Origin of the sequence: Leucobacter edaphi, from assembly GCF_016522535.1 — a bacterium.
Classification (GTDB): Bacteria; Actinomycetota; Actinomycetes; order Actinomycetales; family Microbacteriaceae; genus Leucobacter; species Leucobacter edaphi.
Genome location: NZ_JAEHOI010000005.1, coordinates 229,689 through 286,222 on the forward strand (window position 1 = coordinate 229,689; position 56,534 = coordinate 286,222).

Annotated in this window: 54 protein-coding genes (2 of these 54 cut by a window edge); 21 read left to right on the forward strand and 33 right to left on the reverse strand. The window is 69.0% G+C overall.

From position 1 onward, the window contains the following. On the forward strand, window positions 1-452 hold the 3' portion of the coding sequence (locus JD292_RS06535) for a hypothetical protein (protein WP_200131925.1). The gene continues 247 nt to the left of window position 1, outside the view; 452 of the gene's 699 nt are visible here — the last part of the coding sequence; the start codon falls outside the window, past its left edge; its stop codon occupies window positions 450-452. A 66-nt stretch (window positions 453-518) separates the two neighbouring features. On the opposite strand, the gene JD292_RS06540 is transcribed toward JD292_RS06535, so the two are convergent. The 3 genes from JD292_RS06540 to JD292_RS06550 all read right to left on the reverse strand — a co-directional run bounded on the left by JD292_RS06540 (window position 519) and on the right by JD292_RS06550 (window position 3,498). Continuing rightward, complete coding sequence (locus JD292_RS06540) at window positions 519-1,292, reverse strand: ABC transporter ATP-binding protein (protein ID WP_200131926.1); 774 nt, start codon at window positions 1,290-1,292, stop codon at window positions 519-521. Next, complete coding sequence (locus JD292_RS06545; protein ID WP_200131927.1) at window positions 1,292-2,332, reverse strand: FecCD family ABC transporter permease; 1,041 nt, start codon at window positions 2,330-2,332, stop codon at window positions 1,292-1,294. Before JD292_RS06545 ends, JD292_RS06540 begins: the two co-directional genes overlap by 1 nt. Window positions 2,333-2,451: 119 nt before the next feature. Continuing rightward, the gene (locus JD292_RS06550; RefSeq protein WP_200131928.1) at window positions 2,452-3,498 is read right to left on the reverse strand and encodes an ABC transporter substrate-binding protein; all 1,047 of its coding nucleotides are present in this window, start codon (window positions 3,496-3,498) and stop codon (window positions 2,452-2,454) included. 138 nt (window positions 3,499-3,636) lie between these two features. On the opposite strand from JD292_RS06550, the gene JD292_RS06555 reads away from it, so the two are divergent. Next, entirely contained in the window at window positions 3,637-4,380 is a 744-nt protein-coding gene (locus JD292_RS06555) for a class I SAM-dependent methyltransferase (protein WP_200131929.1), read from the forward strand. A gap of 78 nt (window positions 4,381-4,458) precedes the next feature. On the opposite strand, the gene resB is transcribed toward JD292_RS06555, so the two are convergent. The 16 genes from resB to JD292_RS06635 all read right to left on the reverse strand — a co-directional run bounded on the left by resB (window position 4,459) and on the right by JD292_RS06635 (window position 20,305). Next, a complete protein-coding gene (resB, locus tag JD292_RS06560) occupies window positions 4,459-6,126 on the reverse strand; it encodes a cytochrome c biogenesis protein ResB (RefSeq protein ID WP_200131930.1) in 1,668 nt (555 codons plus the stop codon). Beyond that, the gene (locus JD292_RS06565; protein WP_200131931.1) at window positions 6,110-6,877 is read right to left on the reverse strand and encodes a cytochrome c biogenesis CcdA family protein; all 768 of its coding nucleotides are present in this window, start codon (window positions 6,875-6,877) and stop codon (window positions 6,110-6,112) included. Before JD292_RS06565 ends, resB begins: the two co-directional genes overlap by 17 nt. Continuing rightward, window positions 6,878-7,480: a TlpA family protein disulfide reductase gene (locus JD292_RS06570; protein WP_200131932.1), complete on the reverse strand. Its 603-nt coding sequence runs from the start codon at window positions 7,478-7,480 to the stop codon at window positions 6,878-6,880. Beyond that, window positions 7,477-8,121 (reverse strand): histidine phosphatase family protein, encoded by a 645-nt coding sequence (locus tag JD292_RS06575; RefSeq protein ID WP_200131933.1) that lies wholly within the window; start codon window positions 8,119-8,121, stop codon window positions 7,477-7,479. The genes JD292_RS06570 and JD292_RS06575 overlap by 4 nt, the downstream gene beginning before the upstream one ends. A gap of 84 nt (window positions 8,122-8,205) precedes the next feature. Further along, window positions 8,206-9,165, reverse strand: a complete 960-nt coding sequence (locus tag JD292_RS06580) for a carbohydrate ABC transporter permease (protein ID WP_233613665.1) — start codon at window positions 9,163-9,165, stop codon at window positions 8,206-8,208. A gap of 29 nt (window positions 9,166-9,194) precedes the next feature. Beyond that, complete coding sequence (locus JD292_RS06585; RefSeq protein WP_233613666.1) at window positions 9,195-10,217, reverse strand: carbohydrate ABC transporter permease; 1,023 nt, start codon at window positions 10,215-10,217, stop codon at window positions 9,195-9,197. 115 nt (window positions 10,218-10,332) lie between these two features. Next, entirely contained in the window at window positions 10,333-11,280 is a 948-nt protein-coding gene (locus JD292_RS06590; RefSeq protein ID WP_200131934.1) for a phosphodiesterase, read from the reverse strand. 129 nt (window positions 11,281-11,409) lie between these two features. Next, complete coding sequence (locus tag JD292_RS06595) at window positions 11,410-12,162, reverse strand: tyrosine-protein phosphatase (protein ID WP_200131935.1); 753 nt, start codon at window positions 12,160-12,162, stop codon at window positions 11,410-11,412. 47 nt (window positions 12,163-12,209) lie between these two features. Continuing rightward, the gene (locus JD292_RS06600; RefSeq protein ID WP_200131936.1) at window positions 12,210-13,568 is read right to left on the reverse strand and encodes an ABC transporter substrate-binding protein; all 1,359 of its coding nucleotides are present in this window, start codon (window positions 13,566-13,568) and stop codon (window positions 12,210-12,212) included. Between the two features lie 49 nt (window positions 13,569-13,617). Continuing rightward, the gene (locus JD292_RS06605) at window positions 13,618-14,781 is read right to left on the reverse strand and encodes an ABC transporter ATP-binding protein (protein WP_200131937.1); all 1,164 of its coding nucleotides are present in this window, start codon (window positions 14,779-14,781) and stop codon (window positions 13,618-13,620) included. 196 nt (window positions 14,782-14,977) lie between these two features. Next, window positions 14,978-15,853 (reverse strand): MurR/RpiR family transcriptional regulator, encoded by an 876-nt coding sequence (locus tag JD292_RS06610; protein ID WP_200131938.1) that lies wholly within the window; start codon window positions 15,851-15,853, stop codon window positions 14,978-14,980. An 88-nt stretch (window positions 15,854-15,941) separates the two neighbouring features. Further along, complete coding sequence (locus JD292_RS06615; RefSeq protein ID WP_200131939.1) at window positions 15,942-16,610, reverse strand: GNAT family N-acetyltransferase; 669 nt, start codon at window positions 16,608-16,610, stop codon at window positions 15,942-15,944. Beyond that, window positions 16,607-17,665, reverse strand: a complete 1,059-nt coding sequence (locus tag JD292_RS06620; protein WP_200131940.1) for an LLM class flavin-dependent oxidoreductase — start codon at window positions 17,663-17,665, stop codon at window positions 16,607-16,609. Before JD292_RS06620 ends, JD292_RS06615 begins: the two co-directional genes overlap by 4 nt. A gap of 61 nt (window positions 17,666-17,726) precedes the next feature. Next, window positions 17,727-18,488, reverse strand: a complete 762-nt coding sequence (locus JD292_RS06625; protein WP_200131941.1) for an amino acid ABC transporter ATP-binding protein — start codon at window positions 18,486-18,488, stop codon at window positions 17,727-17,729. After that, window positions 18,485-19,420: an amino acid ABC transporter permease gene (locus tag JD292_RS06630; RefSeq protein ID WP_200131942.1), complete on the reverse strand. Its 936-nt coding sequence runs from the start codon at window positions 19,418-19,420 to the stop codon at window positions 18,485-18,487. The genes JD292_RS06625 and JD292_RS06630 overlap by 4 nt, the downstream gene beginning before the upstream one ends. A 3-nt stretch (window positions 19,421-19,423) precedes the next feature. Beyond that, window positions 19,424-20,305, reverse strand: coding sequence for a transporter substrate-binding domain-containing protein (locus JD292_RS06635; protein ID WP_200131943.1), 882 nt, complete (start codon window positions 20,303-20,305; stop codon window positions 19,424-19,426). Between the two features lie 185 nt (window positions 20,306-20,490). Between JD292_RS06635 and aspS the strand changes: the two genes are divergently transcribed. After that, entirely contained in the window at window positions 20,491-21,834 is a 1,344-nt protein-coding gene (gene aspS, locus JD292_RS06640; protein ID WP_369411174.1) for an aspartate--tRNA(Asn) ligase, read from the forward strand. A gap of 123 nt (window positions 21,835-21,957) precedes the next feature. Here the strand turns inward: aspS and JD292_RS06645 are convergent, their stop codons facing one another. After that, window positions 21,958-23,595, reverse strand: a complete 1,638-nt coding sequence (locus JD292_RS06645; protein ID WP_200131944.1) for a bifunctional NAD(P)/FAD-dependent oxidoreductase/class I SAM-dependent methyltransferase — start codon at window positions 23,593-23,595, stop codon at window positions 21,958-21,960. A 68-nt stretch (window positions 23,596-23,663) separates the two neighbouring features. On the opposite strand from JD292_RS06645, the gene JD292_RS06650 reads away from it, so the two are divergent. Together JD292_RS06650 and JD292_RS06655 are read left to right on the forward strand one after the other, a co-directional pair. Further along, window positions 23,664-24,251, forward strand: a complete 588-nt coding sequence (locus JD292_RS06650) for a helix-turn-helix domain-containing protein (protein ID WP_200131945.1) — start codon at window positions 23,664-23,666, stop codon at window positions 24,249-24,251. 264 nt (window positions 24,252-24,515) lie between these two features. Further along, window positions 24,516-25,658, forward strand: coding sequence for an FAD-dependent oxidoreductase (locus JD292_RS06655; protein WP_200131946.1), 1,143 nt, complete (start codon window positions 24,516-24,518; stop codon window positions 25,656-25,658). Between the two features lie 121 nt (window positions 25,659-25,779). Here the strand turns inward: JD292_RS06655 and JD292_RS06660 are convergent, their stop codons facing one another. The 7 genes from JD292_RS06660 to JD292_RS06690 form a co-directional block, all read right to left on the reverse strand. Further along, window positions 25,780-27,207 carry a purine-cytosine permease family protein gene (locus JD292_RS06660; protein WP_200131947.1) on the reverse strand — a complete coding sequence of 476 codons (1,428 nt, stop codon included), beginning with the start codon at window positions 27,205-27,207 and terminating at the stop codon, window positions 25,780-25,782. A gap of 130 nt (window positions 27,208-27,337) precedes the next feature. After that, the gene (locus JD292_RS06665; protein WP_200131948.1) at window positions 27,338-28,774 is read right to left on the reverse strand and encodes an aspartate aminotransferase family protein; all 1,437 of its coding nucleotides are present in this window, start codon (window positions 28,772-28,774) and stop codon (window positions 27,338-27,340) included. Between the two features lie 206 nt (window positions 28,775-28,980). Continuing rightward, window positions 28,981-30,471: an aldehyde dehydrogenase family protein gene (locus JD292_RS06670; protein ID WP_200131949.1), complete on the reverse strand. Its 1,491-nt coding sequence runs from the start codon at window positions 30,469-30,471 to the stop codon at window positions 28,981-28,983. Window positions 30,472-30,562: 91 nt separating this feature from the next. Continuing rightward, window positions 30,563-31,930, reverse strand: a complete 1,368-nt coding sequence (locus JD292_RS06675; RefSeq protein ID WP_200131950.1) for an MFS transporter — start codon at window positions 31,928-31,930, stop codon at window positions 30,563-30,565. A gap of 72 nt (window positions 31,931-32,002) precedes the next feature. After that, complete coding sequence (locus JD292_RS06680) at window positions 32,003-33,163, reverse strand: M20 family metallopeptidase (RefSeq protein ID WP_200131951.1); 1,161 nt, start codon at window positions 33,161-33,163, stop codon at window positions 32,003-32,005. Beyond that, complete coding sequence (locus tag JD292_RS06685; RefSeq protein WP_200131952.1) at window positions 33,156-33,833, reverse strand: DUF1028 domain-containing protein; 678 nt, start codon at window positions 33,831-33,833, stop codon at window positions 33,156-33,158. Before JD292_RS06685 ends, JD292_RS06680 begins: the two co-directional genes overlap by 8 nt. Next, window positions 33,833-34,261 carry a RidA family protein gene (locus tag JD292_RS06690; protein WP_369411175.1) on the reverse strand — a complete coding sequence of 143 codons (429 nt, stop codon included), beginning with the start codon at window positions 34,259-34,261 and terminating at the stop codon, window positions 33,833-33,835. The genes JD292_RS06685 and JD292_RS06690 overlap by 1 nt, the downstream gene beginning before the upstream one ends. A 154-nt stretch (window positions 34,262-34,415) precedes the next feature. Between JD292_RS06690 and JD292_RS06695 the strand changes: the two genes are divergently transcribed. The 3 genes from JD292_RS06695 to JD292_RS06705 all read left to right on the forward strand — a co-directional run bounded on the left by JD292_RS06695 (window position 34,416) and on the right by JD292_RS06705 (window position 38,372). Beyond that, the gene (locus JD292_RS06695) at window positions 34,416-35,351 is read left to right on the forward strand and encodes a LysR family transcriptional regulator (protein ID WP_200131954.1); all 936 of its coding nucleotides are present in this window, start codon (window positions 34,416-34,418) and stop codon (window positions 35,349-35,351) included. Between the two features lie 184 nt (window positions 35,352-35,535). Then, a complete protein-coding gene (locus JD292_RS06700) occupies window positions 35,536-36,846 on the forward strand; it encodes a flavin-containing monooxygenase (RefSeq protein ID WP_200131955.1) in 1,311 nt (436 codons plus the stop codon). 218 nt (window positions 36,847-37,064) lie between these two features. Continuing rightward, window positions 37,065-38,372, forward strand: a complete 1,308-nt coding sequence (locus JD292_RS06705) for a flavin-containing monooxygenase (protein WP_200131956.1) — start codon at window positions 37,065-37,067, stop codon at window positions 38,370-38,372. Window positions 38,373-38,552: 180 nt separating this feature from the next. On the opposite strand, the gene JD292_RS06710 is transcribed toward JD292_RS06705, so the two are convergent. The 4 genes from JD292_RS06710 to JD292_RS06725 all read right to left on the reverse strand — a co-directional run bounded on the left by JD292_RS06710 (window position 38,553) and on the right by JD292_RS06725 (window position 39,993). After that, on the reverse strand, window positions 38,553-38,855 hold the full coding sequence (locus JD292_RS06710) for a Dabb family protein (protein WP_200131957.1): 303 nt from the start codon (window positions 38,853-38,855) through the stop codon (window positions 38,553-38,555). Between the two features lie 41 nt (window positions 38,856-38,896). Next, window positions 38,897-39,190, reverse strand: coding sequence for a glutaredoxin family protein (locus tag JD292_RS06715; protein ID WP_200131958.1), 294 nt, complete (start codon window positions 39,188-39,190; stop codon window positions 38,897-38,899). A 98-nt stretch (window positions 39,191-39,288) separates the two neighbouring features. After that, window positions 39,289-39,387, reverse strand: a complete 99-nt coding sequence (locus JD292_RS06720) for a 30S ribosomal protein bS22 (protein WP_005504750.1) — start codon at window positions 39,385-39,387, stop codon at window positions 39,289-39,291. 132 nt (window positions 39,388-39,519) lie between these two features. Continuing rightward, window positions 39,520-39,993: an ArsR/SmtB family transcription factor gene (locus JD292_RS06725; protein WP_200131959.1), complete on the reverse strand. Its 474-nt coding sequence runs from the start codon at window positions 39,991-39,993 to the stop codon at window positions 39,520-39,522. 240 nt (window positions 39,994-40,233) lie between these two features. Between JD292_RS06725 and JD292_RS06730 the strand changes: the two genes are divergently transcribed. Then, window positions 40,234-41,604: a TrkH family potassium uptake protein gene (locus tag JD292_RS06730; RefSeq protein WP_200132029.1), complete on the forward strand. Its 1,371-nt coding sequence runs from the start codon at window positions 40,234-40,236 to the stop codon at window positions 41,602-41,604. After that, window positions 41,597-42,262, forward strand: a complete 666-nt coding sequence (locus JD292_RS06735) for a potassium channel family protein (RefSeq protein ID WP_200131960.1) — start codon at window positions 41,597-41,599, stop codon at window positions 42,260-42,262. Before JD292_RS06730 ends, JD292_RS06735 begins: the two co-directional genes overlap by 8 nt. 12 nt (window positions 42,263-42,274) lie before the next feature. On the opposite strand, the gene proC is transcribed toward JD292_RS06735, so the two are convergent. Then, window positions 42,275-43,084, reverse strand: a complete 810-nt coding sequence (gene proC, locus JD292_RS06740) for a pyrroline-5-carboxylate reductase (RefSeq protein ID WP_200132030.1) — start codon at window positions 43,082-43,084, stop codon at window positions 42,275-42,277. A 231-nt stretch (window positions 43,085-43,315) separates the two neighbouring features. Between proC and JD292_RS06745 the strand changes: the two genes are divergently transcribed. From JD292_RS06745 to JD292_RS06765, 5 genes are all read left to right on the forward strand, one after another. Next, window positions 43,316-44,278: a cation diffusion facilitator family transporter gene (locus JD292_RS06745; RefSeq protein ID WP_200131961.1), complete on the forward strand. Its 963-nt coding sequence runs from the start codon at window positions 43,316-43,318 to the stop codon at window positions 44,276-44,278. A 270-nt stretch (window positions 44,279-44,548) separates the two neighbouring features. Beyond that, a complete protein-coding gene (locus JD292_RS06750; protein ID WP_200131962.1) occupies window positions 44,549-45,685 on the forward strand; it encodes an ABC transporter substrate-binding protein in 1,137 nt (378 codons plus the stop codon). A gap of 57 nt (window positions 45,686-45,742) precedes the next feature. Further along, window positions 45,743-46,588 carry an ABC transporter permease gene (locus JD292_RS06755; RefSeq protein WP_200131963.1) on the forward strand — a complete coding sequence of 282 codons (846 nt, stop codon included), beginning with the start codon at window positions 45,743-45,745 and terminating at the stop codon, window positions 46,586-46,588. Beyond that, window positions 46,585-47,538, forward strand: coding sequence for an ABC transporter permease (locus tag JD292_RS06760; RefSeq protein WP_369411176.1), 954 nt, complete (start codon window positions 46,585-46,587; stop codon window positions 47,536-47,538). The genes JD292_RS06755 and JD292_RS06760 overlap by 4 nt, the downstream gene beginning before the upstream one ends. Continuing rightward, complete coding sequence (locus JD292_RS06765; RefSeq protein WP_200131964.1) at window positions 47,525-48,649, forward strand: ABC transporter ATP-binding protein; 1,125 nt, start codon at window positions 47,525-47,527, stop codon at window positions 48,647-48,649. The genes JD292_RS06760 and JD292_RS06765 overlap by 14 nt, the downstream gene beginning before the upstream one ends. A 36-nt stretch (window positions 48,650-48,685) precedes the next feature. Here the strand turns inward: JD292_RS06765 and JD292_RS06770 are convergent, their stop codons facing one another. Continuing rightward, window positions 48,686-49,120, reverse strand: a complete 435-nt coding sequence (locus JD292_RS06770; protein WP_200132031.1) for a nucleoside deaminase — start codon at window positions 49,118-49,120, stop codon at window positions 48,686-48,688. 56 nt (window positions 49,121-49,176) lie between these two features. On the opposite strand from JD292_RS06770, the gene upp reads away from it, so the two are divergent. The 6 genes from upp to JD292_RS06800 all read left to right on the forward strand — a co-directional run. Further along, on the forward strand, window positions 49,177-49,815 hold the full coding sequence (gene upp, locus JD292_RS06775) for a uracil phosphoribosyltransferase (protein WP_200131965.1): 639 nt from the start codon (window positions 49,177-49,179) through the stop codon (window positions 49,813-49,815). Window positions 49,816-50,260: 445 nt separating this feature from the next. Further along, window positions 50,261-50,956 (forward strand): winged helix-turn-helix domain-containing protein, encoded by a 696-nt coding sequence (locus JD292_RS06780; RefSeq protein WP_200131966.1) that lies wholly within the window; start codon window positions 50,261-50,263, stop codon window positions 50,954-50,956. A 560-nt stretch (window positions 50,957-51,516) separates the two neighbouring features. Then, a complete protein-coding gene (locus tag JD292_RS06785) occupies window positions 51,517-54,045 on the forward strand; it encodes an MSCRAMM family protein (RefSeq protein ID WP_200131967.1) in 2,529 nt (842 codons plus the stop codon). Window positions 54,046-54,123: 78 nt separating this feature from the next. Then, complete coding sequence (locus JD292_RS06790) at window positions 54,124-54,396, forward strand: hypothetical protein (protein WP_200131968.1); 273 nt, start codon at window positions 54,124-54,126, stop codon at window positions 54,394-54,396. Then, the gene (locus JD292_RS06795; protein WP_200131969.1) at window positions 54,378-55,598 is read left to right on the forward strand and encodes a SpaH/EbpB family LPXTG-anchored major pilin; all 1,221 of its coding nucleotides are present in this window, start codon (window positions 54,378-54,380) and stop codon (window positions 55,596-55,598) included. The genes JD292_RS06790 and JD292_RS06795 overlap by 19 nt, the downstream gene beginning before the upstream one ends. Window positions 55,599-55,660: 62 nt before the next feature. Beyond that, window positions 55,661-56,534 carry the 5' portion of a class C sortase gene (locus JD292_RS06800; protein WP_200131970.1) on the forward strand. Its footprint extends 59 nt past the window's final position, so only the first 874 of its 933 coding nucleotides appear in the window; its start codon is at window positions 55,661-55,663; the stop codon falls past the right edge of the window.

Sequence of the window (56,534 nt, forward strand, 5' to 3'; positions counted from 1 at the left end):
AGAACTCCAATGCACGGGAGCACCAGCTCAATCAAGGACTCACCTGGGAGAAAGCAAAAGCAGACACCCAGGAAACGGAACGGCAAATTGCCGGCCTCGTACCAAAGGAACTTGTCGACTCTGTGAAGCAGAAGGGCGCCGGCATGCTCTTCCAATGCAGCAATGGTCAACATCAGTGGAACGGGGAAATCACAGTGAAGCTGCGCCCCGATGCGGCCTATTCGACCGCACTCAAGGCGCTCGAACGTCACTACGAGACTGCAGGAGGCGACTACTCAGCAAGCATCGGGGATGACGGTTTCGGCAGCCAATGGCTCACGATCGTCACCTCCCGAAACGACGGAGAGAACTACCTCGTGAGCACCGGCCATAAAGAACACCAGCTCCGTATCGATTCGAGCTCACCCTGCTTCACGCTCCCCGAAGATGTCTACCCTGGTGGCGACTTCTAGGCAGTTCCCCGCACTCGGCCGGCCGTCGCTCCACGGTCACTCAGTGCATGGTCACTTAGTGCACGGTCACTCTGTGCACGGCCCGAGAAACTCGATGCGTGGGCATCGCCCGTCTCCCGTCGCGATCGAGGCCTCAACTCGGTACACCTCACGGATCCGCGCCGGGGTGAGCACCTCGGCGGGCGTGCCAGAGGTGACCACGCGGCCCCCGTCGAGCAGCAGGAGCCGATCGCAGTAGCGCGCGGCGAGGTTGAGGTCGTGGAGCGCGATCACGCAGGTCACGCCGAGCGTGCGCAGCAGTTCGAGGAGTTCGAGCTGGTGCCGGATGTCGAGGTGATTCGTCGGCTCATCGAGGAGGATCTCGGTCGGCTGCTGCGCGAGCGCCCTGGCGAGCTGCGCCCGCTGCCGCTCGCCGCCCGAGAGAGTGTGCCAGACCCGGTCCTGCTTGCTCGCGATGTTGACGCGGGCGAGCGCCTCGTCAACCGCGGCGGCGTCCTCGGCACCGAGTCCATCGAAGCGGCCCCGGAACGGGGTGCGACCGAGCTCGACGACCTGGCGCACGGTGAGGTCGCCGTTGGCTGTGGTGTCCTGCTCGACGACGGCGAGCCGGCGCGCGACGGCCCGTCGCGCCATCGCCGCGATCGGATGCCCGTCGAGCCGGACCTCCCCGCTTGCCGGGCGCCGGAGACCAGCGAGCACGCGGAGCAGCGTTGATTTACCCGATCCGTTCGGGCCGAGGAGGCCGATCACCCGGCCGTCGGCTGCGGTAACGTCGACGCCAGTCAACAGCTCAGCGTCTCCGATGCGGAATCCGATCTCGCGCGCGGTCAGCTCACCCATCAGTTGCCCGCCCGCTTCAGCACGATGGCGAACACCGGAGCGCCGAGCAGCGCCGTGATCACGCCGACCGGGAGCTCATTCGGTGCGAATGCCGACCTCGCGAAGGCATCCACCCAGATCAGGAAGCAGCCACCGGCCAGTCCGGCGAGCGGCAGCAGCGTCCGGTGCATCGCCCCGAACAGGATGCGGATGATGTGCGGAACGAGGAGGCCGATGAACCCGATCGCCCCGGACGCCGCCACGGCTGCCGCGGTGATGATCGCGGTCAGCACCATCAGGGAAACCCGCGCCGCCCGCACGTTGATGCCGAGTGCCGCTGCCGAGTCCCATCCGAAGGTGAACGCGTCGAGCGCGGGCGCGAAGAACTGCACGGCGACCACGCCGATGAGGATCACGATTCCAGCGATCACCACGGGCTGCCATCGCGCCCCGCCGAGCGAGCCGAGCAGCCAGTACACGAAACCCCTGGTCGATTGGGCGTCTCCGTTCACCATGAGGATGACGTTCGTGACGGCAGAGAAGAACTGCGAGACGAGCACGCCCGTGAGCACGACGCGCGCCGCGTTGTGCACGCGCCCGCCTCGCGTCAGCAGGAGCAGCGCCCCGAACGACGTGAGCGCCCCGATGAACGCCCCGGTGGAGAGCGAGATCGCCCCCGCTCCGACCCCGAGGAGCAGCACCAGCACCGCGCCCGTCGAGGCTCCGGACGAGACACCGAGCAGATACGGGTCCGCGAGCGGGTTCCTGGTGACGGACTGCAGAACCGTGCCGGACACGCTGAGCGCGATGCCGACGACGGCCGCGAGCAGTACTCGTGGAACTCTGGACTCCCAGACGAGGGCGTCGAGCAGCTCCGGGAGCGCCGGCGCGGGTGCGAGCGCGCCGAGGCCGAGATGCCTGAGTATCGTTGAGATGACATCGAGCGGACCGATGCCCGCCGTTCCGATGAGGGTTGCGCCGATGATCGATCCGACCAGAAGGATCGCTGCCGTTGCGATGGCGAGGGGGAATGGCACGCGAGCGCGTCGCGTTCCGTTCATGGGTACTCCTTGGGCGAGGCTCTGGTCCGGGCGCCTCGGGGCGTGCGTGTGTTTCGTGAGGGGATGGGGGAGGAATAACGGATGCGACGGGCGGGGGTCCCGCCGCATCCGGGCTTGGGTTACTGGAGGCCGACGAGGCCCTCAGCGAGTTTCGGAACGGCGTAGACGCTGCCGTAGCTCGGATCCATGTAGCTGCCGGGGACGATGACGAAGCGGTCGTGCTTCACGGCCTCGAGCTTTGACGTGACCGGGTCCTTCTTCAGGAGTTCGATCTTCTCCTTGGCCGAATCGCCAGGCTTGCCTCGGGTGAGGTCCGCGAGCACGATCACGTCGGGGTTCCGCGCGGCGACCTCGTCCCAGCTCGTCTCAGGCCACTTCGTCTTCGCGTCCGCGAACACATTCTCCGCCCCGACGAGCTCGGTGACGTGCTGCGGCAGTCCGCCGGGACCGGCGGCGAACGGGGCGCCGTTGTAGGTCGAGTAGAACCACATGAGCTTCGGCTTCCCGGTGATCTTCTTGGCGGTCTCGAGGCCGTCCTTGAGCGCGGCCTGCTGCGTCTCGATGAGCTTCTTTCCGGCGCTCGGAACGTCGAAGATCTTCGCCAGATTCTCATACTCCGTGAAGAGCGTGTCGAAGGAGACATTCTCGACCTTCTGCTGGAACGCGCAGTCGAACTCTGTGAGATAGGTGGGAACCTTGTGCTCCTGCAGTTCCTTCCGCTCACCGGCCTTGTCGGCGGCAAAGAAGCTCGCGTAGTGCGAGAGGACGAAGTCGGGCTGCGCGCCGAGCAGGGTCTCGTGCGTGATCGGCTCATCCTTCTTGGAGAGCTGCGGAATCTTGCCGTAGGCCTCGGCGATCTCCTCCGGGGCAGCATCGACCTCGTAGCCCGAGCCCGCGATGCGGTCCGCGAGTCCGAGCCTGATCAGGATCTCTGCGCTCGGCTGGTCCAGTGTTACGGCGTGCTCCGGCGCGCGCTCGACGGTGACCTCGGTCCCGCAGTTCTGGATCTTCAGCGGATACTTGGTCGCGCCCTCATTCTTGGAGATCGCGATCCCGGCCTGTTCGCCGGCCTGCGCCTGCCCGCCGGCGGACGTCGTCCCCGAGCAGCCGGACAGCAGCAGGGAACTCGCCGCAAGACCACAAATGATAACCGTTCTCATTTTCATGTCTAAGATGCTAACAGAGCGTAACGGCTCATAATTCATTTCCACAGAGAAGGACTGCATCGCATGACAGAAACGCCCGCTTCCACCCCTGTTCGTCCGGAGATTCAAAACGGCGGGAACGAAATCACGGATCCCGGCGTGTCCGAACTCATCGCCGCCTGGGAGGCCCAGCAGAACGCCTACGTCGCGAACCGCGCGGAGCGCTTCGGCATCGTGCTCGACGCCATCGCATACGCACGACCGGGTGTCCGCACGATCCTTGATGCCGGCGGCGGTCTCGGCTCGTTCTCACGCCTGATCCTCGAACGATTCCCCGAGGTCAGAGTCGCGACCCTCGATATCGATCCGGCGCTCCTGAGCCTGGCCAGCGCGAACCTCTCCGAGTTCGGCGACCGCTCCCTCATCGTCGACGCCGATCTCGTGAACGACGACTGGCCCGCGGCACTCGAGGGATGGCTCCCCGAGATCGTCGTCTCCAGCACTGCCCTGCACTGGCTGCCGTCGGGGAACCTCGTCTCGCTGTACGAGCGCCTCGCGCGCCTGCTCCCCGAGGGCGGACTCTTCTTCAACGCGGATCACCTTCCGCTCAGCCGGGAGGGCTCCTTCTTCCAGCGGGTCAGTTGGGCCGACGATGCTCGCCAGCAGGGCGCGTTCGCCGAGGGCGTGCCCGACTGGGACGCCTGGTGGCAGCGTTTCGCCGAGCTTGACGGCTTCGCCGAGGTCATCGCGGAGCGGGAGGCGCGGTTCGCCGCGAAGGGCAACGAGGAGCACCTCGACGTGTCACCGGCGTTCCACACCGTGTCGCTCCGCGTTGCGGGGTTCGGCGAGTCCGGAACGCTGTGGCAGCACTTCGACGACTACGTCGTGTACGGGGTGCGCTGACCCGCGGCCACGGGCGGGGACGCCCCACGGCGCTCCCCGCCCGCCGCACTACGGTGCGGAAGGCGATAGCGTGCGGATCTACAGCAGTTCGCGGTGGCGATCCCGAAGCTCCTCGACCGCGCGGCGGAGCGAGGGATCGTCGCCGCGGGCGAGGCCCGCGTACTCCAGGAGCACTCCGTCCTCGGTTGCGATCGCTTTCACCCACATCCGGCGGCGCGGCACGAACAGCGACCACATCAGGCCTGCGAGCGAGGTGAGCGCGAAGATCAGGATCCAGATCTGCGCCGGATTCTGCATGACGTCGAAGGAGGCGTACCTGGGCACGTCCTCGAGCGTGATGGTGCCGAGACCGTCGGGCAGCTGGGCGGTCTCGCCCGGGCGGAGCTCCACCGACTTCTTGTCGACGGCGCGGCCCGTGAGCTGCTTCATGTTCTTCGTGTCGAGCACGTAGACCGATTGCGGGATCCCGGAATCGATGCCGAGGTCGCCAGTGAAGACGTCGAGCGTGAGCACGGGGTTCTCGAGGTCCGGGTAGTTGGAGGTGAACGCTCCGGTCTCGAGTTCGGCCTGTGTCGGGTAGAAGAACCCGCGCAGCCCGAGCTGGGTCTGCTTCCCGCCCTTCTCGGTGACACCGTACGGCACCTTCACGACCCCGAGTGAGGTCATGTTGCGAGGATCCTGCGGGATGAACGGCATCGCCTCGCGATACACGGTCTTCCCCTCGGCATTCTTGATCGTGATCAGGGGCGCATAGCCGTTCGCGATGAGGTAGACGGGTGAGCCATGCACGCGGAGCGGATGATTGACCCTGATCACCTCGTCCGAGGTCTTCCCGTCTCCGCCCGTGAGCGTGACCTTCGCTGTGTAGTCCTTCACCTGGCCGAGCGCGTTGAGATTGCCGTCCTCCGGGGTCATATAGGTGACATCGAGGGACTTGAGCTTCACGCTGAACGGTTCGAGCGTCGAGGTGTTGAACGCGCGGCCGGAGTTCACGGAGTCGTAGTCGATGAGCTGGTTCACCATCGTCTGCCCCTCGACGACGACCTTCTGGCCGTTGAAGGTCAGCGCCCCGCCGACGCCCACGGCGATCAGCACACCAACGAGGGCGGTGTGGAACACCAGGTTGCCCGTCTCGCGGAGATAGCCGCGTTCCGCGGACACCGAGACCTCCTCGACACCGCCGCGCCGCGTGGCGCGCTGCACCTCGACTCGGTAGCGCAACCGCTTCAGGATCGACGCGGCCTCTTCGACCGCGAGCTCGGCGAAGCGCTCACGCTCCTCGGCAGAGGCGTCGGGGTTCGAGACGCGCACCTCCGTGAAGCCCGCCATGCGCTGCAGACGCATCGGCGTCTTCGGCGGCTTGCCGCGCCACGCGATCCAGTGGTGCTTGATGCGCGGCAGCACGCAGCCGATCAGGGAGATGAAGAGGAGCAGGTAGATCGCCGAGAACCAGACCGACCCGTAGACATCGAACGCCTGGATCGGGAACGCGTCGAGGATCGGGAACAGCTTCGGGTGATCCGCCTCGTACTGGATCACGCCGTTCGGGTCGGCGCTCCGCTGCGGCAGCAGCGACCCCGGGATCGCCGCGACCGCGAGCAGGAGGAGCAGAATCAGGGCGACGCGCATGCTCGTGAGCTGACGCCAGAACCAGCGCAGCCAGCCCTTCAGCCCGAGCTCGGGGGATTCGGCGCGGAGCGACCCTCCCGCCCCGGTGCCGTCATCATAATCAGAGGGGCGTGACATAGCTGCCGATCACCGCCTGCAACGCAAACATCATCTTGCTCCAGAGGCCGGTCACCATGAGGAGACCGATGAGGATCAGCAGTCCGCCGCCGATCAGGTTCACGGCACGGATGTGCCGCTTGAAGAAGGACATGGTCTGGGTCATCCACCCGAAGCCGAAAGTAGCGAGAATGAACGGCAGCCCGAGACCGAGGCAGTACGCGAGCGCGAGGATCGCCGCCCGCCCCACTGAACCCGACTGGGCAGCGAGGGTGAGCACGACGCCCAGCGTCGGTCCCATGCAGGGCGCCCAGCCGACCGCGAACACCACTCCGAGCACCGGCGCCCCGAGCAGCCCAACCCGCGGCTTCACCCTGAGCCGGCTCGTCATCTGGAGTTTCGAGAACGCCCCCATGAAGACGAGACCCATCAGGATCACCGCGACGCCCATCACGCGCGTGATCGGGTCCTGCCACTCCCACAGCCAGAGCCCGACGGAGCCGGCGAGGATGTTGACGAGCAGGAAGACGGCCGTGAAACCGAGGATGAAGAGCAGGGCCCCGATGAACATGCGGCGCCGCTCCCGCGTGGCCGCGAGCTTCGGATTGGCCCCGGCCGTGCTGGCCGACCCCGCGATCCCCGACACGTACCCGAGATAGCCGGGGACGAGCGGCAGCACGCACGGCGACAGGAACGACAGCACCCCCGCCGCGAGCGCGATCGCGACGGCGACGAGCAGCTGCCCGTCAGCGACGAGATGCTGGAGATCCACTTATTTCTCGTCCAGCGTCTCGTTGATCAGCGTGCGGAGCTGCGATTCCCCCGCGAGCATGCCGAGCACGCGATGCGCGACGCGGCCCTCCTTGTCGAGCACGAGCGTCGTGGGGACGGCGTTGAGCGGCACCTGCCCGGCGAAGGCCTTCTGCACGGCGCGACCACCGGCCGTGTCCATGACCGAGGGGTACTCGAGCTTGAACTCCTCGGCGAACTGCTGCGCCTGCGCCTGCTCGTCCCGGGTGTTCACGCCCACGAACTTCACGCCCTTCGGAGTGAACTCGTCATACGCCTTCTTGAGATCGGGCGCCTCGGCGCGGCACGGGGGGCAGCCCGCGTACCAGAAGTTCACGACCGTGACGCTGCCGAGGGTGTCGGCGGAGCTGAAGTCTTCACCGTGCTCCGTCTTGCCCTCGTACACGACCGGCTTCGACCGCTCGGCGGGAGGAATCGAGAGCGAGGAGCCGTCGCCAGCGACATAGTTCTTCCCGCTCCCCTCATTCCACTCGTCCGCGATGCCGTTGCCCTCGCTGCACCCGGTCAGTGCGACGAGCGCGATCAACGGGGCCGCGACGAGCGCGGCGATCCTGCGCCGGTTCATACCGCCCCCACGTCCACGGCGTCGTCGATGAGCCCCTCGGCCGGGGTACGGTAGTCGACCTCGAACCAGCGCTCGCCGCGCCGCTCGAAGCTCGTGATGCTCGACAGATCGCAGCGCCGGGTGGCCGGATTGTGGAACAGTTTCTGCCCCGTGATGTCGAGGTGCGCCATCCAGATCGGCGACTGGTGCGACACCATCACGATGTCGCCATCGCGGGTCTCGTCCCACGCCTCGTCCATGGCCTCGCGCACGCGGGCAGCCACCTGACGGTACGGCTCGCCCCAGCTCGGACGGAACGGATTCCAAAACTTGTGCCAGTAGCGCGGCTTCCGGAACGCGGCGTCCGGACCCGAGTTCACCATGCCCTCGAAGTAGTTCGTCGGCTCGATGATCCGCTCATCGGTGACGACCTCGAGGCCGAAAGTGCTCGCGATCGGCCTCGCCGATTGCTGCGCGCGCTCAAGCGGGGAGGCGATGAGCCGCGCGATCGCGCGATCGCTCCCCGCCAGTTCAAGGGCCGCGGCTTCCGCCATACGATGACCGCGCTCGGACAGGCGGAACCCCGGAATCCGCCCGTACAGGACGAGATCAGGGTTATGCACCTCCCCGTGGCGCACGAGATGCAGCAGTTTGTCGCTCACCCCTCCATTGTACGTTCGCGGTCACTGGGAAATCCCGCGGGGTGAATTGCCCGGTCAGGGGCGTGCTTGCCCTGCCACCCGCCGCTATTTCAGGCCCGACCGAACGAACGCGTCGACAACGTAGCGCTGCAGGAAGATGTAGATCAGGAAGATCGGCAAGCAGGCCATGGCGCTCGCCGCCATCACCGCGCCCCAGTCGTTGCCCTCGGCCCCGAGAAAGCCGCGGATCCCGACCTGGATCAGATCCGTCGACTTCTGCATGATGAGCGAGGGCCACAGGTACTCGTTCCACGCGTTGATGAAGAGCATGATCGAGAGCGCGGCGAGGGCCGGCCGGAGGTTCGGCACCACCACTTCCCATAGCGTCCGCCAGGGGCCGCGGCCATCCATTTCCGCGGCGTCGAGCAGCTCCCGCGGGAAGGAGTCGAGGTGCTGCCGGAGCAGCATCACCGCGAACGCGGCGGCGAGCTGCGGGATCATCACGCCGAGGATCGTGTTCAACAGGCCCATCTGGGAGATCAGCACGTAGTTCGGGATCATCGTGACCTGGAACGGCACGAGCCACGATCCCACGAAGCAGAAGAACAGGATCTTCTGACCGCGAAAGCTCCAGCGGGAAAACCCGTAGGCCGCGAGGACCGCCACGAGCATCTGCCCGATCGCGAGGCCGAACGCCATCACGAAGGTGTTCCCGAGCATCCGCAGGATCGGGATCATGTCGAGCACGCGCTCAAAGTTCTCGATACTGAACGGCCCCGGCAGGGGGTTCGTCGAGAGCATCTGGTCTGCGGGCCGGAACGCCGTGACGAACATCCAGTAGATCGGGAAAATCGAGATCACGGACAGGACCGTCAGGAGCACGAAGGCCGGGATCTTGCCCATCGTGCGCCGTCGCCTGGCTGGCAGGAGCCCTGCGTGGGCCGATCGGCGGTCCGCGCCGCCCGTGCGAACGGGAGCATCCGCCTGTTCGGGGTCGTGCAGCGCGGGTTCCGGCGGGGACCCGAGCGAGATCTGGTGCTGCGGAGCGACGAGCGTGAAGGTCATGGGAGATCCAATCGAATCGGGGCCGGAGATCAGTTGTCGTGGAAGCTCAGGCGCTCGGACAGCTCGACGAACAGGAGCGCGATCAGCCCGAACCCGATGAAGAACAGGGTGCCCGCGGCCGCGGAGAGCCCGGCGTCGAAGTTCTTGAAGCCGAACTGGTAGAGGAGATAGTAGATATTCGTCGACGATCCGCTCGGACCGCCCTGCGTGGCGAGGTCGATGATCGGGAAGGTCCACTGGGCCGAGAGCAGGATCGTCATGAGGGCGAGGAACACGAGCGACGGCGACAACAGCGGCAGCGTGATCCGCCACGTGATCTGCCCTCCGCGGGCGCCGTCGGTCGCGGCGGCCTGCGCGTAGTCGGGGCTGATTCCGGCGAGTCCGGCCGATACGACGAGCACGCCGAAGCCGAGCATCTGCCAGCCCACCACGACGACGACCGCGGCGAGCGAGGAGCTCGGCTCGCGGAACACATTCCCGAGCTCGATCCCGAGCGTGCGCGCGACCGCGGGAATCGTGCCCCCCTCCGGGGCGAAGAGCCACCGCCAGATCGCGCTCGTCGCAACCGGGGTGACGAGGAACGGCACGAAGATGAGCGCCTGGAAGACCGTCTTGGCGCGTCCGGCAACGCTGCGGGCGACGAGCGCGAACACGACGGGGAGCGCAACCGAGATGCACAGGAACGCGCCGATGTAGATGGCCGTGTTCCAGAGCGCCTGATGCAGTTCGGGGAGGCTCAGGACCGTGGCGTAGTTCTCGAGTCCCACGGGCTTCTTCGGCACCGTCGGAATCAGGTTCCAGTCGTAGAAGGAGAGCCCGACCGTGCGTCCGAGTGGAATGTAGGTCCAGATCAGGAGCATGACCGTAGCGGGCAGCACGTACAGGTAGGGGGCGAGCTCGAAGCGCCCCCGCCCGCCGGCTCGCGAGCGTCGTCGCGGACGGGGAGCCGCGGCGACTCGCTGGCCATCGGACGCACCTGGGCCGGCATCAGTATCCCCTGATGGATCGGCGGATTCGGCCGCGATGCGCGGCGGGAGGACCTCGATGAACAACCGTCTGCTCCGTTCTGCAGTGGGTGGGTTTCGCGGGGCGCTGCGCCGGGTGAGCGCTGCGCCGGGACGGGCCCCGCGCGCCGCGCCGGGGGCGCGCGGCGAGCGGGGCGGGGCGTCAGGCGACCGGCTGGGGATCGGCCTCGGGCGCGCGCGCCTGATCCTCGTCGGCCGCGGGGACCGGCTTCGACATGAGGGCGGCCGCTTCCTCCGCGGAGAGCGACGTCAGCTTCTCGAGCTGCTCGGCCGTCATCTCGTAGACCGTGGAGAACTCACCGATCGGAACGACCGTGTGCATGACGCGGTCGCCGTACAGGTGGACGAGGTTGAAGCACTGCGCGCCGTCCTGTCCGCGCATCGTGCCCGGGGCGATATTGAGGTCCTGCGTGTAGCAGGTGGCCGAAGCGACCGACACGGGCACGCCGCCGATCTCACTGAAGGTGTTGTAGTGGAGGTGTCCGCCCAGCACGGCGCGAACATCGGTTCCCGCGATGGCCTCGGCGAAACGGGCCTGATCGCGCAGCTCCACGAAGGACACGGCGTCGATGATCGACGGCACGGGCGGGTGATGCAGCGCGATGAGGGTGCCGTCGGGCGCTGGGGTCTCGAGCTCCGCGGCGAGCCAGGCGTACTGCTCGTCCGTGATCTCGCCGTGATGGAAGCCGGGCACGGTCGAGTCGAGGGCGATGATCCGCAGACCGCCGACCCAGTGGACCATGTCGACGCTCTCCTCGCCGGCGTCGGAGTCGAGGAGATGCTTGCGGAACGGGGTGCGGGTGTCGTGGTTGCCCATCACCCAGATCACGCGCGCGCCGATCGCCTCGGCGGCCGGTTCGACGAGGGCCCGGAGTCGCCGGTAGGCGTCCTCGCGGCCCGTATCGGCGAGATCGCCCGTGAACACGATCGCCTCGGGGCGAGCCTGGGTGCGAGCGAAGTCCTCGAAGAGGCGGGTGAGGTTGGCGTCGCTGTCGACGCTGCCGTGCAGCAGGGTGTCGTCGGCCACGAAGTGGGTGTCGCTGATGTGAAGGATGAAGTGCTCTGCTGCCGGGTACTGCTGGGAACGCATGTTCTCGTCCTTTCGGGAGGAGTTCGGGTGGAGGTTCGATCCGGATCCTGATCCGGCTCCTGCTTCTTCTGCGGGCGGGCCCTGCGTGCGGGCCGAGCGGGCGCGGGGCTCTCGGTCCCAGCGCCCGAGTCAGTCGACGAGCCGCTCCTCGAGCCGCTCGAGCGCTGCGCGATCGAGGCCGGCTCCGCGGAGCATCGGAACGACGCCGCCGTGCAGCTCGTCGATGAGGTCAAATGTGCGGTCGAGGGCCTCGGCGGGGCTCGCGATCAGGAGTTCTCGAGCACTGGGATCGAGCGGGCCGAAGCGCCGCTCGGCACCGTCAAGCATCCGCTCGGCCCACTCCCCCGCGAGGTTTCGTCCGCTGGCCTCGTAGTCGGCGAGAACCTGATCGCGCTCCACACCGACCGCGGTGAGGGCGGCGGCAACGACGAGGCCGGTGCGGTCCTTGCCCGCGGTGCAGTGAACGAGCACCCCGCCCGCCGGAGCGTCCGCAATGAGCCCGACCGCCCCCGCGAGTCGGGGCACCCGCTCCCGGATCACGTGCGCGTAGACGTCGACCAGGGAGATCGGCGTTCCCGCGTCCGGGAGCCCCGCCGAATCGAAGATGGGGTGGTGCACCGCCTCGACGGATCCGATCGGAAGGGCGCTCGGGGCCGATCGCAGCTCCTCCGTGCTACGGAGATCGATCACTCGGGAGATCCCCTGTTCGGCGAAGGCTTCGCGCCCGGAATCGTCGAGCGCGTCGAGCGCGTCGGACCGGAAGAGTCCCCGGTTGCTGAGCGACCCGCCGCGGGCGCGGTAGCCGGCCGTGCTGCGGAAGTTGTGCGTTCCGGCGATCCGGATCGGGCGACCCGCCGCGGGGCGTTCTGTCGTCGTGGTCATGCGCTGGCTCCTCGTCTCTCGTGTCTCAAGCTCTCGCGGGACCGGCCTCAGCCGATCAGCTCCTGGGCGCGTTTCGCCGCCTCCTGCATCGTCGGTTCCGCCGGCTTGCCGAAGTACACGACCTCCTCGATCGCGGTCGAGAGCAGATCGTCGACCTGGACGTAGCTGTTCCCGGGGAACGAGACCCACGGCTGCAGGCGATCCAGCTGCGCGATGTTTACCTTGACCAGGGGATTCGCCTCGACCCAGTCGTAGAGGGCTCCGCCCTCCTTCGTGAGCCCGGTGCGCAGCGGGAGGTAGCCGATCTTGCTCGAGATCAGCTCGTAGGCGCGATCACTCGTCATGAATCGGATGAATTCCCAACTCGCACGCTGTTTCGCGGGGTCATCGCTGAGGATGAAGAGCGCGGAACCCGAGTTCGTCGGCACCGCCTCCTTCCCGGGGAACTGCGGCATCGGCGCTGCGGCGAGCTTCCAGCCTCCGGCCTTCGCGCCCTGCATGAAGAGTCCCTGCATCGCCGAGGTCGTGAGGATCATCTGGACATCGCCCTTGGGCAGCCCCTCCATCTGGCCATGGGTGTCGACGTTTCGGATCACGCCGGCGTCCTTCATCCTGGCGAAGCGCTCGACGGTCGATACCGCCTCCGCCGATCCGAATCCGATCGTCTTCCGATCGTCGGAGAGCACCTCGGCGCCGTTGGACTTGAAGACGCCCTGCATGCACCAGTTGCCCCCCTTCACCGTGCAGGTGATGTCGATCGACGGTTTCCCGGTCTTCGCGGTGATCTGCTTCGCGACCTTCTCGACGTCATCCCAGGTCTTCAGGACCGGCTCGCCCTGGATTCCTGCCGCCCGCAGTGCGTCGGCGTTGTAGAACAGCACCGGTGTGGAGAACACATAGGGCATGCCGTAGGTCTTCCCGTCCCAGTCGCCGAGCACCCTGGCGCGCTCGTGCATCGGGTGCGCGCCGTCGAATGCCTCCTGGAGCTCCTCCGGGGGCACCAGGTCCGAGATCGGCTTCGCGCCGAGCTGGGTGGCGGCGTACTCCAGGGCGTCAAAGGTGATCTGCCCGACGTCGGGCGGGTTGCCGGCGAGGAGCTGGGTCTGAATGCTGCCGACATAGTTTCCAGCGGCGGCAGCGGCACCCTGCGTGGGCTGCCCCTTCACCGTGATGTTCGGGTGCTCGGCCTCGAACTCCGTGATGAGCTGGTTGATGGTGTCGGTCCAGACACCGGCCTGGGTGAGGTTGTAGCTCTCGAATACGATCTCGACCTTCTGGTCCGGCTTCAGCTCGGGCACGACGGCCGCGGCGGAGCCGGACCCGGCGCCCCCGTCGGAGCACGCGGTGAGGGTGAGCATCGCGGCGGCGAGGAACGCGCCGAGGGCGGTGGTGCGTCGGAAACGCATGGGGGTGTCCTTTCGAAGTGTGTGAGAGTGCTGCTGGGTGGTGAGTGGTTCAGGGGTTGAGCGCGGCGACGGGCGCTGCGGCCCGCGCGGCGGCCGCCGGGACCTCGTGAGCGTCGGTGCGCCACTCGAGTCGGCGGCCAGAGGAGCGATCGAAGAGGTGCAGGCGCTCGGCGGGCGCCGCGAGGACGACGAGATCGCCGATGCTCCACTGCTCGGCGCGATCGCAGCTCGCGATCACTCGCTCCTCGTCGACCCGGCAGTGCACGAGCTGATCACGGCCGAGATTCTCGACGAGCTCGACCGTGCCGCGGAAGGCCGCCCCGGAGGTCGGGACGGCCTCGGGGGCCCCTCCGCCGTGCAGCTGGAGGTGCTCGGGTCGGACACCGAGCACGATGTCCCGCTCGGGGGTGCTGCCCGGCCACAGCACCGCTTCGATCCCCGGCGCGAACACCGTGATGTGGGAGTCGCTGGTCGACAGCGTGCCGGGGAGCAGGTTCATCGCCGGCGAGCCGAGGAACCCCGCTGCGAAGACCGAGCTCGGTGTGTCGTAGAGTTCCGCCGGCGTGCCGTACTGCTCGATGCGCCCCGCGTTCAAGAGGGCGATCTTCGTCGCCATCGTCATCGCTTCCACCTGATCGTGAGTGACGTAGACGAAGGTGGCGCCGAGCTTCCTGTGCAGGGCGGCGAGTTCGCGGCGGGTGGCCGTCCGAAGCTTCGCGTCGAGGTTCGAGAGCGGCTCGTCCATGAGAAACGCCTTCGGCTCTCGCACGAGCGCCCTGGCGAGCGCGACCCGCTGGCGCTGCCCGCCGGACAGCTCCTTCGGTTTCCGGTCGAGCAGGTGGCCGATCTCGACAGCCTCGGCCGCCGCGCGCACGCGCTCCTCGATCTCCGTCTTGCTGCGCTTGCGCACCCGGAGCGGGAAGGCGAGGTTCTTGGCGACCGTGAGGTGCGGGTAGAGGGCGTAGCTCTGAAACACCATTGCAAGGTCGCGCTTGCGCGCCGGGAGCGCCGTGATGTCCTCGCCGTCGATCGCGATCGTGCCGCCCGTGGGCTCGAGGAGGCCGGCGATCATGCGAAGCAGCGTGGTCTTGCCGCAGCCCGACGGCCCGAGCAGGACGAGGAATTCCCCGTCCTCGATCTCGAGCGAGATTCGATCCGTCGCAACGAAGTCACCGAATTCGCGCGTGATCTGGGAGAGTACGAGCCGGGCCACTGGCCACCTCCAGGAAATAATGTTTCCTGACTTTCGATTCTCAGGAAACGCTTACTTCCAGGGTCGCCCCGCACAGTGAACGACAGGGAACGGCTGCGAGAATCCCGGGGGCCGTCTCCGCGAACGGATCATGCGAAACGTAAACGGCCGGGGACGATCGCTCCCCGGCCGCTCCCGATGCCTCAGGCCGCTCGCCTCATTCGTCGGAGGGCTCTAAGATTTCCGGCTCCACGATTTCGCGCACCACGTCCATCGAGTCGGCGATCGCGTCGAGAGTTTCCTTGCGCTCCGTCCGCGCCGCCGAGTGCAGCGCGGACAGCAGCAGCATCTGCACGATGTTCCCCGTCACGGCCTCGTCGTTCAGGCTGTGGAAGTCGGCACCGGCGATCAGCGGAAAATCGGCGATCTGCGCGAGGTCGGACTTCGCGTAGCTCGTGATCCCGACCACGTCGACGCCCGCCTCCTTCGCGAGCCTGGCCGAGCGGAGCGTGAACCGGTTCATCCCGCTATCGCTGACAGCGAGGCACACGTCCCCCGGCTTCAGCAGCTTCGCCGAGATGTGCTGCGAGACGATGTCGACGGGGGCCTCGCACACCTTCCCGCTCGCGAGGAAGTGCAGCGCCACGGACTGCGCGGGCGGGAGCGACGCCCCGTTGCCGACGACGAGCAGCCGCCGCGCGTCCCGGATCCGGTCGGCGGCCCGATCGAACACCCCGAAGTCGAGCGCGCCGAGCGCGCCGTGAATGTGGTCGATCGCCCGCCCGAACAGCGCTTCGACCGGGTGGGCCGGCGCCGTCCTCGGCGCTGGGGCCGGCGGAGCCGCCTGGTCGCGGATCAGCAGTTCGCGCAGATTCTGGAAGCCGCCGAAGCCCATGCGCTGGCAGGCGCGCACCACCGTGGCAGGCGACACCCCGGCTTCCCTGCCGACCTCCGCCGCGGACATCTGCGCCACCGCCGCCGGCCGGTCGATGCACAACTGAGCGACGCGCCGCTCGCTCGGCACGAGCGACGGAACGAGGGACTGCAGCAGGGCGCGGGTACCCCCGAGCGGGGGCGCGGAAACCGGGTTCATACCCTCGTTGCTAGCACGTCGACATGACCCGGAGGTGTCGCGAGGCCGCAGGCCCGCGCGCATTCCCTGCCGCCGACAGGCGACACGGCTATCCGGACGCGCCGACCGGAGAGGCCAGCCGGGGCCCCGCGGCTGCGCCCGACGCCACGCCGACGGGAAGCGCGTAGGTGCGCAGCTCGAGCACCTTCTCGCCGCCGATCCAGAGCCCGTCGCGGGGTGCGTCGCGCGCGAAGCCGAGCGTTTCGTAGAGGCGGTGGGCGCCGACCATGTTCGGGGCCGTCTTCAACACGACCGCGGCGAAACCGGCCGTGCGCGCGCGGTCCACGACGGCCTGCATGAGCGCAGCGGCGATCCCGCGCCGCCGCGCAGCGGGCGACACGCCGAGGAGGCGCACGTCGAGTTCGTCGTCCCGGACGTCCTCGTGGAGCGGTGGCCCGCCCGCACGCCGCGTCGTCACGCTGCCGAGCACGCGGCCGTCGGGGTCGACGGCGACCCACAGGTCGAAGCGCGCCGCGCGCGCGCTCGCCTCGTGCACGGGATCGCGGTCGGCTTTCCCCGCCGCGGCGGCGTCGCAATCGAACTCCGCTTCCTCCTGCGGGCCGTAGTCAGCCTCGTAGGCTTCGCTGATCAGGCGGTCGATCGCCGGGTATTCGGCGGGGAGCGCGGTGCGGATCGCAACGCCGGCGGCCGCGGCCGCCCCGAATCCGCCCTCTGCCGCGCCGGGCGCGACGACCCGCGCCGTCGGTTCGTGTCTCATGCCGCAGCACGCTCCTCTCGCTGTCCCGCAGGAGTCCAGCCGAGTTCCGGGCCGATCCGGGTCGCGAGCTGGTGCAGGATGTGCTTCCAATCCTGCAGGCCGAACTCGAAAGGAAGCTCGAAGAGGTAGTCGTCCGCGGCCTGGAACGCGGCGTCGTTCGTGATGAACTCGATGATCTCGTCGAGGGATCCGAGCACGTCGGGCGCGATGATCGTGTTCTTGCCGTGGACCTTCTTCGTGCGCGGGAGGCGGGCCTCGGCGTAGTCGCGATACTTCCGCACCTGATCAGGCGTGGCGCCATCGGTCGGGACGATCACCCTGGCGACGCTCGCGCGCGCGGCCTCACCCGCGGGGTGCGCCGCGCGGAACGCATCGATCTGGGCGCGCTGCGCGAGCGCGAAATCGGTGATCCCGTTCTCCGAGGAGCTGATGTTGCTCACGAGCCAGTTGAGTCCCGCGCTCCCGGCCCACTCCGCAGAGCGCAGCGATCCGCCCCCGTACCAGAGTCGGTCGGAGAGCCCCGGGCTGTGCGGTTCGACCCGGTCGGAGTCGAAATCGCCGCCGATTCCGTTGTACTCGGGCACCTCGCGCACCGGGTCGCCGGCGAGGAAGGAGCGCAGCCGCTCGATCCGGCCGTACCCGTAATCCTCCTCGCGCCAGCCGGCGTCGTGCACGAGATCGTTCACCTCGTCGGCGTAACTGGGGCCGTGCACGCTGAGCCCGGGCAGCACCCGGCCGCCCGAGAGGAGATCCGCGGTCGCGAGGTCCTCGGCGAGCCGGAACGGGTTCTCGAAACCGACCGGGATCACGGCGCTGCCGAGCCCGATCCGCTCGGTCACCTGCGACAGCGCCGAGAAGTAGGCCGCTGGCGACGGCAGGCCGTGCTGCAGGTGCCTGGTGCGCACCCAGCCGCTGTCGAGGCCGAGCTCCTCCGCGTAGCGGAACAGCTCGATGCCGTCCCGCAGGCCCTGGGCCGGATCGTCGCGATCGAAGGGGACGAGGTGGATGAAGCCGAGCGTCTTGAGCGGGCGGGCGGCGGTCGTGTCGGTGGTCATGGGATGCTCCTTGGATCTCGGATCGTTCGATGCGGTCGTGTGGTGGGGCCCGAATCCGGGCCTAGATCTGGTATTCCGGGCTGCCGAGCGCGAGGTGGTATTCCCGGAGGAAGCTGCACGTGCGCTCTCCGGCGTCGGGCCCGAAGAACTCCTCTGGCGGGGCGTCGGCGACGATCCTGCCGCCCTCGAGGAACACCACGCGCGAGGCCACCTGCCGCACGAAGTTCATCTCGTGCGACACGATCGCCATCGTCTGCCCCGCAGCGGCGATCCGCCGGATCACCTGCAGGACCTCGCCGACGAGCTCCGGGTCGAGCGCGCTCGTCGGCTCGTCGAGGAGGAGCACGTCGGGCTGCATCGCGAGCGCGCGGGCGATTCCGACGCGCTGCTGCTGCCCGCCCGAGAGCTGGGCCGGATACTGCGCCGCGTGAGCCGAGAGGCCGACCCGGTCGAGCTGTTCGGCCGCCTCGCGCTCGGCGTCGCGGCGGTCGAGGCCGCGGACGATCCGCAGGCCCTCCGCCACGTTTTCGAGGGCCGTCTTGCGCGAGAACAGCTGGAACTGCTGGAACACCATCGCCGTGCGGCGGCGCAGCGCGAGCACCTCGGCGCGCGAGGCCTTCGCCGCGTCGACGCTCAGGTCGCCGATCACGATCCGGCCGGCATCGGGGCGTTCGAGCAGGTCGATGCAGCGCAGGAGGGTCGATTTGCCCGCTCCGGACGGGCCAACGATCGCCGTCACCCGGCCGGGCTCGAGCTCGAGCGACAGCCCGTCGAGGATCGTGCGGTCACCGAAGGACTTCGAGACGTTTTCGAGTGCGATCACGCCGGTACCTCCTGTTCGTGTTTCGTGAGCGGTCGATCCCGCCCGGTCGCGTCCCGCTGGGGCGCCGATCCTTCGGCGGCGAGCGCGCCAGCTCCGGTGAGCGCGCCGCTCCCGCCGTCGGGTTCCGGCTCGCGCGCCGGGGCGGAGGCCCCGCCGGTGCCCGGGCCGCGATCCGAACCTGGATCGGGACGCGTCCCCCGACCGGGGCGGGGCGAACGCCCCGGCACGCGGGGCCGCTGCATCTGGCGCTCGATGATGCGAGCGAGCTGCTCAACGATCACGGTCAGCGCCCAGTAGATGATCGCGGTCGCGAGATAGGCCTCGAAGTAGCGATAGTCGCGGCCGCCCAGGATCTTCGCGAAGGCCGTGATCTCCACGACCGAGACGACGAACGCCAGCGACGACTGCTTCAGCATCCCGATGAAGTGGTTGACCAGGGTCGGGAAGGCGACCACAGATGCGACGGGGATCGTGATGCGGCGCAGGGTCTGCCACGGGGTCATACCGAGCGCGTGCGCCGCCTCGACCTCGCGCCGATCCACCGAGAGCAGCGCCGCCCGGATCGTCTCCGAGCTATACGCCGCCTCGGTCAGGGCGAACGTCACAGCGGCGACGAGGAACGGATTCAACGCGAGCGCGTTCCACTGCGTCCCGAACGCGTGGTTCGCGTACAGGATCAGGATCGGCACCGCGTTCACGTTGAGCAGCAGCTGCACGAGCGGCGGCGTCCCCCGCAGATAGGACACGAGCACCGCCGTGAGCTGGCTGAGCACGGGAACGCGCGCGAGCTTGATGAGCGCGAAGCCGAGCCCGAGCACCGTGCCGAGCACGGTCGCGAGGACGCTCAGGGCGAGCGTGATCGGGATGTACGGCAGCAGGTCGAGCGCGTACTTCCCGATCGCGCCGAAGTCGATGATCGCGTCGGTCCCCATGCGCTAGCCCGCGGTCTTGGGGGTCACGTCGACCCCGTCGAAGAACCGCTCGCTCAGCTTCTTCAGCGTGCCGTCCTTCTTGAGCTCGGCGAGCGCGCCGTTGATCTCCTGCACGTTCTTCTCGACATCGGGCTTCTGCTTCGAGAAGGCGTAGGCCGAGTAGAGGTTCGTGCCGAAGGTCTTCGTGAGGTACCCGCCGTCGAGCGGCTTGAAGTCGAGGTTCAGGCCCTTCTGCCCGCCGTAGCCGTTGTAGACGACTCGCTCGTTGAACAGGAAGTCGATGCCGCCCGTCGCCAGGTTCTTGTACTGCGTCTGCAGGTCGGCCTCGGTGTACTCGATCTCGATCTTCTTGTCGGGGTGCTGCGCGTTGTACTCCTCGAGCACGCGCGTGAAGTTGAGCCCCGGCTCACCGTAGGTCTTCTTGCCGGCCAGATCATCAAGGGTTTTCACGTCTTTGACGGAGGAGTTCTTCGGCAGGATGATCCCGAACTGCGCCTCGATGTAGGGGTCGCTGAAGTCGTACTTCTCCTTGCGCTCCTTCGTGGCCGACAGGTTGTTGGCGACGAGGTCGAAGCGGCCCGAGTCGAGCCCGGCGAACAGGGCCGGGAACTCCGCGACCTGGAATTCGAAGGCGACGTCGGGGAGTCGCTTGTCGATCTCCTTGAGGATCTCGATGTCGTATCCCGTGAGGTTTCCGGCCTCGTCCTGGAAGGTGTACGGCTTGGGCGAGGCGCCGGTCGCGACGAGGAGGGTGCGCTCCTTGCCTCCCTCGTTGCTCACGTTGCCCGCGGCCTCGTTCGCCCCGCCGGTCGAGCAGGCCGTTGCGCCCATGGCGACGGCGGCGATCGCGCCGAGGAGGAGGGTGCTGCGTGCGAAGCGGGCCATGGTGGTTCCTTTCGGGTTTTGCCCGCGAGCGATCGCCCCCGGGTGGTGCACCGGCAACACTAGGGACCGGGACTCATCACTTCAAACTATGTGTCATATTGTTTCGGGTTATGTCCCAGGATTGCGCAGGGCCCGCTCCGCGGTCGGCACAGACGCCATGCACGCGCGGAAGCTAGAATGACCGGGTGACTGAGCGTGTATTGATCAAGGACCTGGCCGCCCGCGAGGACGGCACCGTACGAGTTTCCGGCTGGGTCGAAAAGGTTCGGGACCAGCGCTACGTGCAGTTCGTGGTGCTCCGCGACGAGACGGGCGCCGTGCAGCTCGTCAACGGCGGCGTGCTCCGCGAGCCGGATCCGGAGAATCCCCGATCCGACATCCTCGTCCCCCGCACCCGCACCATCTCCGAGCTCACCCACGGCACCTTCGTGACCGTGACGGGCGAGCTGCAGCACAACGAGCGCGTCAAGCTCGGCGGCGTCGAGATCCAGATCGAGGAGATCGAGGTCGTCGCGGCCTCCCTCCCCGACAACCCCGTCGCCGACGACTCCGGGATCGACGTGCGCCTCGACTGGCGCTTCCTCGACCTCCGCCGCCCCGAGCAGAACCTCGTGTTCCGCGTGCAGACCACCTTCCTGCACGCCCTCCGCCAGGTCTGGATCGACCACGGCTTCATCGAGGTGCAGACCCCGAAGCTCATGGCCAGCGCCTCCGAGTCGCGCGCCGAGCTCTTCACCGTCGAGTACTTCGAGGGCCAGGCCTTCCTCGCGCAGAGCCCCCAGTTCTTCAAGCAGATGGCGCAGGCCGCAGGCTTCGGCGGGATCTTCGAGGTCGGGCCAGCGTTCCGCGCCGATCCCTCGTTCACCTCGCGCCACGCCACCGAGTTCACCTCGGTCGACTGCGAGTTCAGCTGGGTTGACTCCCACGAGGACGTCATGGAGCTCCACGAGGAGCTGATCGTCGCAGGGATCACCGCCGTCAAGGAGAAGCACGGCGCCGAGATCGAGAAGCTCTTCGGCATCGAACTCGAGATCCCCTCGCGCCCGTTCCCCCGCATCCCCCTCGCGGAGGCGAAGGAGATCGTCAAGGAGCGCGGCTACGAGGTGCCCCGCGCCGACGCCGACATGGACCCCGAGGGCGAGCGCCAGATCGCGGCCTACGTCAAGGAGAAGTTCGGCCACGACTTCGTGTTCCTCACCGACTACGCCTGGTCGATCCGCCCGTTCTACCACATGCGCCATGCAGAGGATCAGTCGCTCACCAAGAGCTACGACCTGATCTACAACGGCACCGAGATCTCCACGGGCGCGCAGCGCGAGCACCGCATCGAGATCCTCGAGCAGCAGGCGAAGGAGAAGGGCCTCGATCCCGAGGAACTCGGGTTCTACCTGGACTTCTTCCGCTACGGCGTGCCGCCACACGGCGGCTTCGGCATGGGACTCAACCGCGTGCTCATGCTCATGCTCAAGCAGTCCTCGATCCGCGAGGTCACCTACCTCTTCCGCGGCCCGAACCGTCTGCTGCCCTAGCGGCGAACACACAGGACCCCCGGTTGGCTCGGCCGACCGGGGGTCCTCGTCGTTGCGGCGCACCCCTCGCCGTTTCCGGCTTCACGGGTGCCGCTCACGGGGCCGGCCACGGCCCCGCAAGATTCAGCGGCGGCGCGCGATCACGACCGTGTCCTCCAACAGCGCCGGCCCGCCGTCGGGGGCCGTGGCTTCCCGCGTGCGCACGCTCGCGTCGAGCACGTCCCACTCGCTCGCGTCGAGCTCGAGCGCGGCGAGCTCGCCCGCCGGCGTCGGAAACTCCCCGGGATGATCGGGCGCCCACGGCGGCGGAGCGGCGTGCGACACGAGCACGAGGGTGCCACCGGGCGCCAGCCTGCGCGCGGCCGCGCGCAGGCTCGACGCGCGCGGAAGCTCCACGGGCGATTGCAGGAAACTGGCCGTGATCAGATCGAATGGAACCGGTGACCGATCGAGAGCGGCGGGGTCAGACGCCCATGCGCCGAGATCACCAGCGATGAAACTGACCCGTTCCGGGTCGATCCCACGGTCCCGGGCAGTCGCCTCGCCGCGCGCAACCGCCGTCGCCGAGAGATCGATCCCCGTGGCGCGCCAGCCGCGCTCGGCCAGCCAGAGGACGTCACCGCCCTCGCCGCAGCCGAGGTCGAGGGACCGCCCCGGCGGGAGATCGGCGACGGCCGCCGCGAGCGAGGCGTTCACCCGTCCGGACCAGCGCGCCCCTCCGGCGTACAGGTCCTCCCAGAACGCGACGGGATCGGCCGCGGGAGCGGCTTCGTGCCCGCCCGCGTGACCCTGGGCCGAATCGGCCTCGGGGTCGCCGGCGGCATCCGCTGCGGCGCGCGCGGAGTCCTCATCGACCAGGGCGGCGTTGACCGAGATCCCAGCCTGGGTCCCGGCCGCCATGGCCATCGGCACCGTGGCCGCGGGGGCCACGACGTTGCCGACGGCCCAGATCCGCGGATGGCTGGTGCGCTGCATCGGATCGACCGCGAGAAAGGCCCCGTGCGGGGTGTCCGCGCGCGCGAGCTCGAGTCCGGCGAGGAAAGCGTCGCGCGGCGTCTGACGTGGCGTCGTGAACACCGCGTCGATCGGGTATTCCTTCCCATCCGCTGTCCGCACCGCGACGACCGCGCCCGCGGCACCAAGCACCTCGGCGACCGGCGCGTCGACCACCCTGGTCCCGCGGCCGCCGATCTGGGCGCGCTCTTCCGCGGTCAGGGCCCCGAGCCCGTGCGCGAAGACGGTCAGGTCCCCCGTCCACTGGCGGAGGATCTTCGCGAGGTGCATCCCGCTCAGCGCGGTCGGGATGACGCCGATGCGGGATCCGCGCACCTCCCACCCGTGGCAATACGAGCAGTGGAGCACGCCGCTCCCCCAGTGCTCGACGAGGCCCGGAATCGGGGCGAGCTCGTCGCGCACCCCGCTGGCGACGATGACGGATCGCGTCGCGGCGATCGTCCCGTCGTCGAGTTCGAGCCTCAGCTCGACGCCGGGTTCGCCCTCGTGCTCACTCACCCGCGTCACCCTCGCGCTGCGGAATTCGACGCCGTAGGCCGCCGCCTGAGCGCGCCCGAGCGTGAGGAGTTCCCCGGGCGGCACCCCGTCGAGGCCGAGCACATTGTGCATGTGATCGGCGAATCTGTTGCGCGGCTCCGCGGCGTCGAGCACGAGCGTGCGCCGGAGGGAACGACCGAGCGTCTGCGCCGCACTCAGGCCGGCGGCTCCTCCGCCGATGATGATGGTGTCCCAGGTGGTGTGCGTCATGCTCCCAGAATGCGCGAGACCATGCGAGAATGGCAATGCCGTTTGCGGAAACAGCAAGGAGGATCTCGATGCACGAGACGCCTGACCCGGCCGAGCCGAGCGCCGAGGAGTCGCTCTCCGCGCTCGGACCGCGCCTGCGTGCGGCCCGCCACGGTCGGAACTGGACGCTCGAGGAACTCGCCGAGCGCGCCGGAATGTCACCGAGCACGCTCTCCCGACTCGAGTCGGGCAAGCGGCAGGCCACCCTCGAACTCCTCCTCCCGCTCACCCGTCTGCTCGGGGTGAGCCTCGACGATCTCCTCGCGCCGACCGCGCGGGATCCGCGCGTGCGCCGGGCCGCGATCCGCAAACGGGGCAGAACCATCGCCCCGCTCACCCGGGAGGAGTCGGCGACCAGGGCGTTCAAGATCACCTTTCACCCCGACGCACCCCAGGGCGACCCGCGCGTGCACGAGGGACAGGAGTGGCTGTACGTGCTGTCGGGCCGCCTGCGCCTCACCCTGGGCGAGCGCGAAACGGTGCTCGAACCGGGCGAGGCCGCGGAGTTCACCACCACGATCCCCCACCTGATGCGCGCCGAAGGGGACCGCCCCGCCGAGGTGATCAGCATTTTCAACGCCTCGGGCGAGCGGATGCACGTGACCGGGGCGGAGTAGCCCAGCGGCAGCGGCTGCGCGGGCCCGAACGCGAGCGCCACGGCGGTCGCTGCGTGCGGGCAGGCGCGCGAGCGGCCCGGGAACCGCGTGCAGCTCACCACGCAACGGAACGCAACCTTCACCCCGCCGGCGAGCTCCGGAACGTGACGGAGCGATAGGGTCGCGGTGAGGCCGCGAGTCGTCGCGAGTGCCCGGGACCGCGCGCGAGATCAGCCGCGCAGGACCACCCGGACGATCTGCCTCGCCCGGAGAAGGAGAGGACCCATGCTCGACACGGCAGGTCACGTGGACCACCTGATCATCGGCGGCGGGGCCATGGGGCTCGCCGCGGCATGGCAGCTCGCCCGGCGCGGCGAGCGAGTCCACCTCATCGAGCAGTTCGGGCCGCATCACACGCTGGGCGCCTCCCACGGCTCCACGCGCAACCTCAACGACGCCTACCGCGAGGAGTTCTTCCTCGACCTCTTCGACGAGGCGTTCGGGCTGTGGCGATCGCTCGAGGCCGAGACCACCGCCCCGCTCCTCGGCTTGCACGGCCTCGTCACCCAGGGCGACCCCGAGATCATCGAGGCCACCTACGACGCCCTCCGTGCCCGCACGCACGATGTCGCCCTCCTGGACCCTGCCGAGGCCGAGGCCCGCTGGGCCGGGATGCGCTTCCGCGGGCCGGTGCTCCTCAGCGCAGACGCCGGGATCGTGTACGCGGCGCGCGCCCTGGACGCACTGGCGGCTGCGGCGCAGCGGGACGGCGCGCGGATCGAACGGGAGTCGCGGGTGCTCTCGATCTCACCCTCCGCGCGCGGCGTGACGGTGGAGGTGCAGGCCGCGGACGGGAGCCGCAGGACGCTCACCGCCCCGAGCGCGATCGTCGCGGCCGGCGCGTGGTCCAGGCCGCTCCTCGAGGGGATCATCGATCTCCCGCGGCTGCGCGTCACCGAGGAGCACCCGGCGCACTACGCCCCGCGCGACCCCTCGCACATCTGGCCCAGCTTCAACCACCTGTTCGCCGGCGAGGAGCTCGCGGCGCTCGGCGGCAACGTCTACGGGATGCCGAGCCCGGGCGAGGGGATCAAGGTCGGGTTGCACCTCGTCGGACACGAGGTCGACCCCGACGCCCGCACCCTCCGCGCATCCGACGAGGTGCGGGAGCGGCGGCGAGCGCACGTGGCCGAGTGGTTTCCCGGCCTCGATCCCGACAGCGGAGATGAGATCAGCTGCACCTACACGTCGACCGAGTCGGAGCGCTTCGTGCTGGATCGCGTCGGGCCGCTCACGATCGCCGCGGGGTTCTCCGGCCAGGGCTTCAAGTTCACGCCGGCGATCGGACGGGTCCTCGCGGACGCGGCAACCGGCGCGTCGCTCCCGCCGGCCGAGTTCCGGATCGCGAGTCACGCGCAGACCGCGTAGTCACCCCGCTGCGGCCCGGGCGCGCGACGGGGCCGGGCCGCGGCGCGGCCGGGGCGCGACGTCACACGTCGCCCCGGCGCGCACGCGACCCGGCCCCGTCCACGGGATCAGGAATCGCTGATCAGGCCTCGGCTTCGACCTCTGCCCGCTGGCGCGGTCCCGCCGCGAGCGCGGTGCGCGACCGGTTGATCCGAACGAGCACGAGGTAGACCACGACCGTGACCGCGAAGCCGACGAGCCAGGCGATGTCGATGCCCTGCAGCGGCTCGGCGAACGGGCCGGTGAACAGGGGCGTGATCATGAACGGCACCTGCGCGGCGAGGCCGATCGCGTAGCTGACGAGCCCGATCGTGTTCCACTTGCCGTAGCGGCCGCCCGAGCGCTTGAACAGATCGTCGACGACGTACTCGCCCTTCTGCACGATGAAGTAGTCGGCGAGGTTGATCGCGGACCAGGGAATCAGCACGTACAGGAGCAGGGTGAGGAAGCTCTCGAACATCGTCATGAAGTCGCCCTGACCGAGCAGCGCGATCATGGTGGCGACGCCGCCGCAGATCACCGTCGTCCAGATGCGGGTTGCCGAGGTGACCGTGATCCGGAAGCTCGACTGCATCGCCGTGAGCGCGTTCATCACCGCGGAGTACAGCTCGACGCCGTTGATCAGCGCGGAAGTGACCGCGAAGATGACGAGCACGATCAGGCCGATCGGGCCCAGGTGGTCTCCGAGCGCCGCGAGCGGGTTCCCTGCGTTTGCGGCACCGAGCAGCACCCCGAGCGTCATCACGAAGACCGAGCTGACCACGAGACCGAGGTAGGTGCTCCAGAACGCGGTCTTCGGGCCCGTCTTCTTGGGCAGGTAGCGCGAATAGTCGGAGACGTAGGGAGCATACGCGAGCTGCCACACGATCCCGATCGCGAGCATCGCGAAGAAGCCGTCGAAGGAGAACGCCGCCTCGGCGCGCTGCCCGGTCACCTCGGGCTTCGTCCACAGCAGGATCATCGACAGCGTCACCGCGGCCGCGATGAGGATCGAGATCCACACCATCGTCTTGCGCAGCATCTCGTAGCCGAAGACGCACAGGACGATCCCGACCGCGGCGAAGCCGATGATCGCGATCGAGCCGTTGACGCCGGGGAATACCGCGAGGAGCGCGTCCTTCGCGACGATCAGGATGCTCGTGAAGAAGCCCATGAACATGACGAAGGCGATCAGGGCGAACAGCCCGCCGCCGAGGTAGCCGAACTGAGCGCGGGCCTGCAGCATCTGCGGGATTCCCAGATGGGGGCCCTGCGAGGCGTGCAGCGCCGAGCCGAACGCCCCGATCACGTTGCCGGTGAGGATCGCGACGATGCTCCACCCGATCGGGAGCCCGTAGGCGCCGCTCGCGACGGCGCCCGTGACGACGGTGAGGGGCATCATGTTGAGGCCGACCCAGATCGCGAAGATCGACCAGCTTGTGCCGGTGCGTTCGTTCTCGGGGATTGGCAGGATGTGCTGCTGCTCGAAGCGAGCGAAGGTCTTTGTTACGACCGGGGGTTCGTTGGACACGGGGTCTCCTTTTCGGCGTCTTTGCCAGGCGCGGCCCGGGGATCGGGCGCGCCGAGTACAGAGGGGGTGCCGGAACCTGCTCCGTGCACCCCCTCGGGGCGGACCGCCGGCCGCGCGGCCGGCAGGCCCGTTAGAGTCCTGCGCTCGCGGTAGCCTTCGTGAAGGCCTGATCGAGCAGGCTCGCCAGCTCGTCGATGTCCTCGCGGGTCATGACGAGGGGCGGCGAGACCTGCACGAGCGGGTTGCCCTCCGCGTCGATCGCGACGCGGCACAGCAGCCCGACCTCGGCGAGGGCGGGGTTCAGGTGCCCGCCGACGAAGTCGCCAGCGTTGATCGGGGTGTCCGCCCACTTCTTCGCCGCGTGATCGGTCACGAGCTCGAAACTGCGGTGGAAGCCGTCGCCGCGAAGGTCGCCGACGATCGCCGCGTGCTTCTGCGCGATCTCGCCGAGCTTCTCGCCCAGGTAGGGGCTCAGCTCCGCGACGTTCTCGACGACGCCCTCGCGCTCCATGATCTCGAGGTTCTTGAGTGCTGCGGCGCAGGCGACGGGGTGGCCGCCGTAGGTGAGGGCGTGGTTGAACATCCCGAGCGGTCCGTCGAGGACCGTCTCGACCACGCGGTCGGAGGCGATCACGCCGCCGAGCGGCATGTACGCGGAGGCGATGCCCTTCGCGAAGGTGATCATGTCGGGCTCGAATCCGTAGTGGATCGAACCGAACCAGGATCCGAGGCGCCCATAGCCGGTGATGACCTCGTCGGCGATCATGAGGATGCCGTACTTGTCGCAGAGCGCGCGCACGCCGGTGAAGTAGTCCTTCGTGGGGGGCGTGAGCGAGCCGCCCGCGTTCTGCAGCGGCTCCATGATGATCGCGGCGATCGTGTCGGCGCCCTCCTGCACGATGAGCGACTCGAGCTCGCCGAGCAGGAACGCGGTGGTCTGCTCGGGCGTCTCCCCCTCCGGGCGGCGGTAGCGCTTCGTGTTGTGGGTGTGGCGCACGCCGTTCATCAGGGGTTCGAACATCTTGCGCACATCGGTCATCCCGTTGAGCGACATCGCGCCGAAGCTCGTGCCGTGGTAGGCGACGCGGCGGGCGATGAACTTGTAGCGCGTGCCCTCGCCGCGGGTGATGTGGTACTGGCGGGCCAACTTGATGGCGGCCTCGTTGGACTCGCCGCCGCCCGAGGCGAAGAACACGCGGTTGAGGTCGCCGGGAGCGAGCTCGGCGATCTTCTGGGCGAGCAGCGCGGCCGGCGGGTGCGCGACCGACCAGGTGGTCTGGTAGGGCAGGGCCGCGAGCTGCTCGCGGACCGCATCGCCGACCTCGGCGCCGTGGGTGTAGCCGAGCTGCACGCAGAACAGGCCGGCGAGGCCGTCGAAGAAGCGGCGTCCGTTCTCGTCGAACACGGAGCAGTGCTCGCCGCGGACGAAGATCGGCAGCTCGTCCTCGCGGTACTTGCTCGCCGGGGTGAAGTTCATGACCAGGTGGCGCTTCGCGATTTCCGCGAGCGTGCTCGGCTCATCGGCGAAATTCGCCGTGATCTCTGCGTTCTCCTGCTGGACAGTCATGTCGTGGTTTCCTCTCAGTCGGCATTGACCTTCGGTGTGCCGTTGGTTCGGCCCCCAGTTTCATGGTTTCATCGGGGCCGGAGTACGTAAAATAGCGATTCTCGGGGGGCTGCATCTGTTGTTCAGATGCGGCGGGATGCTGCGGGATCCGGTAAGCCGGACTCGCTGGGCCGGGCCCGCGAGCCCGGCTCACCGGGGGTCACGGATCAGCCCCACTGCATCCAGGTGGTCTTGTAGTCGGTGTAGTTCTCGAGCGCGTGCACGGAGAGGTCGCGGCCGAAGCCGGACTGCTTGAAGCCGCCGAAGGGCGTCGTGAAGCCGAGCGCGTCGACCGTGTTGACGGACACGGTTCCCGCGACCAGGCGCTGCGAGACGCGGTAGGCGCGGGACAGGCTGCCCGTCCACAGCGACGCTGCGAGACCGTACGGCGTCTCGTTCGCGCGCGCGATCGCCTCCTCCTCCGTGTCGAACGGGGTGACCACGGCGACCGGGCCGAAGATCTCGCGCGTGTGGACCTCGTGATCGATCGGAACGTCCGTCACGATCGTCGGCTCGATGAACGCGCGCGAGCCATTGATCTCGGGGCGCGTGCCACCGGCGACGATCCTGCCGTCGCGGCGCGCGTTCTCGATCGTGGCCCACACTGTGTCGGCGTGCGCCTCGGACACGAGCGATCCCGTTCCGGTCTCGGGGTCGAGCGGATCACCGGGCGCGTAGGCCCGTGCGGCCTCCGCGTAGAGGCGCAGGAAGTCCTCGTAGACCTCGCGCTCCACGAAGATCCGCGAGTTCGCGGAGCACACCTCGCCCTGGTTGTAGAACGAGCCGAACGCCGCCTTCGCAGCGGCGGCGGCGAGATCGTCGCAGTCAGCGAAGATGAGGTTCGAGCTCTTGCCGCCCGCCTCGAGGGCCAGGCGCTTCATGTTCGACTCGCCGGCGTACTGCTGCAGCTGCTTCGCGACCTCCGTCGATCCGGTGAAGGCGAGCATGTCGACGTCCTCGTGGCGGCCGAGCGCGCGGCCGATGACCGATCCGCGCCCGGTCACGACGTTCAGCACGCCAGCGGGGATCCCGGCCTCGACGGCGAGCTCCGCGAGGAGCAGCGCCGAGTGGGAGGCCTCGACCGGCGGCTTCACCACGACCGAGTTTCCGGCCGCGAGCGCGGGGGCGAGCTTCCACGTGGCGATTTCGAGCGGGTAGTTCCAGGCGACCACGACGGCGACGACGCCGAGCGCCTCGCGCGTGACGAGCGCCGTCGATCCGGGGGGCGTGACCGGGATCAGGTCTTCCTGCTTCTCGACGGCCTCGCCGTAGAAGCGGTAGAGCGCGGCGGAGCCGGGGGCGTCGATCGTCGCGGCCTCGCGGACGGGCTTGCCCATGTCGAGCGAGTCGTAGAGCGCGAACTCGTCGGCGCGCGCCTCGATGAGGTTCGCGAGCTCGAGCAGCCGCTCCCTGCGGAAACCGGCGCCGGCGCGGGACCAATCACCCGCCTCGAAGGAGCGTCGCGCTGCGGCGACGGCGCGATCGACGTCGGTCTCGTCGCACTCGTGGATCTGCGAGATCACCTCGCCCGTTGCGGGGTTGCGCTTCTCGATCGTGCGGCCGGTCGAAGCGTCGACGCGAGCGCCGTCGATGACCGGGCGCCCGTCGAACGTGAGCGCGGCCGCGGCCGCTTTCCATTCCTCATGCGTGCGGGTCATCAGGGGTTCCTTTCAATGTGTACCGCGGGGGGCGCGCCCGAAGTGGTGCGCGCTGTCCGGCCGCGGGGCGCTCGGCCCCGCGGCCGTTGGTCTACCGTTCGTCGGTGAGCGCCTCGGGGATCGACACCGTCGCGGTCTCGAGATCCTGGGGCTTGATCAGGGAGATACCCCGGGTCTCGGGGATCGAGACGACGGTGGCGACGCCGACCAGGCCGACGACCACGAGGAAGAAGCCCGGGACGAGCATGTTGCCCGTGGTGTCGAGCAGCCAGGTGAGGACGTAGGGCGCGGTACCCGCGAAGAGCGCAGCCGTGACCGCGTAGGCGATCGACAGGCCCGTCTGGCGGGTGCGCGTGGGGAAGAGCTCGACGACGGTCACCGCGTGGGTGCCGAGCACGATCGCGAGGATCAGCGCGAGGCCGAGCGTCGAGGTGAAGACCGACCAGTCCTCGCCGATCGACATCAGCCAGAACAGCGGAACCGCCAGCACGGTGAGCGCGATCGCCGCCGTCATCAGGACCGGCTTGCGGCCGACCCGGTCGGAAGCGATGCCGGCGAGCGGCACGATGATGAGGCCGAGCGCGGAGGCGAGCGTCGACAGCAGGGCAGCGCGGCCGGCATCGAAGCCGATGTAGACCTCCTGGTAGGTGAGGAGATACACGAGCACAACGTAGAACGTGACGTTCATGAAGATCTCCATGCCGCAGGTCTGGAGGAACTCGCGCCAGTTGCGCTGGAACACTTCCTTGACCGGCGCGTGCGAGACGGTTTCCAGCTTCTGCAGCTGCTCGAACTCCGGGGTGTCCTCGATCTTGCGGCGAATGTAGAGGCCGATGAAGCCGAGCGGCACCGTGATGAGGAACGGGATGCGCCAGGCCCACTCGACGATCTGCTCGTGCGTGAACGCCTGGTTGAGCAGGAACACGACGAACGAGGCGAGCAGGAAGCCGAGGAGGCTGCCGAACTCGAGCCAGCTGACGCCGAAGCCGCGCCGCTTCGCCGGCGAGAACTCGCCGAGGAACGCGGCGGCGCTGCCGAACTCGCCGCCAGCGGCGAGGCCCTGCACGACGCGGGTGACGATGAGCAGGATCGGGGCGAGGATGCCGATCGCGTTGTACCCGGGTAGTAGGCCGAGCACGAGCGTTGCGAGCGCCATCGACAGGATCACGAGCGACAGGGTCGTCTTCCTGCCGAGGCGATCACCGAGGCGGCCGAAGATGATCGCGCCGATCGGTCGCACGAAGAAGGACACGGCGAAGACCGCGAACGTGGCGAGCAGGCCGGCCGTCGCGCTCTCCTCGGGGAAGAAGACGACGGCGAGGGTGCTGGCGAGGTAGGCGTACACGGCCCAGTCGAACCAGTGGACGAGCACGCCGATCGAGCCCGCGACCACGCTCTTTCGGAGGCTCTTCTTGTCGACGAGATCCGCGATCTCGCGTCCGGTGTTGGGAGTCGACATCGACGTCCCCTTTCATTGTTCCTGCTGTTGTTGCGGTGTTGGTCGGCGCACCACGCGGTGCGCCGACCGTGGTTATGGGCGCGCGGGATCGCCGGCGGCGCGCCCGAGGGCGACGTCGAGCGCGGTCCACGCGAGCGCGGTGGCCCCGTCGCGGAGCGTCTGCTCCGCGGTTGCTCCGACGCAGGCGTCTGCGAAGGCCGGCTGATGGTTGCTCGCGTCTCCGCCCACGCCGATGTAGGGGTGGATGGCGTTCACGACCTGGGACACGTTGCCCATATCGGTGGAGGCGCGGTTCATGGTCGCGGCGATGGGATCCACGTTGAAGTCCCTGCCGAGCGCGATCGCGTTGGCTCGGTAGAGCTCCTGCGCCTCGAGGTCGGTGCGCATCTCAGCGTAGCGCTTGCTCTCGGGCTCGATCGTCAGCGTCGCGCCGGTCGCGAGCGCACCGGCCTCGAAGCACTTGACGACGCGTTCTTCCAGGTCGATCAGCTGTTCCGTGGTTTCAGCGCGGACATACCAGCGCCCCTCGGTGCGCTCGGGGATCGCGTTGGGCGCCTCCCCGCCGCGCGTCTGCACGCCGTGGACGCGGACCCCGGCAGGCAGCTGCTGGCGCAGCAGCGCGATGGCGAGCTGGGCCACGAGGAACGCGTCGTTCGCGTTGATTCCGCGCTCGGGGTACGCGGCGGCGTGGGCGGCGCGGCCCTCGTAGGCGACGTGCCAGTGCGCGACCGCGAAGGGCCGCGCCTCCGCGACGTCGACGGGGGCGGGGTGTGCCATGAGCGCGAAGTCGAGATTCTGGAACGCGCCGCGCTCGAGCAGCTCGATCTTGCCGCCGCCACCCTCCTCCGCCGGGGTTCCGATGAGCTCGACGGCGATGCCGAGCTCGTCGGCGACGGCGGCCAGGGCGATCGCCCCGCCGACCGACATCGCGGAGATGAGATTGTGCCCGCACGCGTGGCCGAGGCCCGGAAGAGCGTCGTATTCGGCGAGGAATCCGACGGTGAAGCGCGGATCGGCCGCTCCGGAGACGGCGCGGAACGCCGTCGGCAGCCCGAGGTAGGGCTGTTCGATCACGAAGCCGTTCGCGGCGAGGACGGCCGCGACGGCGGCCGAGGAGCGGTGCTCCTGCCAGCCGAGCTCGGGATCGGCGTGGAGGGCGTTCGAGAGATCGACGAGCTGCCCGTCGATCTCCTCGCGGCGCGCGACGATCCGCTGCTTCAGCTCGTTACTCATCGCCTGGCACCCCGTAGGAGGGGGCGGCGCTCGGGTCGAGTCCGCGGCTGACGTAGTCGTCTCGCTGGGGGAGCCACTCCTCGAGCACCCGGCCGAGCTCGGCGATCGGGTCCTCGTGCCAGTCGACGCGGAGGTCGGTGATGCGCCACCCGGCGTTGCCGACGACGCTCAGGCCCACCGAGTGCACGGGACCCTCCTCGCCGCCAGCGGCGATCGCGGCCTGGAGCGCCGCGTAGAGGCGCTCCTCGATCCGGCCGCTCGCGGAGAGCGCGGTGTCGACGAGCGCGTCGAGCACGTCGAGGCTCGCGAGCATGTTGCCCCCGGCGACCGCGTTCTCGCGGCTGGCCGAGCCGAAGTTTCCGAGCGCGCGCCCTCCGGAGAAGACGGCGGCGCGGCCCTCCGCGTCGAGGACGAGGAGCTGCCGGTAGTCGATCGTGGCCGGATCAGCGGTGGCGACGACGTTGGCGAGCGCCTGCTCCGCGGAGTCGCCGGCGCTCAGCCGTTCGATGAGCTGGTGGCCGAGGCGCGGATCCGTGACGTTCTGCGAGTGCGCACCGCCGACGCCGTCGGCGAGATTGACGCAGCGCGCGGCGACCGCGGGTGAGGACGAGGAGATGGCCGAGCCGAACTCTCCGGTCTCGGGATCGCGGAGGATCAGGGAGAAAGTCATTATTCGCCCCGCTCGCTGAGCACTGCGGTTGCGTCGATCTCGACGAGCCATTCGGGGCGCGCGAGCGCCTGCACGACGATGCCGGTGGAGACCGGGAACACGCCCTTGAGCCACTTGCCCATGGTGCGGTAGACGTCCTCGCGGTAGCGGGGGTCGATGATGTAGACGGTCACCTTGACGATGTCCTTGAGGCTGCTGCCCGCCTCCTCGAGGAGCATCGCGATGTTCGACATCGCCTGCTCGGTCTGCGCGACCACGTCGCCGATGCCGACCGACTCGCGGGTCTCGAGATCCTGGCCGATCTGGCCGCGGAGATAGACGACGCCACCGGCGACGACCGCCTGGCAGAGGTCGTTGTCGAGGTTCTGCTCCGGATACGTCTCCTTGGTGTTGAACTTCCGCAGGCGCAGGTGCGTGGTCTCAGACACTGGGGTCCTCCTCATCGAGAATGGGCGCGGTTCACGCTCTCCACCCATTGTCAGAATGAGCCGGTCATCTGTAAAATAGGGATAACTTAGCCAGTGCATCTATTCAACAGATAGGCCAGACAATCAGGGGCGATTGCACCCATCGGAGGCAAAAATGGCGCAGCGGTTCTCGATCACACTCACCCAGCTCAGCTACTTCGCCGAGTGCGCGCGCACGCTCAACATGACGGCGGCGAGCCAGGAGCTGCACGTCGCCCAGTCCGCGATCTCGACCGCGATCTCCCACCTGGAGCGCGCCCTCGGCACCCCCATGTTCATCCGGCAGCACTCGAAGGGTCTCATCCTCACCCCGGCGGGCGAGACCCTGCTGCGCGACACGCAGCGGCTGTTCGCGATGCTCGGCGACACGATCGACGCGGTCAAGGCGAGCCAGAGCGAGGTCTCCGGGAACATCGTCATCTCGTGCTTCAGCACCTTCTCACCTTTCCTCCTCCCCCAGCTCATCGGCAGGCTCGGTGACCGTCACCCCGACCTGGAGGTCGAGGTGATCGAGGGGACCACCCTCGAGTGCCTGTCCGCGCTGCGTACCGGCCGGAGCGAGCTCGCGTTCCACTACCGCTTCGCCAGGGGTGCCGAGTTCCAGTCGGATCGCCTCGGCCGGGTGCGGCCGCACGTGATCGTGCCAGCGGAGCACCGGCTCGCCGACGCCGGCGAGGTCGCCTTCGAGAGCCTTGCGGATGAGCCGCTCGTGCTCCTCGACCTCCCCGACAGCGACGACTACTTCCTGGATCTCCTGATCCGGGCCGGGATTTCGCCGCAGCTGAAGTATCGGACCGCGAGCTTCGAGGGCGTGCGATCGATGGTCTCCGCCGGTCTCGGGTACTCGATCCTGAATCAGCGACCGCAGATCGACCAGACCTACTCCGGTGGCCGGATCGCCACGCTCGAGATCACCGATCCCGTCGAGGGGCTCGAGATCGTCGCGTCGTCGCTCGCGCAGGTGCGCCGCTCGGCGCGGGCGGACGCCGTGGTCGAGATGGCGAGGGAGATCGTGCTCGAGCAGCATCCCGAGAACGGCAACGGAATGTGATTTCCAGATCGGGTTTGCAAACTACATCTGTAGTTCAGATCGGCTGATCCGAGAAGCTCTATTGGCTTCTCCGCCCCGATCCGGGCTTTGCTGGGAGCACCGGGACGCGCAACGGACCGCGCGCCGATTCGGACCCGGACCCCCGGGCCGATCCGGTCCACCACAACCCGATCGGAGATGACACATGCTCACCCCACAGACCGAGGTCACCGATGTCCTCGTCATCGGCGGCGGCCAATCCGGTGTCGCGATGAGCGAGCACCTGACCGACCGCGGAATCCCGCACATCGTGCTCGAGCGCGACCGCATCGCCGAGCGCTGGCGCTCCGAGCGCTGGGACTCGCTCGTCGCCAACGGACCGGCCTGGCACGATCGCTTCCCCGGCATGGACTTCAGGACCGACCCCGACGGCTTCGCCACCAAGGACGAGATCGCCGACTACTTCGTCGCCTACGCCGAGCAGGTCGGCGCGCCGATCCGCGAGGGCGTCGAAGTCCTGAAGGTGACGAAGAAGCCGAACGCGAAGGGCTTCATCGCCGAGACGACCGAGGGCCGGATCCGCGCCCGCTACATCGTCTCGGCCACCGGCGCCTTCCAGCAACCGTCGATCCCGCCGATCCTCCCCGAGGACAGCCCGATCACGCAGCTCCACTCGGCGGCCTACCGCAACCCCGACCAGCTCCCCGAGGGCGGCGTGCTCGTCGTCGGATCGGGATCGTCCGGCGTGCAGATCGCCGCCGAGCTGCGCGAGGCCGGCCGCGAGGTGTACCTCGCGGTGAGCCCCCACGAGCGTCCGCCGCGCCGCTACCGCGGCCGCGACTTCGTGTGGTGGCTCGGTGTTCTGGGCATGTGGGACGCCCCGACCCCCGCGCGCGGTGCCGAGCACATCACGATCTCGGTGAGCGGCGCGAACGGCGGCGAGACCGTCGATTTCCGCAAGCTCGCCGCGAGCGGAATCACGCTCGTCGGGCGGGCGGTCTCGTGCGAGGACGGGGTGATGTCGTTCGCCCCGGATCTCGGCGCGAACATTGCCGTCGGCGACTCCACGTACCTGTCCATCCTCGATGGCGCGGACGCCTACATCGAGGCGAACGGCCTGGACCTGCCCGAGGACCCGGACGCCCGCGTCATGGGCGCCGAACCCGAGTGCGTGTCCCACCCCGTTCGCGAGCTGGATCTCGCCGCGGCCGGCGTCACGTCGATCGTGTGGGCCACCGGATTCCGTTCCGACTACAGCTGGCTCCAGGTCGAGGCGTTCGACCCGCAGGGCCGCCCCGTCCAGCAGCGCGGGATCTCACCCGTTCCTGGCGTCTATTTCCTGGGGCTGCCGTGGCAGTCGCGCCGGGGCTCGACGTTCATCTGGGGCATCTGGCACGACGCGAAGTACCTCGCCGATCAAATCAATATCCAGCTCGGCTACGGCGCCTACCGGGGCAGCGCGCGGAAGGTGCCGCGGGCCGAATCCGAGGCGTTCGACGCGGCGGTCGTGCGCTGACGACGCCGGGGAGAATGCATAAAACCGATCCCCTGGGGATTATTCATCACCTGAAGTGATGAAGTGCACCGCCAAGCGATATTGGCTTCTCCGCCCAGACCAGGGTTTGCTGGTTTTCGTCCCGGGACGCACACCGTCGTCGCGTCCACGGCGGGGCGAGGATACCCCGATCCTCGCCCCGCTCGGGGAACACCAGTGAATTCGAGCGGAGAGAACACATGTCGAGCACAGAAGCCGAGGTCACCGAAGTCCTCGTCGTCGGCGCGGGCCAGGCCGGTGTCGCCATGAGCGAGCACCTGGGCGCGAAGGGAATCCCCCACATCGTCCTCGAACGGAACCGGATCGCCGAGCGCTGGCGCTCCGAGCGCTGGGACTCGCTCGTCGCCAACGGACCCGCGTGGCACGATCGCTTCCCGGGCATGGAGTTCGCCGGCGTCGAAGCCGACGAGTTCGCGCCGAAGGAGCGCGTCGCACAGTACTTCGAGGACTACGTCGAGATGCTCGGCGCCCCCGTCCGCACGGGGGTTGAGGTGCTGAGCGTGAAGAAGCGCGAGGGCGGCGCGGGCTTCATCGCAGAGACGTCCGACGGGCCCATCCAGGCGCGCTACGTCGTCGCCGCGACCGGCGCCTTCCAGCTCCCGGCGATTCCCCCGATCGTTCCCGAGGACAGCGGCCTCTTCCAGCTGCACTCGAGCGGCTACCGCAACCCGGAGCAGCTGCCCGAGGGCGGCGTGCTCGTCGTCGGCGCCGGCTCCTCCGGCGTGCAGATCGCCGCCGAGCTCCGCGCCGCCGGCCGCGAGGTCTATCTCGCCGTCGGCCCGCACGACCGTCCGCCGCAGCGCTACCGCGGCCGCAGCTTCGTGTGGTGGCTGGGCGTCCTCGGCATGTGGGAGGCCTCGGCGCCCGCTGCTGGCGCCGAGCACGTCACGATCGCGGTGAGCGGCGCGAACGGCGGGCACACGGTCGACTTCCGCAACCTCGCGAACGACGGCATCCGCCTCGTCGGCCGCGCCACCGGCTTCGTGGACGGCAAGCTCACCTTCAACGGCGACCTCGCGGACAACATCCGCCTCGGCGACCAGAACTACCTGTCGATGCTCGACGCTGCCGACGAGTACATCGAGCGCAACGGCCTCGACTTCCCCGAGGAGCCCGAGGCGCGCGAGCTCGGACCGCTCCCCGCCGACGCCGAGAACCCGATCCGGGAGGTCGATCTCGCCGAGGCGGGCATCACCTCGATCGTGTGGGCGACCGGCTTCCGCAGCGACTACGGCTGGCTGCAGGTCGACGCGTTCGACGAGGCCGGGCGTCCCGTCCACCAGCGCGGCGTCTCCAAGGAGCCCGGCGTCTACTTCCTCGGCCTGCCCTGGCAGTCGCGGCGCGGCTCGACCTTCATCTGGGGCGTCTGGCACGATGCGAAGTTCCTGGGCGACCAGATCGCGATCCAGCACAGCTACCTCGACTACGAGGGCGATGGCAAGCCGTCGAACTACGTGCCGCGCACCGCGGTCCCCGTGACGGCGTAGCGCGCCAGGACGAAACGAGCGAGCGGGGGGGGGGGGGGGGGGGGGGGGGCCCCCCCCCCCCGGGGGGGGGGGGGGCCCCCACCCCCGCGGGGGGGGGGGGTCGGCCCCCACGCCCCGCGGGGGGGGGGGGGGGGGGGGGTGCCCCCCCCCCCCCCCCCGCTCGTGTTTCGCAGCGACCCGTCAGACGGTGAAGTCGGAGGCCACCCGCGCCACCGCGTACCGCTTCACCACGGCGCCCGCGGAGACGTGGTCGGGGTGCGTGGCGTACGCGGCGAGCCCCTCGGCGTCGTCGAAGTCCGCTACGAGGGTGAGGTCATAGTTCTCGCCATCGAAGAGCTCGTTGCGGTGCACGGCGAGCGCGCGCACGCTCGGCACGATGTCGGCGAGCGGCGAGAGCGCGGCGATGATCTCGGCCGCCTGGGCGTCGCGCTCGGCCCGGGTGTCGCCGGCGAGTTTCCAGTTCACGATGTGACGCAGGGTCATGGGTGTGCTCCAGTCGGGGTGAGAGGCGGTCGGTCTCGCGTTCAGCGGCCGCGCAGCGCGCCGAAGGGGCCGCGGGCGGCGCGCTCGAGCGCCGAGCGGAAGCGGGCGGGGTCGACCCGCCAGATCGCGTGGCGCTTGCCGTTGATCTGCACCACGGGAATGTGCTCCGCGTGCACGCGGGCCAGCTGCGCGTCCCGCAGGATGTCGAGCTCCTCGAACTCGGTGGTGATCCCGGCGGCCGCGAGCTCGCCGCGGACGAGCTCGATCGTCTCGCGGGCGTCATCGCAGAGATGACAGCCGGGCTTGCCGATCAGGGTGACGCGCACCTCGCGCACGATCCGCCTCCGAAGCTCAGGGAGATGATTGAGGAAGGAAAAAGGCGCCGGACCACTGGCCCGACGCCTCGATCGGCCGCGCCCCGAGGGCGCCCCGATTACTTCTTGTTGCGACGCTGGTGACGCGTCTTGCGCAGCAGCTTGCGGTGCTTCTTCTTCGACATGCGCTTGCGACGCTTCTTGATAACAGAACCCATGGGTCACCTCTTCACGTATCTCGGGCCCCGAGACAGGTGGCCCACAAAACGATTATTCTACTCCGATGCGGCCGCGAGCGCGAACTCGCAGCTCGGGGCGCACATCGACGCGCTTTTCCCCGGCCGCGGGATCTACCCGCGGAGCTTGAAACGCGCCACGAGTTCCTTGACGCGGTTCTCGGCGATCGCCACCGACCGGCCGATCCGTTCGGCGGCCGCGGCCGCCTCCTCGGGAAGCACCTCGCCCTCGTCGCCGAACGGGTCGTCCGCCCCGGGACCCGGAATCCGTTCGCCCTGTTCCGATAGGTATTCGACCGTAACCTCGGTGTCGAAGCCTGCGGAGAGGAAGGGGATCACGAAGTCCTCGACCATCTCCAGCGGCTCGGGGTCGAGCGAGTAGAAGCGGTGCTGCCCCTCCTCGCGCACGGTGACGAGTTCCGCCTCGCGGAGCACCTTCAGGTGCTTCGACACAGTGGGCTGGCTGATCTCCAGCTCAGCCACAATTTCGGAGACGCTCGCCTCGGCGCTCTGCTGGTGGCGCTCGAGCAGCACTTGCAGGATGTCCCGCCGCGTGCCGTCCGCGATGACTCCGAAGATATCTGGCATACCCACCAGGGTAGTCGGAGCGGGGCCGCTCTGTCGTCCCCGGCTTCCCCCCTCCCTCGTGACCAGGGATTCCCGAAGCTGCACGCGTGGTTTCCCGGACCGGGAGCGGTGTGTACCATGAATGCTCGAACGTCGGCGATCCCGATGCTCACACGAGACCAGAAAGAAGGAGCCGTGACGGCACGCGCCGCGAGTCGGCGAGGCAACCCCTCGTTCTCGCAGAAGTCCTGGATCAGTGCGCTGATCCAGTCATCGCCGCCACGCTTCGCGATCCTCGTCTTCTCCGCGCTCATCCTGCTGTGGACCGCCCTCCTCGCCGCGCCCTTCTCGAGCCGCACGGGCGAGGTGACCCCGCTCGCCGACGCCCTCTTCACGGCCGTTTCCGCGATCTGCGTCACGGGCCTCTCGACCGTCGACATGGCCACGCACTGGTCGCTGTTCGGCGACCTCGTGATCCTCGCGGGCATCCAGATCGGCGGCATCGGCGTCCTCACCCTCGCGAGCATCCTCGGCATGACCGTGACGAGGCGCCTCGGGCTGCGCCAGCGCCTGCTCGCCGCTGGCGATACCAACCCCATGCGCATGGGGCGCGGCGTGTCGGAGAGCCAGGCGGTCGGTCTCGGCGAGATCGGCGGCCTGCTGGGCACGGTCGCGATGAGCCTCGTCGTCATCGAGCTCGCCCTCACGATCATGATCACCCCCCGCCTCATGATGGAGGGCTACGACTTCTGGCACGCGCTCTGGTTCGCGTTCTACCTCGCGGCCTCCGCCTTCACGAACACGGGCTTCGTTCCGATGCCCGGCGGGCTCGAGCCGTTCCTCACCGACGTCTATCTGCTCTCCGTGCTCGGGATCGGCGTGTTCCTCGGCGCGATCGGTTTCCCCGTGATCTTCGCCCTGTACCGCTACGTGACCGGCGGCTCCCGCGCCCACAAGCGGATCGGGCTGCACACGAAGCTCACCCTGGCGACGACGCTCATCTTCGTGATCTTCGGGTGGCTCGCGATCGCCTCGCTCGAGTGGGACAACCCCGCGACGCTCGGCTCGCAGGGCACGGGGCACACGCTGTTCAGTTCGCTCTACATGTCCGTCATGACGAGATCGGGCGGGCTCGGGATCATCGATCCGTCCGACATGAACGGCTCGACGCTGCTCGTGATGGACATGCTCATGTTCGTGGGCGGCGGCTCCGCATCGACGGCCGGCGGCATCAAGGTCACGACGATCGCGGTGCTGTTCCTCGCCGCCTACGCCGAGGCTCGCGGCTACCGCGACGTCCAGGCCTTCGGCCGCAGCATCCCGAACGAGGTGCTCCGCGTCTCCGTCTCCGTGCTGATCTGGGGCGCGACGATCGTGCTCGCGTCGACGGTCGCGATCCTGCACATCACGAAGGAACCCCTCGACATCGTGCTGTTCGAGGTGATCTCCGCGTTCGGCACCTGTGGGCTGTCGAGCAACCTGTCGGCGGAGCTCCCCGATTCAGGAAAGTACATCCTCGCCGCGACCATGTGGGCCGGTCGCGTCGGAACCGTCACGCTCGCCGCCGCCGTCGCCGCGACGAGCCGCTCACGTCTCTACCGTCTCCCCGAGGAAAGGCCGATCGTTGGTTGATATTCGAAGTGATGCCCCCGTCATCGTGATCGGCCTCGGCCGCTTCGGCGCCGCCACGGCCGGCCAGCTCGACCGGCAGGATCGCGAGGTGCTCGTCGTCGACACCGATCCCGCGCTCGTGCAGAAGTGGTCGGATCGCGTGACCCACGCGGTGCAGGCCGACGCCCGCTCGATGGAGGCCCTGCGCCAGATCGGCGCGGACGAGTTCCAGATCGCCGTCGTCGCGACGGGTGCGTCGATCGAGTCGAGCGTGCTCATCGCCGCGAACCTCGTCGATCTCGGGATCCCGCAGATCTGGGCGAAGGCGATCTCGCTGTCCCACGGCAAGATCCTCGAGCGGATCGGCGTGAACCACGTCATCTATCCGGAGCGCGAGGCCGGCGAGCGGGTCGCCCACCTGCTCTCGGGCAGCATGCTCGACTTCATCCAGTTCGACGACAACTACGTCATCGCGAAGATGTACCCGCCGCGCTCGATCCGGGGCCGCTCGCTCGCCGACAGCGGCGTGCGCACGCGATATCGCGTGACCGTCGTCGGCGTCAAGACCCCCGGTCAGCCGTTCACACACGCCACGCAGGACACCGTGGTGTCGCCGCACGACCTCATCATCGTGTCGGGCACGGCGTCCGACGTGGAGCGCTTCGCCACGATCGGCTAGCGCCCGCGGCCCCTACTGCGCTTCGAGCTCCTCGGAGCGCCGGATGTTCGCGGCGAGCGCCCGGTCGAACAGCGTCCCCCAGTCGGCGCCCTGCAGCACCTCGATCGCGCGCTCAGTCGTGCCCTTCGGGCTCGTCACGTTGCGGCGCAGCTGCGCGGGCTCGTCGGCGCTGCCGAACATGAGCTCCGCGGCGCCGGCGATCGTGCCCTGCACGAGCGTGCGGGCCTGATCAGGGTCGAATCCGAGCCGCTCGGCCGCCGCGGTCATCTCCTCGGCGTAGAGGAAGAGGTAGGCGGGGCCCGAGCCGGAGATCGCGGCGATCGCGTTGATCTGGTCCTCGCGCACCTCGATCACGTCGCCGACGGTCGCGAAGAGGCGGCTCACGGTCGCGAGGTCGCTCGCGCTCGCGGCGGCGCCCGGCGCGATGCCCGTCACGCCTCGGCCGATGAGCGAGGGCGTGTTCGGCATCGCCCGGACCACGGAAACGCCGTCGGAAAGCTCGGCCTCGATGGTCGCGCAGGTGACGCCGGCAGCGACGCTCACCACGATCGCGCCGGGCTCCAGGTCCGCGGCGATCTCGGCGACGACGTCCCGGATCATCCACGGCTTCACCCCGAGGATCACGAGGCCGGCGCCACGGACGGCGCGCCGGTTCGCCTCGGGGTCCGACTCCCCAGCGATCGCCTCAACGTCCGACGCGCCGGAGAACCGCAGGGCGCTCTCCTCCGAGCGCGTCGTCACCCGGATCGGGCGCGCGATCCTGACCTCGGGCCTGCGCAGCCCCTCCAGAATGGCTCCGCCCATCGATCCCACCCCGAGCATCGCCGTGATCGGGAGTTCTGCGGTGTCGTTCGAGGTCGCGGAGGTGGTTTCCCTGGTCTGCTCGTGCGCTGCGGTCATGCTCTCCAGTGTAGGCAGCGGTCGCCCGCGCCGGGAGGTCTCCGCGGTCCGGCCCCGCGGCGCAGGACCCTCGAGGAATCCCGCGGGAGCACTGCCTCGCCGCGTAGACTGGGCGGGAAACGGAGTCACCCACCCTCCAGGAGGCAGAGCGGCATGAGTGCGACAGGCGGCAACAAGGCGATCATCGCGGCGTTTCTCGCCAACATGGGGATCGCCATCACGAAGTTCATCGCCTGGGCGTTCTCGGGTTCGTCCTCGATGCTCGCGGAGGGCGTGCACTCCCTCGCGGACTCCGGCAACCAGCTGCTCCTGCTGCTCGGCGGGAAGCGCGCGAAGCAGGCGGCGGACAAGGAGCACCCGTTCGGTTACGGCCGGGTGCGCTTCGTCTACGCCTTCGTCGTCGCGATCGTGCTGTTCTCGATCGGTGGCGTGTTCTCCGTCTACGAGGGCATCTCCAAGCTCCAGAATCCGCACCCGCTTGAGGTGTGGTGGCTGCCGGTGCTCGTGCTCGTGATCGCGATCACGCTCGAGAGCTTCTCGCTTCGCACCGCGATCAAGGAGAGCATCCCCCACAAGGGCAATTCGACGTGGGTGCAGTTCATCCGCCGCTCGAAGGCCCCCGAACTGCCGATCGTCCTGCTCGAGGATCTCGCGGCGCTGCTCGGCCTGGTCATCGCCCTGTTCGGTGTCGGCCTGACGGCGCTCACCGGCAACGGCCTGTACGACGGCATCGCGACGATCGCGATCGGCGTGCTGCTCGTGGCGGTCGCGGTGATCGTTGCGCTTGAGGTGAAGAGCCTGCTCGTGGGCGAGGGCGCGAGCGATGACGATGTCGCGAAGATCGAGACGGCGCTGCTCGCTTCGAAGGACGTCGGCCGGATCATCCACATGAAGACCCTGTATCTCGGACCGGACGAGTTCATGGTCGGCGCGAAGATCGACGTCGAGCCGTCGAAGACCATGGGCGAGGTGTCCGTGATCGTGAACCTCGCCGAGCGCCGGATCCGCGAGGCGGTTCCGGCCGCGCGGATCATCTACATCGAGCCGGACATCTATCTGGATCCGGACGCGGGGACGCCCTCGACCAGCTCCATCGTGATGCTGTCGAGCGACTAGCCGGTGCGCGCCTCCGCGGCGCGCACTCCGCTTTCGGGGCCAGGGGCCCCGTGTATTTCTGGCGCGTTCGCCTCACTTCCGTCAACTTGTCAGGACAATCGGCACCCACCGTTTGCCCGCGACCAGCGCTTTTCGCACGACCGCGCTGACCGTTCACATCCAGGGCCCTTCTGAGACATCTGTTGTACATCGAGTCTCCCTAGCGTGGAATCTTGGACCGGGGCCGCGATGACCGCCCCCGGCCACTCCACACCGAGGAAGGATGTCCCCGTGACTTCACGCGCTCTCCTGCGCTCCGCAACCCTGGCCACCGCAGTTCTGCTCATCGGCGGCTCGCTCGCGGCCTGCTCCCCCGCCGGCGGCTCCGGCGGCGACGGCAACTCCTCCGATGCGGCGGCCGCCAAGAGCGCCGCCGATCTCGGGGGCATGGACGGCCTCGTCAAGGCGGCACAGGCCGAGGGCCAGCTCAACGTGATCGCCCTCCCCGAGGACTGGGCGAACTACGGCAAGATCATCGCCGGCTTCGAGGAGAAGTACGACATCAAGGTCAACTCCGCGAACCCCGACGCCTCGAGCGCCGAGGAGATCCAGGCCGCAGACAACCTGGCCGGCCAGGACACGGCCCCCGACGTCTTCGACCTCGGCACCGCCGTCGCGCTCGAGAACACCGCCAAGTTCGCGCCCTACAAGGTCGAGAAGTGGGACGAGATCCCCGAGGGCAACAAGCACCCCGACGGCCTCTGGGTCAACAACTACTCCGGCATCATGTCGATCGGCTACGACTCGGCGAAGCTGCCCGAGCCGACGAAGCTCGACGACCTGCTCGACGCGAAGTACAAGGGCGCGATCGCGATCAACGGCGATCCCACCCAGGCCGGCGCAGCGTTCGCCGCGGTCGGCTCGATCTCCGCGCTGAACGGTGGCGGCGTCGACAACTTCGGTCCCGGCGTCGACTTCGTCGGCAAGCTGAGCAAGGCGGGCAACTTCCTGACGGTCGACCCGACGCCCGCCACGATCGCCTCGGGCGAGACGCCCGCCGTGTTCGACTGGTCGTTCAACAACGTGGGCGCCGCGAAGGAGAAGCCGAGCTTCAAGACCACGGTGCTCCCGGGCAAGGCGTACGTCTCGTTCTACAACGAGGCCATCAACAAGGCGGCCCCGCACCCGGCCGCGGCGCGCCTGTGGCAGGAGTGGATCTTCTCGGACGACGCCCAGAAGCTCTACCTCGAGGCGAACGCCGTGCCCGTGCGCGTCGACGCGCTGAAGAAGTCCGGCTCGGTCGATGAGAAGGCGCTCGAGCAGGCGACCTTCGGCACGAGCAGCGCCGACTGGGTCACCCCGGACACCAAGCAGGTCGAGGCAGCCAACAAGCTGCTCACCGACCGCTGGGCCACGGCCATCAAGTAGCCGGTCGGGGGCGGGGTCCGGAGGTCCGGGCCCCGCCCCTCCGCTTCTGGCTCTCGCATGCGTCGCCTCCTCCCCGCGCTCGGGCTCACCCCGTTCGCCGCATACGTCCTCCTCTTCCTCGCCGTCCCGACCGTGCTCGCGGTCTCCAGCGGGTTCTTCGGCCCCGAGGGATTCACGCTCGCCGGCCTGCAGGTCCTCACCGACCCCACCACGCTCTCCGCGTTCTGGGCGAGCGTCTGGGTGAGTGCACTGACGGCCGTGGTCGGCGCGCTGTTCGGCGCGGTCCTGTGCTGGGCACTCGCCGCGCTCCCCGAGGGCGGCCCGATCCGGCGCGTTGTCGATTCCGCGAGCTCGGTGCTCGCGCAGTTCGGCGGCGTCATGCTCGCGTTCGCGTTCATCGCGACGATCGGCATCCAGGGCATCATCACGGTGGTCCTGCGTGATCGATTCGGCACTGACATCTACGCCGACGGCGTCTGGCTCTATCAGCTCCCTGGCCTGATCATGCCCTATCTCTACTTCCAGGTGCCCCTCATGGTGATCACGTTCCTCCCGGCGGTCCAGGCGCTGAAGCCCGACTGGTCCGAGGCCGTCGCCACGCTCGGCGGCGGGGGCGCCGCCTACTGGTTCCGCGTGGGCCTTCCGATCCTCACACCCGCGTTCCTCGGCTCGCTCCTGCTGCTCTTCGCGAACGCATTCTCCTCATACGCGACGGCTGCGGCCCTGATCAGCCAGGGTTCTCAGATCGTCCCGCTGCAGATCCGCGCCGCGCTCATCGGTGAGACGGGCGCGAGCCACGTCGGTTCGGCAGGGATCCTCGCGCTGGGGATGATCCTCGTGATGACGATCGTCATGCTCGGCTACGGTCGCCTGATGGCGCGCGCCGCGAGGTGGCAGCGATGAGCGGGCGGGTGCCCGGCCGGCCGTCGCGCGGCGTCGCCAAGGCCGTCGTCGCGGTGATCGGAGCGATCTTCCTGATCCCGCTCGTCGCAATGCTCGAGTTCACGATGCGCGCGAAGGACGGCGGCTACAGCCTGGAGCACTGGGCGAGCCTCTTCGATCCGGCGAAGGCGCGCGCGTACGGCGTGCTGTTCGACGGCATCGGCAACTCGTTCCTGCTCGCGGCGTGCACGCTCGCGATCGTACTCGCGGTGTTCTTCCCCACGATCGTGCTCGTGCATCTCGCGTTCCCGCGGTTGCAGCGGGCGCTCGACCTGCTCACGGTGCTGCCGATCGCGATCCCCGCGATCGTCCTCGTGGTCGGATTCGCCCCGATCTACCGGGTGATCGGGCAGAACGTGAGCTCCGGGGTGTGGACGCTGAGCCTCGCTTACGGCGTCCTCGTGCTGCCCTTCGCCTACCGCTCGATCGTCGCCGACCTCTCCGGAATGGACGCGCGCGTGCTGGCCGAGGCGGCCCGGTCACTCGGTGCCGGCTGGGGCACGATCCTCGTCCGCGTCATCGCTCCCGGCGTGCGCCGCGGGCTGCTCGCGGCCTCGCTCCTCACGATCGCGATCGTGCTCGGCGAGTTCACGGTGTCCTCGCTGCTCAACCGGATCACGCTGCAGACCGCGCTGCTGCAGCTCTCGAAGTCGGACCCGTTCGTGGCCGTCGCGGTCGCGCTGCTTGCTCTGATCGGAGCTTTCGTGGTGCTGCTCGTGATCGGTGGGACGGGAGGCCCGCCGCGGAGCCGGAAGCGGCGACGGCCGCGGGCCGCCGATCGGCCCGGCCCGGGCGCGGCAGCCGTTCCCCCGAGCCCTCCCAGCCCGTTCGTCTCGACGATCGCGAAGCCCGCACCGGCTTCCGCGCCGGCAGCCCTCCACACGACCAAGGAATCCCATGCCCACTCCTGAGCAGACCACCACTTCCCGCGCGCACGCGCCCTCCGGCACGACGGGGCCCTCCTCCGGCTCTGCGGTCCGGCTCGAGGGAGTGACGAAGAGCTTCGGCGCGACGACCGTGCTGCACGGCGTCGACCTGGACCTTTCCCCTGGCGAGCTCGTCTGCCTCCTCGGCCCGTCCGGCTGCGGCAAGACGACGGCGCTGCGGTGCATCGCGGGGCTGGAGCCCGTTTCGGCCGGCCGCGTGCTGATCGGCGGCTCGGACGTCACCGAGGTGCCCGTGAATCGACGCGACATCGGCATGGTGTTTCAGCAGTACTCCCTGTTCCCGCACATGACGGTCGCGAGGAACGTGGAGTTCGGCCTCGGAATGCGCCGCGTGGCACGTGCCGAGCGAGCCACGCGCGTCGGCGAGATGCTCGAGATCGTTGGGCTGTCCCACCTCGCGGAACGCTTCCCGCACGAGCTCTCCGGCGGCCAGCAGCAGCGCGTCGCCCTCGCTCGCGCGCTCGTCACGAGGCCGCGCGCGCTGCTGCTCGACGAGCCGCTCTCGGCGCTCGACGCGAAGGTCCGCGTGCGGCTGCGCGATCAGATCCGCGCGATCCAGACGGAGCTCGGGATCACGACCGTGTTCGTCACGCACGATCAGGAGGAGGCGCTCGCGGTCTCGGATCGCGTCGCCGTCATGGAGGGCGGGCGGATCGCCCAGCTCGGGACGCCGGAGGATCTCTACCGCCGACCGGTCTCTCCGTTCGTTGCGGACTTCGTCGGCCTGTCGAACCGGGTCGCCGGCGTGCTCGACGGCGCCTCCGTGCGGGTGCGCGGGGCGCAGCTCCCGGTCATCCAGCCCGCCGACGGGGCCTCCCCCGGGCGGACGGGCGATCCCGTGACCGCCTTCATCCGGCCCGAGCACGTGCGCCTCTCGGCCTCCGCCGCGGGCGGCGACTCCTCAGCCGTTGTCCTCACGACCGGGTTTCTCGGCCCGATCAGGCGGACGATCGTGCAGTTCGCGGACGGGGCCGAGCTCGCGGTGCAGCACGGATCCGAAACCGCGTACGAGGCAGGCGACCGCGTCGACGTGGCGTTCGCGTCGGAACCCGTGACGGTCGCGCCGCGCGCCTGAGCCGGTCCGCGGCAGATCCGGTCCCCGGCAGACCCGCTAGCGTCGCTCGGCGAAAAACTCGCGCAGCAGCGCAACGCACTCCGCCTCGCGCACCCCGGCGACGACCTCGGGCACGGGGTGCGGCAGCCGGCCGTCGCGGAGCAGATCGTACACGCTCCCCACGGCCCCGGCTTTTTCGTCCCAGCCGCCGAACACCACGCGCGGCAGCCGGGCCGCGAGGATCGTTCCGGCGCACATCGCGCAGGGCTCCAGCGTCACGACGAGGGTGCAGCCGTCCAAAATCCGGTCGCCGAGCGCCCGCGCCGCCTCGCGGATCGCGAGCACTTCGGCGTGCGCCGTGGGGTCGGAGATTCCCTCGCGCGCGTTGCGTCCGCGCCCGATGATCCTCCCGTCCTGGTCCAGGACGACCGCGCCGACCGGGATCTCTCCCTCGGCCGCTGCCGAGCGGGCCTCGTCGAGCGCGGCCGCCATCGCGGCGTCGTCACCGGGCGATGGAGGGATCGTGCTCACGGGAATAGGATAGGACCATGCGAGTCTTCGTTGCGGACCATCCCCTGATCACCCACAAGCTGACGGTGCTCCGCGACGCGAAAACGCCGCAGCCGACGTTCCGTCTCCTCATCGAGGAGCTCATGACGCTCCTCGCCTATGAGGCCACGCGCGAGGTGCGTGTCGAGCCGCACGAGATCCAGACCCCGGTTGCTCCCACGACCGGGGTGCGCCTGAGCGAGCCGCTGCCCCTCATCGTGCCGATCCTGCGGGCCGGCCTCGGCATGCTCGAGGGAATGGTGAAGCTCGTTCCCACGGCCGAGGTCGGCTTCCTCGGCATGGTGCGTGACGAGCAGACGCTCGAGCCCACGACCTACGCCGAGCGGCTCCCGGACTCGCTCGCGGGGCGGCAGTGCTTCGTCCTCGATCCGATGCTCGCGACCGGCGGGTCGCTCGCCGCGGCGATCGAGTTCCTGTTCGCTCGCGGCGCCGACGACGTGACCGCGATCTGCGTGCTCGGCACCCCCGAGGGCGTCGAGGTGATCCGCAAGGCGGCCGGCGATCGCAAGGTCACGCTCGTGCTCGGGGCGATCGACGAGGGGCTCGACGCGAACGCCTACATCGTCCCGGGTCTCGGCGACGCCGGTGACCGCCTGTACGGCACCGTGGATCACTGATCCGGCGGTCATTCCGCCCCGATTCCCGTCTCGCCTCCCCGAGTTTGCGGGAAATTGGTTGACACCCGCTGTGGAACTGTGGTTGGCTGTCAATCATGCATGACACTATTCGTCCCCAGTCCGCCTTCGAGGTGAACATTGGGCAGACCGGCATGATGATGGCCGGTCGAGGTGTCATGCGCTGTCGAATGTGCATGTGATCATTTCCTGATCGCGCCCCCGTTCTCCCGCGGCTGAGCCGCAGATGGAGACGCCGGCACCGAGGATCCGCTGCATCCAGCGAAGCTCCTTCCGGTCTCCGGCACCGCCACAGCAGCACCGCTGCCCCGGCACAGCGAGGATCTCACCGCCCGAATCCGGGCGACTCGCGCACACTGCACCGACCGCACGCCGCGGTCACTCTCCGCACCGCACGCGGATCGACAGCTCAAAGGACACCATCATCATGAACGCAACGCCCACCACTCTCCGCACCGCTCGCCCCGACCTGACGGCCAATCTTCCCGCTGACGCCGCGCCGGAACGCAACGTGCCCGAGGGCACCGAAGTGCGAGGCTTCGCCCTCTACGTTGGCCTCGCCGACGACAAGATCGCCGACGGCGATCCGAAACTCGGCCAGATCGTGACCCAGATCAAACGGCTCGTCGCCCAACTTGCGCCGAACGCGGACACCTACGCCGCCGTCGCCCTCGCCCCCGAGGGGACGGGCGGCCGCGACGTCGATGTGGTCCGCCTCGCCCTCGGCGATCCCGCGGCGCACGCCCGCCAGAAGCAGCACGAAGCGGACGAGCAGGATCGCGCCGCGAGCGGGATCATCCTCGATCTGTCCCGCAAGCGGGTGCTGCTCGACAACGTGCCGGCCGCGCTGACCTTCCGGGAGTTCGAGCTGCTGCAGTACCTGGTGCTCCGCGAGGGCCGCACGATCAGCCGCGACGAGCTCATCACCTCGCTGTGGGCCGACGCCCCCGAGGAGGAGACCCCGAGCGAGCGCACGATCGACGTGCACATCCGCCGCCTCCGCGTGAAGCTCGCGCAGTACCAGGACATCGTCCGCACGGTCCGCGGCACGGGCTACCGCTTCGACCGCCACGCCGACGTGTCGATCCTGCACAGCGCGGCGCCCAGCCCGGACGTATTCTAAGGCGGGGCGGGGCGCTTGCCTCGGGCGGCGAGGATCCCCCGGGGTGATCGCCCCGCACTGCTCGCTCCCCGCGCGGGGACTGCCCCGCGGGAAGCGCGCGGCCTCCCTGACGGCGCGCTCCCTGTGTCTTGGCTATGATCAACGACCGGCCCTGCGGTAACGTCGTAGGTGCAGCTTCCCGAATCCCACTGAAGGAGTCGAACAATGACGACCCTGCCCCCGGAGGGCCAGGACGGCCAGCCGAACACCGGCCAGCCCGCCCCCGAGCAGCCCGCAGCACCGGAACAGCCGTCGGGCGCCCCGGTTCCGCCCCCGGCGGCACCGCAGCCCCCCGCGGCCCCGGCGGCCCCTCAGTACCAGGCACCGCAGGGCGCCCCTCAACCGAGCAGGAAACCCAGCACAGCCCAAGTGAGGAAACCGCGGGGGCGGAACGCCCGGGCGATGCCGACGGGGCCGACCGCGAAGCGATCGTACCGGAGGCGACCGCGGAGGAGCCGCGCGCAGCCTCCCGACCGCGCCGCGCAGCCTCGCGGCCGGCGGCGGCGCCGCTGCGGGCGCAAATGCGATCCGACCTCGGCTGCTCCTACGCGGCCGCGGGGAGCGGCGCCTACGCCAAATCGATCTGCTGGATCGACATGACGGGCTTCACCACCCAGTACTCCGTGGTCACGGACCCGAATGCCACGTCGAGCACGACCTGCCGACGCACCGGCTTCATATTTGTGACCTACTACTGCAAGACCACCGGCTCGTTCGAGAGCGCCATGGGCGGCGAGTACGGAAGCTGGACATACACCACCGGCGAGAGCTACGCCTCACGTGAGAATGACGCACGCGCAGCCTCCCTCGCGACGTTCAACACGGCTGTCAACACCTCGACCCAGATCTACCGCGCCCCGAGCGACGGCACGTACTGGGGCAACGTCACTGGCGTTCCCGTGAGCTTCTCGCTGTCCTCCGCGCTCCGGTTCACCGCGAAGGCCAACATCTCGATCGACACCGCCTCGCCGGATCGCCGCGGACTCGCCGTTCGCGCCACGGCCACCCCGACGGGCGGCTGGGCCGGCATGGGCAACAACAACGTCTACACGGGGATCTCCGGTCAGCCCGCCCTGTTCCAGCCGACGAGCTACGACACCGGGCGCAGCACGACCACCGCCCTCACCATGTCGGACATCGAACTCAAGAAGTCGGACGGGACCCCGATCACCTCGGGGTACTCGATCGTCACCGCCGACGCCGAGGTTACGACCGCCGGCGAGTCCATCTCCTGGTCGAGCGCGGGCGGGGCCGGTTTCCGCTGGCTGCCGAACGACCCCGTCGCGTGGGCGAACGCGACCACTGATCTCGCCCGCAAGCAGGCCGCGGTCGGGAGCAACGGCTGTGCCGCGACGCCGGCGAGCGAGTTCCCGGCGGGCAGCGACGTCTCGACCGCGCCCACCCGGACCTGCACGGGAGACGGGACCGGGCCGAGGAACGGTTCGGCCATGCTGCAGATCTCCCCCGCGGGCACGTCGCCCTTCTCGGTGACGCAGCGGATGCGGGCGGGCGGCACCCAGGCCGTGGCGTTCGGCGTGATGACGACGGGCGCCGAGGTGAAGGTCGCCGTCGCCGACCGGATCGTCAACGCGAGCGGGGCTCCGAGCAGCACGAACTTCGGCGCGAAGCTCACCCCGATGAACGGCCAGTTCGGGGAGAGCGACGCGGTCACCTCGACCACGGGGGCGACTGCCCTGACCGGGGCGGCGGCCAGGCTCCGCGTCCCCGCCGCGACGGGCGGGTTCCAGTTCGCCTTCAGCGGCGCGTCGGTCTCGGACACCTACCTCTCTTCCTACACGCCGAACTGGGTGTGCAGTAAGACCTCGTCCACGAGCACCACCAGCATCCCCTGGACGGGGAACGGCACCCTCGCTAACCCGCAGCAGAACCCGCCGCCCGCCACCTGGGCGAAGCTGAACGCTGGCGAGTTCGCCGAGTGCACGGTGACCTACATTCCCCCGTATCTGACGCTCACGAAGCAGGTCGATAACACCCTGGGCGGGAGCGCGACACCCGACGCCTGGACCCTCACCGGATCGTCTTCGCAGTCCAGGGCGTCAGGCAAGACGGGTTCGCCTGGCGCCACCAGGGTCCCGGTGGCGATCGGCAGCTATGCGCTGACGGAGTCCGGCGCGCCCGCGGGCTACCGCTGGAAGGACCTGAGCTGCGACAGCCCCGCGGGGACCTGGACCAAGACGGGCGGGGGCCGCGAGGGAATCGTCTCGGGTTCCGTGAGCGTCTCGAAGCTGGCGAACACGAAGTGCACCTTCACGAACGCCTACGAGGGCACGAGGCTCACCCTGCAGAAACGGGTGAACAACGCCCACGGCGGAGCGGCCGCACCGACCGACTGGACGCTGAGCGCGGACGGCCCCGTCGACGATCTGGTGGGGGTCTCCGGCAGCCCGGGGGTCACCGATGTCCCGATCAGACCCGGAACCTACGTGCTCACCGAGCGCGGAGGACCCGCGGGCTACCGCGGGTCGTGGGCCTGTGACATCAACGGGGCCCCGGCGCAGATCGGCGCGGGAGGCGCAGTGGCGATCCCGCTCGGCGGCACCGCTGTCTGCACCGCGACCAATTCGGACCTGCCCGGCTCGGTGACCTGGTCCAAGGTCGACGAATCAGGTTCCCGTCTCTCGGGGTCTGCCTGGGACCTCCGCGGACCGGGGCTGCCGGTCACCGGGCTCCGGATCCAGGACTGCAGCGGGGCACCGTGCGGCGGGTCCGGCATCAGCGACACGGACGCCCGCTCCGGGGAGTTCGCCCTGACCGGGCTGCGCTGGGGCCAGTACACGCTCACCGAGGCGATCGCCCCGCCGGGCTACAAGCTCGATGCCACCCCGCGCACCTTCGTCGTCGGAGGCACGGCGCCCGGACGCATCGACCAGTCCCTGGGGCAGATCACCAACGTCCAGATCTCCGCGCCGGCGATCCCGCTCACCGGAGGCGCCTCGACGCTCGCCTACCTGCTGGGCGGCGGGTTCCTCCTCGGGCTCACAGCCCTCGCGATCCTCCGGCAGCAGATGCGCCGCCGCAAAGCGGAGTAGATCCCGATCACAACAGAGTTTTATCAACCACCGCAGCTGGGCTCCCCACGCAGGAGCCAAAACCGAAAGGAACACTCGATGAGAAGGCGAAACACCCCACGGCCCTGGCGCCTCGCGCTCGGCGCCGCGATCACGGCCCTGCTGGCAATCGGCGGCCTGGGCGCGCCTGCACTGGCCGCCCCCGGCGACTTCCCCGGGGGCGCGACCAGCGGAAGCATCACCGTCCACAAGTTCGAGGAGCTGGGCAGCACCACGCCCTTCCGCCCCGACGGTCAGGGCAACGACACCTCGGGCCTCGCCCCCTCGGCGACGTCGAGTTCACGGTCCGGCTCGTGCAGGGCCTCGACCTGAAGAAGAGCGAGTCGTGGGACATTCTCAAGCGACTCCAGTTCACGAACGCCACGACGGCCACCGACCCGGGCGCCGTCTCCCCGCAGCCGAGCACCTACACCCTGGTCGACCAGGCCGTACAGGTGACCGCGGCCAACGGCATCGCGACCTTCGGCAACCTCCCCGTTGGGGCGTACCTCGTCGAGGAGACCAAGGCACCGGCGAACGTGACGGCGCACACCGCACCGTTCTTCGTGTCCGTTCCCCTGCCGTTCGAGAACAAGTGGCTGAACGACGTGCACGTCTACCCGAAGAACTCGGTCACGGGCGTGGAGAAGGAAGCCGGTAATCCGGACGGCCTCGGACTCGGAGCTCACGTCCCCTGGACCGTCACGGTGAAGATCCCGACGCTCGCCCCCGGCGACACCTTCACGCGATTCTCCATCACGGATGCCCTTGATTCCAGGCTCGCCTACGCCCCCGCGGCCTCGGACGCGCTGTCCGTCGTGGGCGGCGCGGCGGTTCCCGCTGACGCGTACACGCTCAGCGCCGCAGGCTCCAACCCGGTGGTCCTGAGCTTCACCGATCCGCAGGGCCTCGCGTGGCTCGCCGCGAACCAGGGCAAGTCCGTGAGCTGGACGCTCACGACGCAGGTGGTCTCGAACGACGGCGACGGCAGCATCGAGAACAACGCGCTCGTCAACATCAACGGCGACGACTTCGAGACGACGACGCCGGGCACGACCAACTGGGGCGCGGTCCAGATCCTCAAGCACGCTGAGGGCAACGCCGCCGCCACGCTCTCGGGCGCGGTGTTCGAGGTGTACGAGGCCGAGACCGGCGGCACACCGATTCCGGTGCGCGTTGACGCCGCCAAGCCCGCGCAGACGCAGTTCACGACCGACAACACCGGTCGCGTCGTGATCCCCGGCCTGAGCGTTGGCGAGAACGGCAGCAAGGTCTACTACCTCAAGGAGGTCGTGGCACCGGGCGGCTATGCGCTGCTCACCGACCGCATCGCCGTGACCGTCACGACGGGCGGCGTTGCGACCCCGGTGGAGATCAGCATCGCCAACCGCACCGACGAGGGCACCATCTTCCCGAATCTCCCGCTCACGGGTGGTTCTGGTGCGATCCTCCTCACGGTGATCGGGGCCGGCCTGCTCGCGATCGCCGTCGGGGCCGTCGTGGTCCGACGCCGCAAGATGGCGGCCGAGGTCTGATCCGTCGCACTGATACCGGATCGGGGCGGCGGGAGACACGAGTTTCCCGTCGCCCCGATCCGGTGCGCCCGGCTGGCGGCGATCCGCCGCGCGGCCGCTGGCGCAGCCTCCTGCGGAGGCCGAGCTGGCTGACGATCGCGATCACCGTCGTCGCCCTCGCCGGGCTCGTGACGATCCTCTACCCGGGGATCTCATCCTGGATCAGCCAGTACAACCAGTCGCGCAACATCATCGACTACGCGGATGCCGTGTCCTCCGAGACCCCAGCGCATCTCCTCGAGGCGCGTCGCCTCGCGCACGAGTACAACGCGGGGATCACCGGCACTGCCGTCGTTGGCGCCCACAAGAACACCCCGAGTTCCACGCCCGAAAACCCTGATGATCGACACCGGCTGGACTACGATCATCTCCTGCGCTTCGACAGCCAGGGCCTCATGGGCAGGCTTCAGATCCCTGGCATCGACCTCGATCTTCCCATTTATCACGGCACGTCAGAGGCGACGCTGCTCGCCGGCGTCGGTCACCTCGAGGGCACCGCGCTCCCGGTCGGCGGCGAGGGCACGAGGTCCGTGCTCACCGCGCACCGGGGCCTCGCGTCAGCGACCCTGTTCACCCGCCTCGACGAGGTGGGTGAGGATGACACCTTCACCCTCACCGTCGCGGGCGAGGTGCTCACGTACCGCGTCACCAAGGTGCAGGTGGTCGCGCCGGAGGACACGGAGACCCTCCTCCCGAAGCGGGGCAAGGACCTCGTCACGCTCATCACCTGCACACCGCTCGGGGTGAATACGCACCGCATCCTCGTCACGGGGGAACGCGTCGAGCCGACGCCCCAGGACGCGCTCGACGCGGCGTCGCACAAGCCGGACGTCCCGCGCTTTCCGTGGTGGGCCGTCGCCCTCGGCGCCGGGCTCCTCGCGATCGGCGCCTACGGGT

Bases quoted from the DNA above. Each gene is read 5' to 3' on its own strand.
- JD292_RS06540 (WP_200131926.1), bottom strand. From the start codon at position 1,292: ATGGGTGAGCTGACCGCGCGCGAGATCGGATTCCGCATCGGAGACGCT.
- JD292_RS06545 (WP_200131927.1), bottom strand. From the start codon at position 2,332: ATGAACGGAACGCGACGCGCTCGCGTGCCATTCCCCCTCGCCATCGCA.
- JD292_RS06550 (WP_200131928.1), bottom strand. From the start codon at position 3,498: ATGAAAATGAGAACGGTTATCATTTGTGGTCTTGCGGCGAGTTCCCTG.
- resB (WP_200131930.1), bottom strand. From the start codon at position 6,126: ATGTCACGCCCCTCTGATTATGATGACGGCACCGGGGCGGGAGGGTCG.
- JD292_RS06570 (WP_200131932.1), bottom strand. From the start codon at position 7,480: ATGAACCGGCGCAGGATCGCCGCGCTCGTCGCGGCCCCGTTGATCGCG.
- JD292_RS06580 (WP_233613665.1), bottom strand. From the start codon at position 9,165: ATGACCTTCACGCTCGTCGCTCCGCAGCACCAGATCTCGCTCGGGTCC.
- JD292_RS06590 (WP_200131934.1), bottom strand. From the start codon at position 11,280: ATGCGTTCCCAGCAGTACCCGGCAGCAGAGCACTTCATCCTTCACATC.
- JD292_RS06595 (WP_200131935.1), bottom strand. From the start codon at position 12,162: ATGACCACGACGACAGAACGCCCCGCGGCGGGTCGCCCGATCCGGATC.
- JD292_RS06600 (WP_200131936.1), bottom strand. From the start codon at position 13,568: ATGCGTTTCCGACGCACCACCGCCCTCGGCGCGTTCCTCGCCGCCGCG.
- JD292_RS06610 (WP_200131938.1), bottom strand. From the start codon at position 15,853: ATGAACCCGGTTTCCGCGCCCCCGCTCGGGGGTACCCGCGCCCTGCTG.
- JD292_RS06615 (WP_200131939.1), bottom strand. From the start codon at position 16,610: ATGAGACACGAACCGACGGCGCGGGTCGTCGCGCCCGGCGCGGCAGAG.
- JD292_RS06620 (WP_200131940.1), bottom strand. From the start codon at position 17,665: ATGACCACCGACACGACCGCCGCCCGCCCGCTCAAGACGCTCGGCTTC.
- JD292_RS06630 (WP_200131942.1), bottom strand. From the start codon at position 19,420: ATGGGGACCGACGCGATCATCGACTTCGGCGCGATCGGGAAGTACGCG.
- JD292_RS06635 (WP_200131943.1), bottom strand. From the start codon at position 20,305: ATGGCCCGCTTCGCACGCAGCACCCTCCTCCTCGGCGCGATCGCCGCC.
- JD292_RS06645 (WP_200131944.1), bottom strand. From the start codon at position 23,595: ATGACGCACACCACCTGGGACACCATCATCATCGGCGGAGGAGCCGCC.
- JD292_RS06650 (WP_200131945.1), top strand. From the start codon at position 23,664: ATGCACGAGACGCCTGACCCGGCCGAGCCGAGCGCCGAGGAGTCGCTC.
- JD292_RS06655 (WP_200131946.1), top strand. From the start codon at position 24,516: ATGCTCGACACGGCAGGTCACGTGGACCACCTGATCATCGGCGGCGGG.
- JD292_RS06665 (WP_200131948.1), bottom strand. From the start codon at position 28,774: ATGACTGTCCAGCAGGAGAACGCAGAGATCACGGCGAATTTCGCCGAT.
- JD292_RS06670 (WP_200131949.1), bottom strand. From the start codon at position 30,471: ATGACCCGCACGCATGAGGAATGGAAAGCGGCCGCGGCCGCGCTCACG.
- JD292_RS06675 (WP_200131950.1), bottom strand. From the start codon at position 31,930: ATGTCGACTCCCAACACCGGACGCGAGATCGCGGATCTCGTCGACAAG.
- JD292_RS06680 (WP_200131951.1), bottom strand. From the start codon at position 33,163: ATGAGTAACGAGCTGAAGCAGCGGATCGTCGCGCGCCGCGAGGAGATC.
- JD292_RS06685 (WP_200131952.1), bottom strand. From the start codon at position 33,833: ATGACTTTCTCCCTGATCCTCCGCGATCCCGAGACCGGAGAGTTCGGC.
- JD292_RS06695 (WP_200131954.1), top strand. From the start codon at position 34,416: ATGGCGCAGCGGTTCTCGATCACACTCACCCAGCTCAGCTACTTCGCC.
- JD292_RS06700 (WP_200131955.1), top strand. From the start codon at position 35,536: ATGCTCACCCCACAGACCGAGGTCACCGATGTCCTCGTCATCGGCGGC.
- JD292_RS06705 (WP_200131956.1), top strand. From the start codon at position 37,065: ATGTCGAGCACAGAAGCCGAGGTCACCGAAGTCCTCGTCGTCGGCGCG.
- JD292_RS06710 (WP_200131957.1), bottom strand. From the start codon at position 38,855: ATGACCCTGCGTCACATCGTGAACTGGAAACTCGCCGGCGACACCCGG.
- JD292_RS06720 (WP_005504750.1), bottom strand. From the start codon at position 39,387: ATGGGTTCTGTTATCAAGAAGCGTCGCAAGCGCATGTCGAAGAAGAAG.
- JD292_RS06725 (WP_200131959.1), bottom strand. From the start codon at position 39,993: ATGCCAGATATCTTCGGAGTCATCGCGGACGGCACGCGGCGGGACATC.
- proC (WP_200132030.1), bottom strand. From the start codon at position 43,084: ATGCTCGGGGTGGGATCGATGGGCGGAGCCATTCTGGAGGGGCTGCGC.
- JD292_RS06745 (WP_200131961.1), top strand. From the start codon at position 43,316: ATGAGTGCGACAGGCGGCAACAAGGCGATCATCGCGGCGTTTCTCGCC.
- JD292_RS06755 (WP_200131963.1), top strand. From the start codon at position 45,743: ATGCGTCGCCTCCTCCCCGCGCTCGGGCTCACCCCGTTCGCCGCATAC.
- JD292_RS06760 (WP_369411176.1), top strand. From the start codon at position 46,585: ATGAGCGGGCGGGTGCCCGGCCGGCCGTCGCGCGGCGTCGCCAAGGCC.
- JD292_RS06765 (WP_200131964.1), top strand. From the start codon at position 47,525: ATGCCCACTCCTGAGCAGACCACCACTTCCCGCGCGCACGCGCCCTCC.
- JD292_RS06770 (WP_200132031.1), bottom strand. From the start codon at position 49,120: ATGGCGGCCGCGCTCGACGAGGCCCGCTCGGCAGCGGCCGAGGGAGAG.
- upp (WP_200131965.1), top strand. From the start codon at position 49,177: ATGCGAGTCTTCGTTGCGGACCATCCCCTGATCACCCACAAGCTGACG.
- JD292_RS06780 (WP_200131966.1), top strand. From the start codon at position 50,261: ATGAACGCAACGCCCACCACTCTCCGCACCGCTCGCCCCGACCTGACG.
- JD292_RS06785 (WP_200131967.1), top strand. From the start codon at position 51,517: ATGCGATCCGACCTCGGCTGCTCCTACGCGGCCGCGGGGAGCGGCGCC.
- JD292_RS06790 (WP_200131968.1), top strand. From the start codon at position 54,124: ATGAGAAGGCGAAACACCCCACGGCCCTGGCGCCTCGCGCTCGGCGCC.